The organism is Streptomyces sp. NPDC079167, assembly GCF_040686735.1.
Lineage (GTDB): Bacteria > Actinomycetota > Actinomycetes > Streptomycetales > Streptomycetaceae > Streptomyces.
In genome coordinates, this window is record NZ_JBFBLO010000006.1 from 57,414 (window position 1) to 113,003 (window position 55,590).

General features: G+C 71.8%; 52 protein-coding genes and 2 pseudogenes (1 of these 54 cut by a window edge). 23 read left to right on the top strand and 31 right to left on the bottom strand.

From position 1 onward, the window contains the following. The 4 genes in view from AB0P41_RS14475 to AB0P41_RS14490 are tightly spaced (at most 18 nt apart) and all read right to left on the bottom strand, a layout consistent with a single transcriptional unit that may run on beyond the window. Positions 1–665 carry the beginning of an NADH-quinone oxidoreductase subunit D gene (locus tag AB0P41_RS14475; RefSeq protein WP_365932191.1) on the bottom strand. Its footprint begins 670 nt before the window's first position, so 665 of the gene's 1,335 nt are visible here — the first part of the coding sequence; it begins with the start codon at positions 663–665; its stop codon lies beyond the left edge, outside the window. Next, the gene (locus AB0P41_RS14480; protein ID WP_356707777.1) at positions 665–1,381 is read right to left on the bottom strand and encodes an NADH-quinone oxidoreductase subunit C; all 717 of its coding nucleotides are present in this window, start codon (positions 1,379–1,381) and stop codon (positions 665–667) included. Before AB0P41_RS14480 ends, AB0P41_RS14475 begins: the two co-directional genes overlap by 1 nt. After that, positions 1,378–1,932 carry an NADH-quinone oxidoreductase subunit B family protein gene (locus AB0P41_RS14485; RefSeq protein ID WP_014154689.1) on the bottom strand — a complete coding sequence of 185 codons (555 nt, stop codon included), beginning with the start codon at positions 1,930–1,932 and terminating at the stop codon, positions 1,378–1,380. Before AB0P41_RS14485 ends, AB0P41_RS14480 begins: the two co-directional genes overlap by 4 nt. Positions 1,933–1,950: 18 nt before the next feature. Continuing rightward, the gene (locus tag AB0P41_RS14490) at positions 1,951–2,310 is read right to left on the bottom strand and encodes an NADH-quinone oxidoreductase subunit A (RefSeq protein WP_003992243.1); all 360 of its coding nucleotides are present in this window, start codon (positions 2,308–2,310) and stop codon (positions 1,951–1,953) included. A 902-nt stretch (positions 2,311–3,212) separates the two neighbouring features. Here AB0P41_RS14490 and AB0P41_RS14495 point away from each other — a divergent pair. Further along, the gene (locus tag AB0P41_RS14495; RefSeq protein WP_356707778.1) at positions 3,213–4,040 is read left to right on the top strand and encodes a C40 family peptidase; all 828 of its coding nucleotides are present in this window, start codon (positions 3,213–3,215) and stop codon (positions 4,038–4,040) included. A gap of 66 nt (positions 4,041–4,106) precedes the next feature. Here the strand turns inward: AB0P41_RS14495 and mptB are convergent, their stop codons facing one another. Both mptB and AB0P41_RS14505 read right to left on the bottom strand, forming a co-directional pair. Then, positions 4,107–5,594 carry a polyprenol phosphomannose-dependent alpha 1,6 mannosyltransferase MptB gene (gene mptB / locus AB0P41_RS14500; RefSeq protein WP_365932192.1) on the bottom strand — a complete coding sequence of 496 codons (1,488 nt, stop codon included), beginning with the start codon at positions 5,592–5,594 and terminating at the stop codon, positions 4,107–4,109. A 49-nt stretch (positions 5,595–5,643) separates the two neighbouring features. After that, the gene (locus tag AB0P41_RS14505) at positions 5,644–6,927 is read right to left on the bottom strand and encodes a geranylgeranyl reductase family protein (RefSeq protein ID WP_365932193.1); all 1,284 of its coding nucleotides are present in this window, start codon (positions 6,925–6,927) and stop codon (positions 5,644–5,646) included. A gap of 97 nt (positions 6,928–7,024) precedes the next feature. Between AB0P41_RS14505 and AB0P41_RS14510 the strand changes: the two genes are divergently transcribed. Beyond that, complete coding sequence (locus AB0P41_RS14510; RefSeq protein ID WP_356707781.1) at positions 7,025–7,540, top strand: GNAT family N-acetyltransferase; 516 nt, start codon at positions 7,025–7,027, stop codon at positions 7,538–7,540. 12 nt (positions 7,541–7,552) lie between these two features. Here AB0P41_RS14510 and AB0P41_RS14515 read toward each other — a convergent pair whose 3' ends face one another. Then, entirely contained in the window at positions 7,553–8,245 is a 693-nt protein-coding gene (locus AB0P41_RS14515; RefSeq protein WP_356707782.1) for a demethylmenaquinone methyltransferase, read from the bottom strand. 297 nt (positions 8,246–8,542) lie between these two features. Between AB0P41_RS14515 and AB0P41_RS14520 the strand changes: the two genes are divergently transcribed. Next, positions 8,543–9,484: a DUF3152 domain-containing protein gene (locus AB0P41_RS14520; protein WP_365932196.1), complete on the top strand. Its 942-nt coding sequence runs from the start codon at positions 8,543–8,545 to the stop codon at positions 9,482–9,484. A 13-nt stretch (positions 9,485–9,497) separates the two neighbouring features. Here the strand turns inward: AB0P41_RS14520 and AB0P41_RS14525 are convergent, their stop codons facing one another. The 4 genes from AB0P41_RS14525 to AB0P41_RS14540 all read right to left on the bottom strand — a co-directional run bounded on the left by AB0P41_RS14525 (position 9,498) and on the right by AB0P41_RS14540 (position 14,469). Beyond that, the gene (locus AB0P41_RS14525) at positions 9,498–10,145 is read right to left on the bottom strand and encodes a hypothetical protein (protein WP_365932198.1); all 648 of its coding nucleotides are present in this window, start codon (positions 10,143–10,145) and stop codon (positions 9,498–9,500) included. Between the two features lie 7 nt (positions 10,146–10,152). Beyond that, positions 10,153–11,352: a cyclic dehypoxanthinyl futalosine synthase gene (mqnC, locus tag AB0P41_RS14530; protein WP_356707785.1), complete on the bottom strand. Its 1,200-nt coding sequence runs from the start codon at positions 11,350–11,352 to the stop codon at positions 10,153–10,155. A gap of 72 nt (positions 11,353–11,424) precedes the next feature. Next, the gene (locus tag AB0P41_RS14535) at positions 11,425–13,098 is read right to left on the bottom strand and encodes a serine/threonine-protein kinase (protein WP_356707786.1); all 1,674 of its coding nucleotides are present in this window, start codon (positions 13,096–13,098) and stop codon (positions 11,425–11,427) included. Positions 13,099–13,590: 492 nt separating this feature from the next. Continuing rightward, positions 13,591–14,469, bottom strand: a complete 879-nt coding sequence (locus AB0P41_RS14540; protein WP_356707787.1) for a menaquinone biosynthesis protein — start codon at positions 14,467–14,469, stop codon at positions 13,591–13,593. A gap of 285 nt (positions 14,470–14,754) precedes the next feature. Here AB0P41_RS14540 and AB0P41_RS14545 point away from each other — a divergent pair, with 285 nt between their 5' ends. Continuing rightward, positions 14,755–14,958: a cold-shock protein gene (locus AB0P41_RS14545; RefSeq protein ID WP_003967102.1), complete on the top strand. Its 204-nt coding sequence runs from the start codon at positions 14,755–14,757 to the stop codon at positions 14,956–14,958. Positions 14,959–15,070: 112 nt separating this feature from the next. On the opposite strand, the pseudogene AB0P41_RS14550 reads toward AB0P41_RS14545, so the two are convergent. Further along, positions 15,071–15,483: pseudogene (locus AB0P41_RS14550) on the bottom strand (ABC transporter ATP-binding protein); the annotation flags it as partial. Between AB0P41_RS14550 and AB0P41_RS14555 the strand changes: the two are divergent. The 3 genes and pseudogenes from AB0P41_RS14555 to AB0P41_RS14565 form a co-directional block, all read left to right on the top strand. Then, positions 15,480–15,817, top strand: a pseudogene (locus tag AB0P41_RS14555) (transcriptional regulator); the annotation flags it as partial. The pseudogenes AB0P41_RS14550 and AB0P41_RS14555 sit on opposite strands and share 4 nt — an antisense overlap. Before the next feature lie 177 nt (positions 15,818–15,994). Next, a complete protein-coding gene (locus tag AB0P41_RS14560; protein ID WP_356707788.1) occupies positions 15,995–18,967 on the top strand; it encodes a BTAD domain-containing putative transcriptional regulator in 2,973 nt (990 codons plus the stop codon). 193 nt (positions 18,968–19,160) lie between these two features. After that, positions 19,161–19,334 (top strand): hypothetical protein, encoded by a 174-nt coding sequence (locus AB0P41_RS14565; protein WP_356707789.1) that lies wholly within the window; start codon positions 19,161–19,163, stop codon positions 19,332–19,334. 123 nt (positions 19,335–19,457) lie between these two features. On the opposite strand, the gene AB0P41_RS14570 is transcribed toward AB0P41_RS14565, so the two are convergent. The 3 genes from AB0P41_RS14570 to AB0P41_RS14580 are packed head-to-tail and all read right to left on the bottom strand — an operon-like array spanning position 19,458 to position 20,673. Beyond that, positions 19,458–19,856, bottom strand: coding sequence for a PIN domain-containing protein (locus tag AB0P41_RS14570; RefSeq protein WP_365932200.1), 399 nt, complete (start codon positions 19,854–19,856; stop codon positions 19,458–19,460). Next, positions 19,853–20,128, bottom strand: coding sequence for a hypothetical protein (locus tag AB0P41_RS14575; RefSeq protein ID WP_356707791.1), 276 nt, complete (start codon positions 20,126–20,128; stop codon positions 19,853–19,855). The genes AB0P41_RS14570 and AB0P41_RS14575 overlap by 4 nt, the downstream gene beginning before the upstream one ends. 23 nt (positions 20,129–20,151) lie before the next feature. Continuing rightward, positions 20,152–20,673, bottom strand: coding sequence for a hypothetical protein (locus AB0P41_RS14580; RefSeq protein WP_365932201.1), 522 nt, complete (start codon positions 20,671–20,673; stop codon positions 20,152–20,154). A gap of 222 nt (positions 20,674–20,895) precedes the next feature. Here AB0P41_RS14580 and AB0P41_RS14585 point away from each other — a divergent pair, with 222 nt between their 5' ends. Then, positions 20,896–21,567, top strand: coding sequence for a hypothetical protein (locus tag AB0P41_RS14585; RefSeq protein WP_365932203.1), 672 nt, complete (start codon positions 20,896–20,898; stop codon positions 21,565–21,567). Between the two features lie 5 nt (positions 21,568–21,572). On the opposite strand, the gene AB0P41_RS14590 is transcribed toward AB0P41_RS14585, so the two are convergent. Together AB0P41_RS14590 and AB0P41_RS14595 are read right to left on the bottom strand one after the other, a co-directional pair. Then, positions 21,573–23,948 carry a serine/threonine-protein kinase gene (locus AB0P41_RS14590; RefSeq protein WP_365932205.1) on the bottom strand — a complete coding sequence of 792 codons (2,376 nt, stop codon included), beginning with the start codon at positions 23,946–23,948 and terminating at the stop codon, positions 21,573–21,575. Positions 23,949–24,142: 194 nt separating this feature from the next. Next, positions 24,143–24,937, bottom strand: coding sequence for a VOC family protein (locus tag AB0P41_RS14595; RefSeq protein WP_365932206.1), 795 nt, complete (start codon positions 24,935–24,937; stop codon positions 24,143–24,145). Between the two features lie 355 nt (positions 24,938–25,292). Here AB0P41_RS14595 and AB0P41_RS14600 point away from each other — a divergent pair, with 355 nt between their 5' ends. From AB0P41_RS14600 to AB0P41_RS14620, 5 genes are all read left to right on the top strand, one after another. Beyond that, a complete protein-coding gene (locus AB0P41_RS14600; protein ID WP_365932207.1) occupies positions 25,293–25,940 on the top strand; it encodes a TetR family transcriptional regulator in 648 nt (215 codons plus the stop codon). A gap of 143 nt (positions 25,941–26,083) precedes the next feature. Next, positions 26,084–26,749, top strand: coding sequence for a pyridoxal 5'-phosphate synthase (locus AB0P41_RS14605; RefSeq protein ID WP_356707797.1), 666 nt, complete (start codon positions 26,084–26,086; stop codon positions 26,747–26,749). Positions 26,750–26,816: 67 nt separating this feature from the next. Continuing rightward, on the top strand, positions 26,817–27,725 hold the full coding sequence (gene htpX / locus AB0P41_RS14610) for a zinc metalloprotease HtpX (protein WP_356707798.1): 909 nt from the start codon (positions 26,817–26,819) through the stop codon (positions 27,723–27,725). A gap of 9 nt (positions 27,726–27,734) precedes the next feature. Continuing rightward, positions 27,735–28,325, top strand: coding sequence for a hypothetical protein (locus tag AB0P41_RS14615; RefSeq protein ID WP_356707799.1), 591 nt, complete (start codon positions 27,735–27,737; stop codon positions 28,323–28,325). Positions 28,326–28,414: 89 nt separating this feature from the next. After that, complete coding sequence (locus AB0P41_RS14620; protein WP_356707800.1) at positions 28,415–29,602, top strand: NAD(P)/FAD-dependent oxidoreductase; 1,188 nt, start codon at positions 28,415–28,417, stop codon at positions 29,600–29,602. A 9-nt stretch (positions 29,603–29,611) separates the two neighbouring features. Here AB0P41_RS14620 and AB0P41_RS14625 read toward each other — a convergent pair whose 3' ends face one another. Further along, positions 29,612–30,931 carry an MFS transporter gene (locus tag AB0P41_RS14625; protein WP_365932536.1) on the bottom strand — a complete coding sequence of 440 codons (1,320 nt, stop codon included), beginning with the start codon at positions 30,929–30,931 and terminating at the stop codon, positions 29,612–29,614. A gap of 67 nt (positions 30,932–30,998) precedes the next feature. Then, on the bottom strand, positions 30,999–31,412 hold the full coding sequence (locus tag AB0P41_RS14630) for a DUF2809 domain-containing protein (protein ID WP_356707801.1): 414 nt from the start codon (positions 31,410–31,412) through the stop codon (positions 30,999–31,001). Positions 31,413–31,488: 76 nt separating this feature from the next. Between AB0P41_RS14630 and AB0P41_RS14635 the strand changes: the two genes are divergently transcribed. Then, positions 31,489–32,466: a helix-turn-helix domain-containing protein gene (locus AB0P41_RS14635; protein WP_356707802.1), complete on the top strand. Its 978-nt coding sequence runs from the start codon at positions 31,489–31,491 to the stop codon at positions 32,464–32,466. A 10-nt stretch (positions 32,467–32,476) separates the two neighbouring features. On the opposite strand, the gene AB0P41_RS14640 is transcribed toward AB0P41_RS14635, so the two are convergent. The 3 genes from AB0P41_RS14640 to AB0P41_RS14650 all read right to left on the bottom strand — a co-directional run bounded on the left by AB0P41_RS14640 (position 32,477) and on the right by AB0P41_RS14650 (position 34,525). Next, on the bottom strand, positions 32,477–32,938 hold the full coding sequence (locus AB0P41_RS14640) for an ATP-binding protein (protein WP_356707803.1): 462 nt from the start codon (positions 32,936–32,938) through the stop codon (positions 32,477–32,479). Positions 32,939–33,531: 593 nt separating this feature from the next. Beyond that, on the bottom strand, positions 33,532–34,068 hold the full coding sequence (locus AB0P41_RS14645) for an EF-hand domain-containing protein (RefSeq protein ID WP_356707804.1): 537 nt from the start codon (positions 34,066–34,068) through the stop codon (positions 33,532–33,534). Positions 34,069–34,150: 82 nt separating this feature from the next. After that, positions 34,151–34,525, bottom strand: coding sequence for an STAS domain-containing protein (locus AB0P41_RS14650; protein WP_356707805.1), 375 nt, complete (start codon positions 34,523–34,525; stop codon positions 34,151–34,153). Positions 34,526–34,815: 290 nt separating this feature from the next. Between AB0P41_RS14650 and AB0P41_RS14655 the strand changes: the two genes are divergently transcribed. Both AB0P41_RS14655 and AB0P41_RS14660 read left to right on the top strand, forming a co-directional pair. Next, a complete protein-coding gene (locus tag AB0P41_RS14655) occupies positions 34,816–35,397 on the top strand; it encodes a sigma-70 family RNA polymerase sigma factor (RefSeq protein WP_356707806.1) in 582 nt (193 codons plus the stop codon). Then, on the top strand, positions 35,394–36,677 hold the full coding sequence (locus tag AB0P41_RS14660) for a maleylpyruvate isomerase N-terminal domain-containing protein (RefSeq protein WP_356707807.1): 1,284 nt from the start codon (positions 35,394–35,396) through the stop codon (positions 36,675–36,677). Before AB0P41_RS14655 ends, AB0P41_RS14660 begins: the two co-directional genes overlap by 4 nt. A gap of 22 nt (positions 36,678–36,699) precedes the next feature. Here AB0P41_RS14660 and purU read toward each other — a convergent pair whose 3' ends face one another. Further along, entirely contained in the window at positions 36,700–37,599 is a 900-nt protein-coding gene (gene purU / locus AB0P41_RS14665) for a formyltetrahydrofolate deformylase (protein WP_356707808.1), read from the bottom strand. A gap of 28 nt (positions 37,600–37,627) precedes the next feature. Beyond that, positions 37,628–38,074, bottom strand: coding sequence for a hypothetical protein (locus tag AB0P41_RS14670; RefSeq protein WP_104788089.1), 447 nt, complete (start codon positions 38,072–38,074; stop codon positions 37,628–37,630). Between the two features lie 174 nt (positions 38,075–38,248). Between AB0P41_RS14670 and AB0P41_RS14675 the strand changes: the two genes are divergently transcribed. Next, complete coding sequence (locus AB0P41_RS14675; protein WP_365932213.1) at positions 38,249–39,517, top strand: ABC transporter substrate-binding protein; 1,269 nt, start codon at positions 38,249–38,251, stop codon at positions 39,515–39,517. A 46-nt stretch (positions 39,518–39,563) separates the two neighbouring features. Here AB0P41_RS14675 and AB0P41_RS14680 read toward each other — a convergent pair whose 3' ends face one another. After that, the gene (locus AB0P41_RS14680) at positions 39,564–41,024 is read right to left on the bottom strand and encodes a hypothetical protein (protein ID WP_356707810.1); all 1,461 of its coding nucleotides are present in this window, start codon (positions 41,022–41,024) and stop codon (positions 39,564–39,566) included. A gap of 167 nt (positions 41,025–41,191) precedes the next feature. Continuing rightward, positions 41,192–42,574 carry a transcriptional regulator gene (locus AB0P41_RS14685; RefSeq protein WP_356707811.1) on the bottom strand — a complete coding sequence of 461 codons (1,383 nt, stop codon included), beginning with the start codon at positions 42,572–42,574 and terminating at the stop codon, positions 41,192–41,194. 255 nt (positions 42,575–42,829) lie between these two features. Here AB0P41_RS14685 and AB0P41_RS14690 point away from each other — a divergent pair, with 255 nt between their 5' ends. The 3 genes from AB0P41_RS14690 to AB0P41_RS14700 are packed head-to-tail and all read left to right on the top strand — an operon-like array spanning position 42,830 to position 46,010. Continuing rightward, the gene (locus tag AB0P41_RS14690) at positions 42,830–43,507 is read left to right on the top strand and encodes a bifunctional DNA primase/polymerase (RefSeq protein ID WP_365932216.1); all 678 of its coding nucleotides are present in this window, start codon (positions 42,830–42,832) and stop codon (positions 43,505–43,507) included. 38 nt (positions 43,508–43,545) lie between these two features. Continuing rightward, positions 43,546–44,370, top strand: a complete 825-nt coding sequence (locus tag AB0P41_RS14695; protein ID WP_356707813.1) for an ABC transporter ATP-binding protein — start codon at positions 43,546–43,548, stop codon at positions 44,368–44,370. Continuing rightward, the gene (locus AB0P41_RS14700; protein WP_365932218.1) at positions 44,367–46,010 is read left to right on the top strand and encodes a transporter; all 1,644 of its coding nucleotides are present in this window, start codon (positions 44,367–44,369) and stop codon (positions 46,008–46,010) included. The genes AB0P41_RS14695 and AB0P41_RS14700 overlap by 4 nt, the downstream gene beginning before the upstream one ends. Before the next feature lie 106 nt (positions 46,011–46,116). Here the strand turns inward: AB0P41_RS14700 and AB0P41_RS14705 are convergent, their stop codons facing one another. Continuing rightward, a complete protein-coding gene (locus AB0P41_RS14705) occupies positions 46,117–47,010 on the bottom strand; it encodes an alpha/beta hydrolase (RefSeq protein ID WP_356708102.1) in 894 nt (297 codons plus the stop codon). A gap of 740 nt (positions 47,011–47,750) precedes the next feature. After that, entirely contained in the window at positions 47,751–48,443 is a 693-nt protein-coding gene (locus AB0P41_RS14710) for a metal-dependent transcriptional regulator (RefSeq protein ID WP_356707815.1), read from the bottom strand. A gap of 208 nt (positions 48,444–48,651) precedes the next feature. Here AB0P41_RS14710 and AB0P41_RS14715 point away from each other — a divergent pair, with 208 nt between their 5' ends. Then, positions 48,652–49,407 carry an SIS domain-containing protein gene (locus AB0P41_RS14715; protein WP_104788078.1) on the top strand — a complete coding sequence of 252 codons (756 nt, stop codon included), beginning with the start codon at positions 48,652–48,654 and terminating at the stop codon, positions 49,405–49,407. Positions 49,408–49,475: 68 nt separating this feature from the next. Here AB0P41_RS14715 and AB0P41_RS14720 read toward each other — a convergent pair whose 3' ends face one another. Then, entirely contained in the window at positions 49,476–50,864 is a 1,389-nt protein-coding gene (locus AB0P41_RS14720; RefSeq protein ID WP_365932220.1) for a PAS domain-containing protein, read from the bottom strand. A gap of 329 nt (positions 50,865–51,193) precedes the next feature. On the opposite strand from AB0P41_RS14720, the gene iscB reads away from it, so the two are divergent. Continuing rightward, positions 51,194–52,810 (top strand): RNA-guided endonuclease IscB, encoded by a 1,617-nt coding sequence (gene iscB / locus AB0P41_RS14725; protein WP_365932222.1) that lies wholly within the window; start codon positions 51,194–51,196, stop codon positions 52,808–52,810. Between the two features lie 258 nt (positions 52,811–53,068). Here the strand turns inward: iscB and pdxH are convergent, their stop codons facing one another. Then, positions 53,069–53,701, bottom strand: coding sequence for a pyridoxamine 5'-phosphate oxidase (gene pdxH / locus AB0P41_RS14730; protein ID WP_365932225.1), 633 nt, complete (start codon positions 53,699–53,701; stop codon positions 53,069–53,071). A 258-nt stretch (positions 53,702–53,959) separates the two neighbouring features. On the opposite strand from pdxH, the gene AB0P41_RS14735 reads away from it, so the two are divergent. Then, a complete protein-coding gene (locus AB0P41_RS14735) occupies positions 53,960–55,069 on the top strand; it encodes a citrate synthase 2 (RefSeq protein WP_356707819.1) in 1,110 nt (369 codons plus the stop codon). Positions 55,070–55,106: 37 nt separating this feature from the next. Here the strand turns inward: AB0P41_RS14735 and AB0P41_RS14740 are convergent, their stop codons facing one another. After that, a complete protein-coding gene (locus AB0P41_RS14740; RefSeq protein ID WP_365932227.1) occupies positions 55,107–55,334 on the bottom strand; it encodes a hypothetical protein in 228 nt (75 codons plus the stop codon). Positions 55,335–55,590 lie beyond the last annotated feature (256 nt).

The window sequence follows — 55,590 nt, forward strand, 5'->3', positions numbered from 1 at the left end:
TCCGGCAGGTTCTTCTTCATGGTCTTGATGAACTCGCGGAGCCGGTCGAGCGCGCCCATGGGCAGGTCCTGGGCGAGGCCGCCGGGGCGGATGAACGCGTGGTTCATCCGCAGGCCGGTGATCAGCTCGAAGAGGTCGAGAACGAGTTCACGATCGCGGAAGCCGTAGATCATGATCGTCGTGGCGCCGAGCTCCATGCCGCCGGTGGCGATGCACACCAGGTGCGAGGAGATCCGGTTGAGCTCCATCAGGAGCACGCGCAGGACGGTGGCCCGGTCCGGGATCTGGTCCTCGATGCCGAGGAGCTTCTCGACCCCGAGGCAGTACGCCGCCTCGTTGAAGAACGGGGTCAGGTAGTCCATGCGGGTGACGAAGGTGGTGCCCTGCGTCCAGTTCCGGAATTCGAGGTTCTTCTCGATGCCGGTGTGGAGGTAGCCGATGCCGCAGCGGGCCTCGGTGACGGTCTCGCCGTCGATCTCCAGGATGAGACGCAGCACGCCGTGGGTGGACGGGTGCTGGGGGCCCATGTTGACGATGATGCGTTCGTCGTCCGACTTGGCGGCGGACTCGACGACCTCGTCCCAGTCGCCGCCGGTGACTGTATATACAGTCCCCTCGGTCGTGGCGCGGGGCGTCGCACGGGGAGTTGCGTGGGGAGTGGTCATCAGCTGTACGACCTCCGCTGGTCCGGAGCCGGGATCTGGGCGCCCTTGTACTCGACGGCGATGCCGCCGAGGGGGTAGTCCTTGCGCTGCGGGAAGCCCTGCCAGTCGTCCGGCATCATGATCCGGGTCAGGGCCGGGTGCCCGTCGAAGATCAGCCCGAAGAAGTCGTACGCCTCGCGCTCGTGCCAGTCGTTGGCCGGGTAGACCTCGACGAGGGACGGGATGTGCGGGTCGCTGTCCGGCGCCGACACCTCAAGGCGGATCAGCCGCCCGTGGGTGAGCGAGCGCAGGTGGTAGACCGCGTGCAGCTCGCGTCCCTTGTCCCCCAGGTAGTGGACACCGCTGACGCCCGTACAGAGCTCGAAGCGCAGGGCCGGGTCGTCGCGCAGGGTGCGGGCGACCTGGACCAGGTGCTCGCGGGCGATGAAGAAGGTGACTTCGCCCCGGTCGACGACCGTCTTCTCGATGGCGTTGTCCGGCAGCAGGTCCTGTTCCTCCAGGGCCCCTTCGAGCTCGTCCGCCACCTCGTCGAACCAGCCGCCGTACGGGCGGGAGGTTGCCCCCGGCAGGGTCACCGTGCGGACGAGTCCGCCGTAGCCGGAGGTGTCACCACCGTTGTTGGCGCCGAACATGCCCTTGCGTACGCCGATGACCTCACCGGTGTCGTCGCGCGGGACGGGCACCTGGCCGCTGTTGCTGTTCGGTTCGTCGCTCATCGCAGCAGCCCCTTCATCTCGATCAGGGGAAGTGCCTTGAGCGCCGCCTCCTCCGCCTCGCGGGCGGCCTCCTCCGCGTTGACCCCGAGCTTGGAGCCCTGGATCTTCTGGTGGAGCTTGAGGATGGCGTCGATCAGCATCTCGGGACGCGGCGGGCATCCCGGCAGATAGATGTCGACCGGGACAATATGATCAACACCCTGAACAATGGCGTAATTGTTGAACATTCCGCCTGATGACGCGCAAACCCCCATGGAGATGACCCACTTGGGGCTGGGCATCTGGTCGTAGACCTGCCGCAGGACGGGGGCCATCTTCTGGCTCACCCGCCCGGCGACGATCATCAGGTCCGCCTGGCGCGGCGAACCGCGGAAGACCTCCATCCCGAAACGGGCCAGGTCGTACCGCCCGGCGCCGGTCGTCATCATCTCGATGGCGCAGCAGGCGAGGCCGAAGGTGGCGGGGAAGACGGACGACTTCCGCACCCAGCCGGCGGCCTGCTCGACAGTGGTCAGAACAAAGCCGCTCGGCAGCTTCTCTTCGAGTCCCATGGTGTGCCCCTCAGCCCCTCAGTCCCATTCCAGGCCGCCCCGGCGCCACACATACGCGTAGGCGACGAAGACGGTGAGCACGAAGAGCAGCATCTCCACGAGCCCGAAGATCCCCAGGGCGTCGAAGGTGACCGCCCAGGGATAGAGGAAGACGATCTCGATGTCGAAGACGATGAACAGCATCGCCGTCAGGTAGTACTTGATGGGGAAACGGCCGCCTCCGGCTGGAGTGGGGGTGGGTTCGATACCGCACTCGTACGCTTCGAGCTTTGCTCGGTTGTACCGCTTCGGGCCGATTAGCGTGGCCATGACCACGGAGAAGATCGCAAACCCTGCCCCGAGGGCGCCGAGCACGAGGATGGGCGCGTAGGCATTCACGCTCCTCGCTCCTTCCAGTCGTCCTTGACCGTTGGACCGCATCGGGCGACCGGCTCGCCACCTCATCAAGATCGTGCACATGTGAGGCAGTTCACAAGCCCGACTGCCCCGCATCCTATGCCTGCCGTCCTGTGATCTGCGACACGGGGTGCACCAACGTCTTTGTGATCTCCACCACCTGACGAACGATCATGAAGTCGGATGAGCGGTGATCTTCGTACGCGAAGCGGCCGTGCGGTTACGAGACGTGACATCTCGCGCCGTTACCGCTGGTCAAAGACGCATGGCTCTATCAATCGACGGACCCTACAAGCAAATTGGCGATGGACGCCGTGGTGGTGATATAGGGATCGGCCCCAGGCTTCAGACACTCGGACGGGGGGCTTCCGGTACCGATGTGGACAATGCGCACGCATTCACGAAGTTCCGGGCGGCCGGAGAACGCCGGACCGGAGCACGGCATCCGGACACGCGAAGCCGCGGAGCTCTTCCTCGGCCGGCTGCCGGCGTACGGAGCGTGCGACCACCGACGGGCGGCCAGGGAAACGGACATGACCCGCCAATGGGGCACACCACCGCGGGATGACAGCCGGCCCCGGCCCTCACGCGGCGCGCGACCGCGTGGTTGCCTCTCACAGGAGAGTCATACCGTGACCTGCGTCACTCCATGGGCGCCGCAAGAAAAGCGGGCTTGGCCAACCGTGTGAACGGATGGTAAGCGACGGGCAATTCGGGCGTATTGAAAGAACACCGTGATCACAGCCGTGCACGAACGTGCCCGTTTTGCCCGTTAGGGCGTCAATAAGGGCCCGCAATAAGCGGATTCATAGATTCCGAACGTAACTGTGTCGCAACACACGTTTCTTGATGGGACCCCTACGACCCTGATAGCGCTAGTACTCATGTCCCACACCGCTCACATACCCAGCCACCGGAAGCCCCGCCAGAGTGCCTCGAAGACGGCGCTGCGGGCAGGAGTTGCCGGTGGCGTCCTCAGCACCATCGCGGTCGCAGGTGCCGCCGGTCCGGCTCAGGCCGAGCCGGTGACCCAGACCATCGAGATGCCCACCATCACGGCCGGGCTCTCCACTTCCGTCGCCGCGTCCGCGCAGGCAACCCAGGCGGTCGCCCTGGACCTGGAGATCCAGGCCCAGGAGGACGCCGCCGCCGAGACCGCCGCCAAGGCCGCCAAGAAGGCCAAGGCCGAGGCGGTCCGCAAGGCCGAGGCCAAGAAGAAGGCCGAAGCAGCCGCCAAGGCCAAGGCGGAAGCGGAAGCGGAGGCAGCCGCCGAGCGTGCCTCCCGCTCCGCCGAGCGCACCACGCTCAGCGCGTCCTCCGGGTCGTCGTCCTCCTCCTCGTACTCCTCGAACGCCACCGGCTCCGCCGCGTCCGTCATCGCGTTCGCGCAGTCCCAGGTCGGTGACGCGTACGTCTCCGGCGGCACCGGCCCGAACTCGTGGGACTGCTCGGGCCTGGTCCAGGCCGCCTTCGGCTCGGTGGGCATCGACCTGCCGCGCGTCTCGCAGAGCCAGTCGACCGCCGGGACCCAGGTCTCGCTCGACAACCTCCAGCCCGGCGACATCCTGTACTGGGGCGGCGCCGGCAGCGCGTACCACGTCGGGATCTACGTGGGCGGCGGCGAGTTCGTCGGCGCGCAGAACTCCAGCACCGGCGTCGTGCAGAAGTCCCTGGACTACGACCCGCCGTCGGGCGCCGTCCGCGTTCTCTGATTCACAAGCTCCGCACACCCGGGCACGACCGCGGGCCGTCACTCCTCCGCCAGGGGTGACGGCCCGTCATCGTGCCCGGGTGACGTCCACGTCCGCCTCCACGCCGGCTCCCGCCGGCAGGCGCTGGCCCGGCACGCGGCCGCGCGCCGCATCGGTCCTCTCCCTGCGCAGGAGCACCAGGCCCACCACGCACACGACGGCGGCCAGCACGAAGCCGTACGGCGGGGTCGAGCCCTTGGGCTGCGTCTCGTAGACGAGCGCGGCCGACAGCACCGTCACCGCGGCGACCGCCCGGCCGCCGCTCACGGTGGCGGCGAGCACCGCCGTCGCCCAGAGCAGGTACCACGGCTGCACCATCGGCGAGAGCGCGACCAGGGCCAGCAGCGCCAGCCCCAGGGCGGGGACGGGCTCCGTACGACCGGTCGTCGCCTGCCACGCGAGGCGGGCGATCAGCACCAGGGCGGCCAGCAGACCGAGGTTCTGCACGGCGGACTTGACCGGATCCGGATCGGTCCCGGCCAGCAGCCGCAGGAGTTCACCCAGTCCCAGGCCGAGGTCGCTGCTGACGGACAGCGCGGTGTGGATGCGCCCCGCGACGCTCTGGGTCCCGATCCAGCCGAAGCCCGTGCCGCCGAGGAACGTCACGCCGACCACGACCACCGCGGCGACCAGCCCCGGCGCCAGCAGGCCCTTGGCCACCCGCCGTACGACCGGCCCCCTCGCGGCCCGGCCCACCATGACGCCGACGAAGAGCAGCGCCACGGCCGCGGGCGACTTGACCATCATGGCGAGTCCGACGAGCGCCGATCCGGCGATCCACCGTCCGCGCAGGGCGAGCAGCACGCCGGCCAGCATGAGGCCGGTCATCAGCCCGTCGTTGTGGACGCCCCCGGCCACATGGATGAGCAGCAGTGGGTTCAGTGCCCCGAGCCACAGTGCGGCGCCCTCGTCGCGGCCGTGCTCCCGGGCGAGATGCCGCAGGGCCCACACGATCAGCACCAGCGAGCCCAGGGCGATCAGGCGCATCCCCAGCACGGCCGGCACGATCGTGCCGCCCGTCGCCCAGGCCACGCCCCGCGCCAGGAGGAGGAAGAACGGGCCGTACGGTGCCGGGGTGTCGGTCCAGTGGCCGCCGACGCTCGCGGCGGCGTCCCCGCCCGGCCCGTCGGGGTCCAGGACGGAGGGCCCCACCTCGTAGACGTCATGGCCTTCGAGGACCATCGCGCCCTGGGCGATGTAGCTGTAGACGTCGGCGCTGTAGAGCGGCGGTGCCACCACGAACGGCGCGGTCCACCACCCCAGGGTGACCAGGCTGTCGCGTACGCCGGCGCCCGTCCTGCCGTACAGCCACCAGGCGACGACGAGCACCGTCAGTCCGCCGTACGCCAGGGCGTGGCCGACCGCCGTGACGGTGGTGCCGTGCGGCACCCAGAGCCCCCACGGGTCGTGCGCGGGCAGCGTCCCGACGGCCCAGCCGCCCGCGACGGCCGCCGTCGCCCCCGCCGACCCCAGCAGGCGGAGTCTCCCGCCGTTCCCTGTCCCCGATGCCCGCATGGTCCGCAAACCTATCGCAGGGGCCCGGACGGCCTCCCGGTCCGGGCGCTCAGGCCTTCGGCGCGACCTTCGAGAGGCCGTTGATGATGCGGTCCATGGCGTCGCCGCCGGTCGGGTCGGTGAGGTTGGCGAGCATCTTCAGCGTGAACTTCATCAGGACCGGGTGGGTCAGACCGCGCTGTGTCGCGATCTTCATGACCTTCGGGTTCCCGATCATCTTCACGAAGGCGCGGCCCAGCGTGTAGTAACCGCCGTAGGTGTCCTTGAGGATCTTCGGGTAGTTCTGCAGGGCCAGTTCCCGCTGGGCGGGCGTGGCGCGGGCGTGCGCCTGGACGATGACGTCCGCGGCGGTCTGGCCCGACTCCATGGCGTACGCGATGCCTTCGCCGTTGAAGGGGTTGACGAGACCACCCGCGTCACCGACGAGCAGCAGGCCCTTGGTGTAGTGCGGCTGGCGGTTGAAGGCCATCGGGAGTGCGGCGCCGCGGATCGGCGTCGTCATGTTGTCGGGGGTGTAGCCCCAGTCCTCCGGCATGGAGGCGCACCACGCCTTCAGCACCTCGCGCCAGTCGAGCTCCTTGAAGGCGGACGAGGAGTTGAGGATGCCGAGGCCGACGTTGGACGTGCCGTCGCCCATGCCGAAGATCCATCCGTACCCCGGCAGCAGACGGTCCTCGGCGCCGCGGCGGTCCCACAGCTCCAGCCAGGACTCCAGGTAGTCGTCGTCGTGGCGGGGCGAGGTGAAGTACGTACGGACCGCGACACCCATCGGGCGGTCCTCACGGCGGTGCAGGCCCATGTGGAGGGAGAGGCGCGTGGAGTTGCCGTCGGCGGCGACGACCAGCGGGGCGTGGAAGGTGACCGGGGTCTTCTCCTCGCCGAGCTTGGCGTGGACGCCGGTGATGCGCCCGGTGCGCTCGTCCTTGACCGGCTCGCCGACGTTGCACCGCTCGTACAGCCGGGCTCCCGCCTTCTGTGCCTGGCGGGCGAGCTGCTCGTCGAAGTCGTCGCGCTTGCGGACCAGACCGTAGTCCGGGTACGAGGCGAGGTCCGGCCAGTCCAGCTGGAGGCGGACGCCACCGCCGATGATGCGCAGACCCTTGTTGCGGAGCCAGCCGGCCTCTTCGGAGATGTCGATGCCCATGGAGACGAGCTGCTTGGTGGCGCGCGGGGTGAGCCCGTCGCCGCAGACCTTCTCCCGGGGGAAGGCCGTCTTCTCCAGGAGGAGGACGTCGAGTCCGGACTTGGCGAGGTGGTACGCGGTCGTGGAGCCGGCTGGGCCCGCTCCGACGACGATCACGTCCGCGCTGTGCTCGGAGAGGGGCTCGGTCACGGTCGGATCTCCCGAAGACTCGAATTCGCGTGCCGCGCGGCACATGTCCCGTGCAGTCTATGGGTGCCTGCTGATCAACCTCCCGAAGGGCTCCCCGATGCCGCACGTGCCTGAAACACCGTCCGTCCGTCTGCGTGTCCCCACCGATGAGGACGCCATGGCCTGGCACCGGGTGTTCGACGACCCGGAGGTGATGGAGTTCCACGGCGGCCGGCCTGCGGAGTACTCCGTGTACGAGGAGTTGACCGCGCGCCAGCGCCGCCATGACGCGGAGCTCGGCCACTGCCTGTGGACGGTTCTGGACGACGACGGGAAGGTGCTCGGCTTCACGGGCGCCCAGCCGTGGCCGCACGAGTCGTTCGGGCCGGTGGGCGAGATCGAGATCGGCTGGCGACTGGCCCGGGCCGCCTGGGGACACGGTTACGCGACCGCCGCCGCGCGCGCCACGCTGGAGCGGATACGGGCGCTGGGGGTGCGGGAGGTCGTCGCGATGATCAACACGCGGAACGCCCGCTCGGTGGCGGTGGCCGTACGTCTCGGCATGCGGCAGGCCGAGACGTACACGTCCCCGGTGACGAAGCAGGAGGCGTACTGCTTCCGGCTGGAGCTCTGAGCCCGGCCGGTCTCAGTCGCGCACGCCCCGGTGGAGTGCCACCACTCCACCGGTGAGATCGCGCCAGGCCACCTCGGACCAGCCGGCCTTCTGGAGCAGCGTCGCGAGGCCGGCCTGGTCGGGCCAGGCGCGGATCGACTCGGCGAGGTAGACGTACGCGTCCGGGTTGGACGACACCGCCCGTGCCACCGGCGGCAGCGCGCGCATCAGGTACTCGGTGTAGACCGTCCGGAAGGGCGCCCAGGTCGGCTGGGAGAACTCACAGATCACGACCCGTCCGCCGCGCTTGGTGACCCGGTACAGCTCGCTGAGCGCGGCGCCGGTGTCCTGGATGTTGCGCAGTCCGAAGGAGATCGTCACGGCGTCGAAGGTCTCGTCCTTGAACGGGAGCTTCGTGCCGTCGCCCGCGGTGAACGGCATCCACGGGTGGCGTGCCTTGCCGACGCGGAGCATCCCGATGGAGAAGTCGCAGGGCACCACATAGGCGCCGGCCCGGGCGAACGGCTGCGAGGAGGTGGCCGTGCCGGCCGCCAGGTCGAGGATCTTCTGAGCCGGCCGGGCGCCGACGGCCCGGGCGACCTCCTTGCGCCAGAGCCGCGCCTGTCCGAGCGACAGCACGTCGTTGGTGAGGTCGTAGTTCGCCGCCACGTCGTCGAACATCGAGGCGACTTCGTGCGGCTGCTTGTCCAGGGATGCTCGGGTCACCCTCCCATTCAAGCAGTCCCGCCCCCGGTATCCGGCGGCGGCGTGGAGCGACGCGTGGAACGGTCTTTCGAATTCGGGAACAGCAACGCCCGGATCGGCGTCTCTTCCGACGAGAAGAAAGGGGTTTCCGCCCCGGTGACTGCCAGCAACTCCTGGACGGCGTACGGGAGAGCGACCGCTGGACGTCGTGCGGTACGCGGACGGGCACACGCGGTGCTCGATGAGCAGGTCAGCGTGCGGGGCGGGTGATCGGCCGCCCTGGACGGCCACACCGAGACCACGGATACTCACCACAACATGCACAGTGACGACACACATCGAATACGGAACGCCGACGGCCACCGGCGGGGGGCCGGGACACCCGCTCCAGGACCCAGGCCCTCCCGCGCGCAGGCCCGCAAGCGCTCCGCGGCCCGCCGAAAACGGGCCCGGAGACGGCGCGCGGTCTTCGCCGGCGCGCTGGTCGCGGTGGCCGCGGCCGCGGCGTTCCTCTACGTCGACCCGCCGTGGCAGGACGACGGCGCCTCCGTCGCGGCAGGCGAGGAGGCGGACAGGACCACCCCGTCGGCCACGCCCGCACCGAAGACCTCCACCTCGCCGAAGGCCCTGGTGAGCCCCAAGGCGTCGAAGTCCGCCGAGAGCTCACCGAGCGCCGAGGAATCCGTCGATCCGGATTCCCTGCCTGAGTCGGGTCCTGGCACGTTCACCGTGGCCCGCGCGGGCGTCTCGTCCGGCGGCGCCGGCAGTCGCTACCGCGTGGAGGTGGAGGACGGCCTCGATGTCGACCCGGACGAGGCCGCCGAGGACATAGCGGAGATTCTCGCCGACCCACGCGGCTGGTCCCAGAACGGGAAAGCCGCCTTCCACCAGGTCGCCGACAACTCGGCGGGCCTGGTGATACAGATCGCCACCCCGGGGACCACGGACAACATCTGTGGTCAGTACGGCCTGGACACCGGCGGCGAGGTGAACTGCCGCGTCGGCAAGAAGGTGATGGTCAATCTGAAGCGCTGGGAGCTGGGTTCACCGATGTTCGACGGTCCGGCGACCGAGTACCGCGCGCTGATCATCAACCACGAGGTGGGCCACTGGCTCGGGCACGGTCACGAGACCTGCCCCGGCGCCGGCAAACCGGCCCCCGCGATGATGCAGCAGATCAAGGGGCTGAAGGGCTGCAAGTCCAACGCCTGGCCGTACGACGCGAACGGCCGCTATCTGAGCGGGCCCTCGGTTCCGTAACCCGCTCGGGCCCTCACCGCCTCCGGTGGACCAGCCGTCCGCCGAGCACCGTGGCGACGCAGGTCCCGGCGCCCGCCGCGACCAGCGCCGCCTCGTCGGGCACGTCGAAGACCGCGAGGTCGGCGCGGCCCCCGACCGTGAGCGGGGCGTGGACGGAGCCCGGGAGGCCGCCTCCGCGGGCGAGCGGATCGAGGTCCGGTGAGCCGGGGAGGCCGCCGGGGGCCCCGGCAACCGCCGTGAGTCCGGAGCGGGCCACGGCGGTGCGTACGGCGTGGTCGTCGAACGGGCCCGCGACATGGGTGGTGCCGTGGCTCAGCATGCGCTGGAGTCCGCGGCGTACGCTGCCGGCCCGGCGGGCCTCGTCCATCCGCCCGGCCAGCCGCGCGAACTCCGCCCCGGTCAGCGGCTGTTCGCCGAGCTCGTCCGCCTCCCGCGGGTCGGGGTGGTAGAGGCGGGTCAGCAGGGCGACGCAGTCCCACTGGCGCAGCCCGGGGGTGAGGACGCCCGGCCACTGCCGGACCCGGGCCGTCGGGTGCGCGTCCCTGACCCGCTCGTACGGCCCGATGGCCGCGATCCGGCCGCCGTCCACCGCCACCGCGCCCCCGGCGACGGGTGCCGCGCCGACCGGAAGGACCAGCGGCGCGGCGTGAACGGTCAGCACGGTCGGCTCAGTTGGCGCTCAGGAGCTTCAGCTCCGGATGCGCCGTGCCGCCCGAGATCGCCGTGGACGAGATGTGCGAGACGACGCGCTCGTCGACCGGGTCGTTCGCCGGGTCGTCGTGGACGACGAGGTGCTCGTAGGTCGTGGCGCGCTGGGCGGGGACGCGGCCCGCCTTGCGGATCAGGTCGATGATCTCGAGCCGGTTGGAGCGGTGCCTGGCACCGGCCGAGGAGACGACGTTCTCCTCCAGCATGATCGAGCCGAGGTCGTCCGCGCCGTAGTGCAGGGAGAGCTGGCCGACCTCCTTGCCCGTGGTCAGCCAGGAGCCCTGGATGTGGGCGACGTTGTCGAGGAAGAGCCGGGCGATGGCGATCATCCGCAGGTACTCGAAGAGGGTGGCCTGCGTCTGTCCCTTCAGCTTGTTGTTCTCCGGCTGGTAGGTGTACGGGATGAAGGCGCGGAAGCCGCCCGTGCGGTCCTGTACGTCACGGATCATCCGCAGGTGCTCGATACGCTCGGCGTTGGTCTCGCCCGTGCCCATCAGCATGGTGGAGGTGGACTCGACCCCCAGGCCGTGCGCGATCTCCATGATCTCCAGCCAGCGCTCGCCGGACTCCTTGAGCGGGGCGATCGCCGTACGCGGCCGGGCGGGCAGCAGTTCGGCGCCGGCGCCGGCGAAGGAGTCGAGGCCGGCGGCGTGGATCCGCTCGATGGCCTCCTTGGCGGAGACACCCGAGATGCGGGCCATGTGCTCGATCTCGGAGGCGCCGAGCGAGTGGATGACCAGCTGCGGGAACGCCTTCTTGATCGCGGAGAAGTGCTCCTCGTAGTACTCGACGCCGTAGTCCGGGTGGTGTCCGCCCTGGAACATGATCTGGGTGCCGCCGAGCTCGACGGTCTCCGCGCAGCGGCGCAGGATGTCGTCGAGGTCGCGGGACCAGCCCTTGGCGGTGTCCTTGGGCGGCGCGTAGAAGGCGCAGAACTTGCAGGCCGTGACGCAGACGTTGGTGTAGTTGATGTTGCGCTCGATGATGTACGTCGCGATGTGCTCCGTACCGGCGTAGCGGCGGCGGCGCACGGCGTCCGCTGCGGCTCCCAGGGCGTGGAGCGGAGCCGACCGGTACAGGTCGAGGGCCTCTTCCGGAGTGATCCGGCCGCCTTCGGCGGCTCGGTCGAGGATGGGCTGGAGGTCGGCCTTCTCGGTCACCGGGCTGTCACCTTTCGGCGGTTTTTCAACGGATCTACGGACCGATCCAGCGTACGCCAGCCCTTGCCGGGGTCAGCCGCCGGACCGGCTGAGGGTGCCCTTCGGGTTGCCCGCCGCCTCCTCGTGGGACTCGTAGCGCAGGGTGTCCTCGGAGGTGAGGGTGAAGACGAGGTCCGCCTCGCCCCCGGTGCACAGCGCGCCGGTGCGGGCGTCCGGGTCGGCGCGCTCCCGGATCTTCAGCTCGGTGGCCGTGCCGGAGACGAGCGTGCCGATGCCCTTGCAGACGACGGTCGTTCCGAGCGCGTCGAACCTGTACGACAGCCTGACCACCTCCTCGCTCTTCTTCCCCTCGACGAAGACGGCGGTGACCGTGCCGTGCGGCGCGCCGCTGCGTTCGGTGGCGGAACCCTTCCACGTACCGGCGAACGCCTTGGGCAGCGCGCTCACCGGTGTGGAGGGCGCGGGGGTCTTCGACGCGGCGTCCGTCGGCTTCTGCGACCGGCCGGACGCCGGGGGTTCCGCGGCGTCGTTGCCGTGGTCGTTGCTCCCGCCGCCCGGGAACAGGTCCCCCAGCATCGCGGCCCCCACAGTCACCACGGCGAGCGCCCCGGCGACGGCCAGCGCGACGGTGCAGCTGATCCGCCGCCCCCGCCGCGCGCCGGGCTGCCGGCCGGTGTCCACGGTGACGGCGATCCGGGCGTCGGGACCCCGCTCCCCCGGCGTGCCGGCGGTGGCCGGCGGTTCGGCCGGCGGGGGCGGTGGCGATGGTGGCGGGCCGAAGGTGCCGAGCGCCGCGCTCCCCAGCGAGGCGTTGCTGAACGGCACCGGCCCGGACCGCACCGGGGCGTCCTGCGGTTCCAGGTCCAGCAGGGCCACCGCCGAGGCGCTGACCTCACGCACCAGCGGGCCCGGCAGCCAGCCCGGTGCCACCAGCGCGGCGGCCCCGCCGGGTGCCAGCCTGCGGGCGAGTTCGGCGGGGGCGGGCCGTTCGGCGGGGTCCTTGGCGAGGCACCCGGCGACCAGCTCCCGCAGTTCGCCCTCCATCTCCCCGAGTTCGGGTTCCTCGTGCACCACCTTGTAGAGGAGTACGGCCGAGGAGTCGCCGGGGAAGGGCGCGGTGCCGGTGGCCGCGTAGGCGAGGACCGCGCCGAGCGAGAAGACGTCGGCCGCGCCGGAGATGTCCAGGCCGCGGATCTGCTCCGGCGCCATGTAACCGGGCGAGCCGACGGAGACGCCGGTGGAGGTGAGGGAGACCGTGGCGCCGAGGGCCCGGGCGATGCCGAAGTCGATCAGCCGGGGGCCGTCGAGGGCGAGCAGGACGTTGGACGGCTTCACGTCACGGTGGATCAGGTCGTGCGCGTGTACGGCGTCGAGCGCCTCGCCGAGCCCGGCTCCCAGGGTCCGTACCGCGTATTCGGGCAGCGGGCCGTGGCGGGTGACCGCGTCGGAGAGCGGCGGCCCGGCCACATAACCGGTCGCGACCCACGGCACGGCCGCGTCGGGGTCGGCGTCGAGGACCGGGGCGGTCCACCGCGCGCCGAGGCGCCGCGCCGCGTCCACCTCGCGGCGGAAGCGCGCGCGGAACTGCTCGTCGAGCGCGAAGTGGGGGTGCACGACCTTGACCGCGACGGTCCGCCCGCCCGCGCTCCGGCCCAGATAGACCCTGCCCATCCCGCCGGCGCCGAGCCTGCCGAGCAGCCGGTAGGCGCCGATGGTGTGCGGTTCGCCGGCTTCCAGCGGCTGCATGCGGTCTCCCCCTGTGGTCCCCGGGACTCGGACGGCAGCCTAGGCGGCCGGGGTCGCACGGTCACGGAGACCCCTTCCGCCGATATCGCCCCTATGGGCACGAAGCAGGGATTTCGCCACACGGAAAGGCGTGAATACGTCGTTCGTCCGCACCGCCCTGGGGTTCACCGGAGGGAAACCGGAAGGCGTTACGGGAGACGTCCGCTATTCCCCCGCGCGTCCTCGGAGAGGCCTCCGCGACGGAACTCCGGACATTCGCGCCCTTTCGAGGGAACGGAATGGAGCGGTCACGCGTCAGGGTCCGCCGGGAGGAAAGGGCGGCCGGGGAAGGAAGGCCCGCGGACGAAGCCCGGGTAACGCGCGGCAAGGCCCACGGGGAGGGCCCGGGGAACGCGCGGGAAGGCCCACGGGGGAAGCCCGGGGAACGCGCGGCAAGGCCCGGGGAAGGTACGGGATTCACCTTCCTCCCGCACCATTCCCGTGGCCCCCGGGTCAGCCGCCGAGCAGCTCGACCTTGACGTCCGCCGGGAAGCCGGTCGTCGGACCGGTGCGCCGGGCGAACTCGCGCACGCCCGCCAGCTGGTCCGGACCGAAGCGGAAGTCCAGGGTGGTGAAGTAACGCTCCAGCACCTCGGCGTCGAATGCCTCCCAGCGCGCCGCCTGCTCGGCCACCTTGGTGACCTCCTCCAGCGAGACGTCGCGGGAGGCCAGGAACGCCTCGTGCACCTTCTCGACGTAGTCCGGGTGCGTGGCGAGGTAGTCCTTGCGGGCGGCCCAGACGGCGAAGACGAACGGCAGCCCCGTCCACTCCTTCCACATCTCGCCCAGGTCGTGGACCTGCAGCCCGAGCCTGGGGGCGTCGTGCAGGTTCGCGCGCAGCGCGGCGTCGCCGATGAGGACGGCGGCGTCGGCCTCCTGCATCATCAGGCCGAGGTCCGGCGGGCAGGTGTAGTAGTCGGGGGCGACGCCGTACCGCTCGGAGAGCAGCAGCTGGGCCAGCCGTACGGAGGTGCGCGAGGTCGAGCCGAGGGCCACCCGGGCCCCGTCCAGCTGCTCCAGGGGCAGCTGGGACACGATCACGCACGACATGACGGGGCCGTCGCAGCCGACGGCGATGTCGGGGAGGGCGACCAGGTCGTCGGCGTTGCGCAGGAACTCGACCAGGGTGACGGGACCGATGTCGAGGTCCCCCCTGACCAGCTGCTCACTGAGTCTTTCCGGGGTGTCCTTCGAGAGCTCCAGGTCGAGCAGGGTTCCGGTCCGCGCCAGGCCCCAGTAGAGGGGGAGGCAGTTCAGGAACTGGATGTGGCCGACGCGCGGCCTGCTGCGACGGTCGTCGCCTTCTGCGGGAGAGACGGTTGAATTGTCCACATCGCGAGGCTAGACCTGCCCCTCCCGGCCGGCGTCATCGGGGCTCCCCGACGGCTCCGCGGGGGCTTTGTCCGTCAGCTCTCCGACGGCCCAATCAAACATCCGGGTGAAGTGATCTTTCCCTCTACCGCTCCCCGCAGAGTGCGTGCTAGGCTCGCCGCAAGTTGCAGTTTGGTTTCCCTTGCAGTACAGAGCCTGCGGAGCATGTAACCCGCAGGCTTTTGTAGTTTTCAGACTTGTTTGCAGGTTCTGGAGCAGGGCAACCCTTTGGCCCAAGGAGGGCTTATGGCTACCGGAACCGTCAAGTGGTTCAACGCTGAAAAGGGCTTCGGCTTCATCGCCCAGGACGGCGGCGGCCCGGATGTCTTCGTCCACTACTCCGCGATCAACGCGTCCGGGTTCCGCTCCCTCGAGGAGAACCAGGTCGTGAACTTCGACGTCACTCAGGGACCCAAGGGTCCGCAGGCTGAGAACGTCACCCCGGCCTAGTTGCCCGGGTCGGCCGATCGCGGCCGAGTGAGCAGTACCCAAGGAGCCCCGCTCCCCCGCTCCGGCGGAGGAACGGGGCTCCTGCCTTTTTCCGGCCCCGGCCCTTTCGGAATCAGAGCCCGGCGGCGGCCCGGGCCCTGACGGCGTCCGCCGGGTCCCAGCCCTCACGGGGCACCGAGGCCGGCAGCAGTCCGGTGTAGGGGTCCTGCGGCGCGGCCGGCACCCCGGCCGTCGGCCCCTGCTCCACCACGGTGCCGCGGCGCATCACCAGCACCTCGTCCGTGATGTGCTGGACGACCGCCAGGTCATGGCTGACGAAGACCGGCGCGACCCCGGTGTCCCGCCGGATCCCGGCGAGCAGCGCGAGGATCTGCGCCTGGATCGAGACGTCCAGCGCGGCGACGGCCTCGTCGAGGACCAGCACTTCGGGGCCGACCGCCCGAGACCCACCTGGTCGAGCGGACCGTCGGCGAGCGCCTCGTCCCGGCCGTGCAGCCGCAGGGCCGTGGTCAGACACCGGCCAGCTGCTCGCCCTGGGCAGGGCGACGCCGTGGTCATCTTCCAGCCGGGCCGGCGGCTGGTGGAGCTGACCGTGATGACGGAGCGCGCACGCGCGGTCGGCGCCAAGGTCGTGCTGGTGACGGACGAGCTGGGCGGGGCCTACGCGGACCGGGTCGCGGCCGTCCTGACCGCGCCCCACACCCCCACCGGCATCACGGCCGAGTCGCTGACGGGCCTGCTCGTCGCCGAAGCGCTGCTCCTGGCACTGGCCACCCTGGACGAGACCCGGGCCGTGGAATCCTCGCGCCAGCTCACCGCGCTGCGCGACCAGTTGCCCGACCCGAAGCGCCGCCCGTAGGCGCGCGCGCCTCCCGCGCGGGCTCCCGCCCCCCGATTCATGTCGAGGGCCTGTGCAGAGCACCACCCGATACTGACGAGCCCGCCCATAACAAGGCAGACTGTTGACCGCGATACCAGCGGTACGAAGCAGAGCGGGATCAGCAGGACCGGCGGGGCAAGCAGGACAGGGGGCATCATGGACCGCGACAACGGACCCGGTGTGCGCGTTCCGGAGCAGCGCGCTCCACGGGAACGGCCGGCCGGCACCGATCTGCGCTTCACCGTACTCGGCCCGGTACGCGCCTGGCGCGGCAGCGAGCTCCTGCCCTCCGGGTCCCCGCAGCAGCGCGCCCTGCTGGCGGCCCTCCTCCTGCGCGACGGCCGCACCGCCACCGCCGGCGAACTCATCGACGCCCTCTGGGGCGACGACCCTCCGTCCCAGGCGCTGGCCACCGTACGGACGTACGCCTCCCGGCTCCGCAAGATCCTTGGCCAGGACACCCTGGTCAGCGAGTCCGGGGGCTACGCGGTCCGGATCCCGCGCGAGGCACTCGACCTGACGCTGGCTCAGGATCTGGCGGCGGAGGCGGAGAAGGCACGCGGCGGCGGGGACCGGGGCCAGGCCCGCGCCCTGATCAACAAGCTGCTCGGCCTCTGGGACGGCGAGGCGCTCGCCTCCCTGCCCGGCCCGTACGCGGAGAACCAGCGGACCAGGCTGGAGGAGTGGCGCCTCCAGCTCACCGAGACCCGGCTGGACCTGGACCTGGAGGCCGGCTGCCACGCGGAGGCGGTCTCCGAACTCACCGCCCTCACAGCGGCCCATCCGCTGCGCGAACGGCTGCGCGAGCTGCTGATGGTCGCGCTCTACCGCAGCGGCCGGCAGGCCGAGGCCCTCGCGGTGTACGCCGACACCCGCCGCCTCCTCGCGGAGGAGCTGGGCGTGGACCCGCGCCCCGAACTCGCCCAGCTCCAGCAGCGGATCCTCCAGGCCGACGAGGAGCTGGCCCGCCCCGCGGACGAGCCGGCGCCCGTCGCCGTACCGGTCCGCCCGGCCCAGCTCCCGGCCACGGTTCCCGACTTCACGGGCCGCGCCGCGTTCGTACGCGAGCTGGGCGCCCGGCTGGCGGCCGCCGAGGGCACCGTGATGGCGGTCTCCGCGCTCGCCGGGATCGGCGGCGTCGGCAAGACGACCCTCGCCGTGCACCTCGCCCACCAGGCCCGCCCGCACTTCCCGGACGGCCAGCTGTACGTCGACCTCCAGGGCGCGGGCGCGCGGGCCGCCGAACCCGAGACCGTCCTCGGCGCGTTCCTGCGCGCCCTGGGCACACCCGACTCCGCGATCCCCGACTCCCTGGACGAGCGCGCCGCCCTCTACCGCTCCACGCTGGACGGCCGTCGCATCCTGGTGCTGCTCGACAACGCCCACGACGCGGCCCAGATCCGGCCCCTGCTCCCCGGCACGGAGGGCTGCGCGGCCCTGGTCACCAGTCGCGTACGCATGGTCGACCTGGCCGGTGCGTACCTCGTGGACCTGGACGTGATGTCCCCCGAGGAGGCCCTGCAGCTCTTCACCCGCATCGTCGGCGACGAACGCGTCCGGTCGGAGCGCGACGCGGCCCTGGACGTGGTGGCCGCGTGCGGCTTCCTGCCGCTGGCCATCCGCATCGCCGCCTCCCGGCTGGCCGCCCGCCGCACCTGGACGGTGTCGGTCCTGGCCGCGAAGCTCGCCGACGAACGCCGCCGCCTCGACGAACTCCAGGCGGGCGACCTCGCGGTGAAGGCCACCTTCGAGCTCGGCTACGGCCAGCTGGAACCGGCCCAGGCCCGCGCCTTCCGTCTCCTGGGCCTGGCGGACGGCCCGGACATCTCCCTCGCCGCGGCGGCCGCCCTCCTGGACCTCGACCTCCACACCGCGGAGGACCTCCTGGAGACCCTGGTCGACACCAGCCTCCTGGAGTCCGCCGCCCCCGGCCGCTACCGCTACCACGACCTGGTGCGGCTCTACGCGCGTGCATGCGCGGAACGCGACGAACAGCCCCCGGCGGGGCGGGAGCTGGCGCTGTCACGGCTGCTGGACTTCTACCTGGCCACCGCGGCGGGGGTGTACGCGCTGGAGCGGCCGGGGGAGCGGGTGCTCGACCACTTCTCGCGGACCGGGTACCCCGGACTCACCTTCCAGGTGCGTGAGACCGCGCTCGACTGGCTCTTCTCCGAGTCCAGCGGACTGCTGGCCTGCGCGGCCCAGTCCGCCGGCTCGGGCATGCCGCGGCGCGCCGCCGACCTGCTCATGGCGATGGTGGACCTGGGCGAATCCGGTGCCAACTCCCACCAGTTCGCGACTGCCGCCAAAGCCGTGAGCGACGCGGCGCAGACCGCGGGCGACGCGCAGGCCGAGGGCAGGGCCAGGACGATGCTGACCCATGCCCTCAGCGTCTCCGGGCGGTTCGCGGAGGCCGAGACCGAGGCCCGGCGCGCGCTGGAGCTCGGCCGGCTGGCCGGTGACCCGGTCTCCCTCGGCCAGGTACCGAATCAGCGCGGAATCATCGCCCTGTACGAGAACCGGCACTCCGACGCCGAGAACCACCTGAGTGAGGCGCTGGCCGCCTTCCGCGCGGACGGCAACAAGCCCGGCGAGGCCTCGGCCCTGTGCAACCTCTCCCGTGTCCATCTGGCCACGGGGAGGACGGCGAGCGCGGTGAACCTCGCCCAGCAGGGGGTGGGCATCTACGAGGCGGACACCTCGGGACTGGCCCTGCGCCTCGCCAACGGGAAGTACGCCCTCGGACTGGCGCTCACCGGCACCGGGCAGACGGCCTCCGCCCAGGAGGTGCTCACCGAGGCCATGTCGATATTCCGCGACAGCCGGCAGCAGCTCTGGCACGGCATGACCCTGTTCCGGCTGGCCGAGCTGCACCTGGCGATCCGTCAGCCCGCCCACGCGGCGTCGCAGGCCGAGCAGGCACTGGCGATCCTGCGCGGTATCGGCGGTGAATGGCGCCGGGCCAACGTGCTCACCACGCTGGGCCGCGGGCTCGCGGGCATCGGTCAGACGGACCGCGCCCAGGTCTGCTGGAACGAGGCACTCTCGATCTACGACGACCTCGACTCGCCCGAGGCCGCCTCCGTACGTGACCTGCTCGCCCCCAGCACTGTCGCCAGAGCCTCCTGACCGGCGTTCATCAATCGTTTATCGCCCCACGGCACTCTCTACTCATCGATCCGTCGCGTCGGGGGGCAGGCGGATTGGCGAGTGGCCTCACCGTTAGGGTGATCGGCCCTGGGAGGCCCACCCGGCGATCCACGGGGGAACCGCCGGGTGGGCTCTCCGTCCGCAGTCACAACCTCTTCAGGAGTTGAACTTCATGGCCGACAAGAGCGACATCCTCAAGCCCACGGACGCGCACGCCACCGGCGAGGAGATCACCACCCAGGACGCCCACGCCACCGGTTCGCCGCTCAAGCCGACGGACGCGCACGCCACCGGCGGGGACCTCACCACCCAGGACGCGCACGCCACGAGCGAGCCGGCCAGCTAGACCTCACCCGCACGGGGAGCGGCCGCGGCGGCGCGGAGGGGGAGCCGTCGCGGCCGCGGCATGTCCGCGTACATGGAGCGGGGCCCGAGCCGGGTGGCTCGGGCCCCGCTCCATGCGTGCCGGTCACAATGCCCGGACCTGCACCTGCGGACGGCACAGCTTCCGCATGTCGTCCTCGTCCGAGGTGAAGACAGCGACCCGCCCCCGCTGCCGCCCCGCGACGACCGCGAGCGCGGCGTCGATGGCGTACTTGTGACCGTGCAGGCCGGCCTCACGCAGCAGGGCGATCGCCTCGTCCGCCACGTCCTTGGTCACCGGCTCCACGACGATGCGGGACATGGCCCAGTTCCACTCAGCGCTCCGGATCTTGTCGTGGTACGCCTCGATGAGGGTCATGGAGCTGGTCACCACGCGGACCCCCACCTGGTGCGCCTTGGTGAGAATCCCCGTCATGACCCGCTCACGGGACACGGCCCGCGACAGAGCCTCACAGTCCAGCACGAAGCACAGTTCAGGAGTCACGCGGCCGTCGCCCTTCCGTGGGCCCCGGGCGCACGCTCCTCGAACCACCGCTCGATCTCGCGGAGCTCCGCCGCCGCCGCCGCCTGCTCCTCCTCGGTGAGCGGCCCGTCCTTCTCCTGCATCCACGCCACCAGCTCGCCCAGCCGGTCCTGCTCACGCTGACGCTCTATGGCCTGCGTGACATACGCGCTGAACGCGCCGGGCCCCACCTCGCTGCGGATCTCCTCCGCGAGTTCCTCGGGCAGCGTGACCGTGTACTTCTTGGTTGCCATACCGGGCATCATACCCGGCAGGATCAGTAGCGCAGCTCCGCAGTCACCTGGCAGCGCTTCACACGGGAGACCGAGCGCGGGCTGTCCATGGGGACCGAGATGATCTGCTTCTCGCCGGCGGCGAGAGTGATGTCGGCCTCGCCGGTGTCGACGGTCAGACCCTTGGCGTCGACGAACGTCACGTCCACGTCGTACGTGTGCTCCTCCGTCGCCGTCGAGCGGACCTCGACCGACGAGGCGGTGTACGCCCTGCGCTTGCCCTTCTTCTGCTGGGCGCAGCGGATGACCCGCAGGGAGACCGTCTCCGAGACGGGAGTGGCCGACTCGTACGTGGAACCGCCGGACGAGCTCGACGAGCTGTCGTAGTCGTCGTCGTAGTCGTGGTAGCTGCCGTTGCTCTTCTTAGAGCTGGAGCAGCCGCCGCCCGAACCGCCGCTGCTGCGGCTCTTCCCGCTCTTGCCTCCGCTGCTGGACGTGGAGAACCCGGTGAGCGCGAGCACCACCACGACCAGTACCGCCGCGAACCTCATCTGTCGCCGCATCATCGACGCAGCCCCCCTTGCTGTAGTCGGCTTCCCGGCCGTCGCACGGCCGCGCGACACCGTAACGCACAGCATCCCGGGCGCTTGCCCATGGTCCCGTCATGGCCCTGTCACGGTCTGGTCATCGTCTCCCTCGTCTCCGATGGCAGGGCCGATCGGCCGGGCGTAGCGTCGAGCGCGGGGAGCGGTGCGCACAGCCGTGCGCCTTGGCCCGGGAGGCTGTCGATGATCCGCAATGTCCTCGGCTCCGTCGTCGCGCTGGTGGGAGCCGCGGCGGCCGTGCAGAGCCCCTTCCACAGCTGGTTCGACGGCCGTCTCGGACGTGACTACCGCATCCAGGACCTGTTCGACGGCATCAGCGGCGCCTCGTCGTCCGTGATGGGCTCGATCCTGCTGCCGTTCCTCTTCGCCGCCCTGGTGACCCTCGTCGGGGTCGTGTTCCGCTTGCGCTGGGTCGTGGCCCTCGCCGGCCTGATCACGCTCGGCTTCACCGTGCTGTGGATGGTCCGGCAGGGCCAGGAGGCGGGCGGCCTCACGGTCGACGGTGACGGCAACGGGCTGGGGTGGGGCGTGGCGCAGGCGCTGGCGGGCGGCCTCCTGCTGCTGCTGGGCGCACTGCTGATGTCGGGGCGGCATCGGTCGGCGGCACGGACCGGGCGTACCTCCGAGCCGTATCCCGTGCCGCCGGACGACCGCCCGGACACCTGGCCGCCGACGCAGGAGCCGGGCCCGGCCGCGTACACGTCCCCCGGACCGGAGCCCGAGGCGGATCCGTACACCGGGCCGGGCCGGCACCGGGCGTCCCCTGCCGACGAGGACACCGCCCAGTACCCCGTCCAGCGCCCCGACGAGGGGGACGAGCAGGGCCGGGACCGGTACCACCCGCCCCACCCCTGAGTGCGTCAGGCGCGGGCCCTGTTCCCCGTCCCCGTGCCCTTGACCGCGTCCAGGGCGTACACGCAGCGGTCCTTGCTGCACGCGTACACGACGCCCGCCTGTGCCACCGGGGAGCCCGTGATCTCGCCGCCCGTGGCCAGCTTCCAGCGGAGCTGGCCGCCTGCCGCGTCCAGGGTGTAGAGGACGTGGTCCGCCGAGCCGAAGTGCACCCGGCCGTCCGCGACCACCGGTGTGCCGACGACGTCGCCGCCCGCCGCGAAACGCCACTTCGGGGTGCCGGTGACCGCGTCCAGGGTGTAGAGCGCGCTGCCGCTGCCGACGTGCACGTTGCCCGCCGTCACCAGCACGGGCTCGATGGACTGCCGGGCCTCCGTCGCGATCCGCCACCGGTCCTTGCCGGTGGACGCGTCCAGGGCGTACACCGTGCCGAGGTAGTCGGCGAGGTACACCCCGCCGCCGGTGACCGCCGGCCCCGGTGCGAAGGCGGGCGGGGAGAGGAAGGCGGCCGGTGACTCGAAGTGCCAGCGCACCCGGCCCGAGACCGTGTCCACCGCCAGCACCCGGGTCCCCGCCGCGACGTACACGAAGCCGTCGGGCGCGGGCGTGACCCGCACCGGGACCCCGCCGCAGGAGGCGGCGTCGCCGACGGGGTACGACCACCGCTCCGTGCCGGTGCGCGCGTCTACGGCGCGCAGCCGGGCGTCCTGCCACAGGAACACCGTGCCGTCGTGGAGGACGGGGCCCGCCTCCGGCGTCTCGAAGTCCGTCTGGACCCCGGAGGTCTCCCACAGCTTCTCGCCGCTGGACGCCTCCCACGCCTGTACGCCACCGCCTCGCGTCCCGGTCAGGACGGTGCCCCGGTCGGCCTTCAGGGCGTACACCCAGGCGTCGGTCCGCAGCCGCCACCGCTCGGCACCGGTCGCCGCGTCCAGGGCGTACAGGGACGGGCCGTCCGATGCGTGGATCCGGCCGCCGTCGACGGCCATCGACCAGGCGACGTCGCGGGTCTTGAACTGGCGGCGGCCGTTGCCCACGTCCAGGGCGTGGACCTCGAAGGACGTCACGTAGAGCAGGTCGCCCACCACGACGGGCGTGCCCCACACGTCGTTCGACATACGGAAACGCCACGGCCGCCAGCGGTCCGGCGCGGCGGGTGCCGCGTCCGGGGCCTGGGCCGGGGCGGGCACCGGAGCGGTCGGCACGGCCGACGTCTGCCCGGGCGCCCGGACCCACCCGGTCGCCGGGTCGGCGTGCGCGGCCGCGGGACCCCGTACGTCCACGGGGCGGGGCCCGGGGCCGATCGGCACCTTGGCGTTGGGCAGCCGCACGGGGCCGCCGTCGGGGGCGGACGCCGACACCGGCGCGGGGGCCGGCGCGGTCCGCAGGTCGCCGCCGCCGCGCCACGCCTCGTACCGGTCGGCGCCGGGCGGCGGCTGCGACGGGGGCGGCGGCACGACCACGGGCGCGGGTGCGACTGCCACGGCACGGCCACCGCCGCGGCGCTGCTCGATCATCGCGGTCGCCGCGGCCGGGAGCCAGGCCGACGCCGTGCCGCTGTCGTCTCCGCCGGAGGCGAACAGGTGCGGGGCCAGCTGCGACTGCAGGTCGGCGGGGCTGGGCCGTCGGGCCGCGTCCATCTGCATGCAGGACTCGATGAGCGGGCGCAGGTCGTCGGGCAGCCCCTCGGTGTCGGGGCCCTCCCGCAGCAGCATGAACACGGTCTCGACCGGATTCGCCCCGTGGAAGGGCGCGTGACCCGTCGCCGCGAAGACGAGGGTCGAGCCGAGCGAGAACACATCGCTGGCACCCGTCACACTGCGCGAGTCGCGGGCCTGCTCCGGAGACATGTACGCGGGTGTTCCCACCGCGACGTTCGTCATGGTCAGCCGGGTGTTGGAGACGCCGGACGCGATACCGAAGTCGATCACCCGCGGCCCGTCCTCGACGACCAGGACGTTGGACGGCTTCAGGTCACGGTGGACGAGCCCCGCCCCGTGGATCGACTGGAGTGCCTCGGCGATCCCGGCGGCGAGCCAGCGCACGGCCTGCGTCGGCATCGGCCCGCACTCATTCACTATCTCCTCGAGGGAGGGGGCGGGGACGTAGGCGGTGGCCAGCCAGGGCACGGCCGCCCTCGGGTCGGCGTCGACCACCGCGGCGGTGTAGAAACCGCTGACCGCGCGAGCGGCCTCCACCTCACGCGTGAAGCGGACCCGGAACAGCTGGTCCTCGGCCAGTTCCGTGCGGACCGTCTTGATCGCCACCCGCCGGCCCGACGCCGACCGCGCCAGATAGACCAGCCCCATGCCGCCGGCCCCGAGCCGTCCCAGCACCTCGAACGGGCCGATCCGCCTCGGGTCATGCTGCGTCAGCTGCTCCACTTGCCTGCCACCTCCCCGTACGGACCTCAGGAACAGAAGCCCGCGAAATCCCGCCCTGTGCAGCGTCTCACCACTGGGCACCACTCGGCGGTGCGCACCCTGATTCTTCCTGGCTCGGGGCCCGGTTGCGAACCCGGGGGCGGAACGGAGTGTTGTGTGGCACTCCATCCCTTTCAGGACACGTCCCGAAAGGGCTACGGCAGCAGCTCGGTCGGCTGGAGCACGGCGAAAGCCGCACCCTGGTCGTCCTGGAGGACCGCCATCCGCCCGTACGGGATGTTCAGGGGAGGGGCCGTGATCCGGCCACCGAGGCGCACGGCGGCATCGGCGGTGCCGTCGCAGTCGACGACGGCGAAGTAGCTGAGGAAGTAGCTGGGCAGCATCGCGGGGAACGCGTCCGTGAGGACCGCGCGTCCACCGACGGCGGTGTCCTCGCCGGGCTCGGTCCCGGCCGGGGACCAGACGCGGAACGGCTCGGCCGCCCCCGCCTCGCCCGGCAGTTCGATGTCCGTCCCCTGGAAACCGAAGACCTCCTCGTAGAAGGCGTCCACCCGCTCCGGCTGCCGGGTGTAGACCTCGGTCCAGCAGAAGGCCGCCGGCCTGTTCTGCTTCTCGAAACCCGCGCGCTCCCCCGCCTGCCAGAGGCCGAAGACCGCGCCGCCGGGGTCGGCCGCCTGGGCGAGGATCCCGGCCGCGCCGGCCCGCACCGGATCGGTGATCACCTGGCCGCCCGCCTTCCTCACCAGGGCCACGGTGGCGCGGATGTCGTCGGTCGAGAAGTAGACACCCCAGGTCGTGGGCATGCGGCCGTCCCGCTTGGCCGCGAGCGCGGCGACGAGCTCGCCTTCGCTGTACGCATCCGCGAAGGGCATGCCGTCACCCGCCCGGAAGGTCCAGCCGAAGAGCCCCCCGTAGAACCGCTTGCCGGCCTCCAGGTCGGAGAGCTGCACATCCACCCAGCACGGCGCGGAGTGCGCGAATACGGCCATGGCCCGGGTCCTTCCTTCACATGGATCGCCGTGACGCCCGTCACACTCAACGTAGCGTCGGGGGCCTTTCCGCGCGCCCCGAGGGGTGAATAGAACCTTTGCCCGGATCGTGAAGGTCCGGCGACCTGCGTGGACAGGGGTTGTCCACCGAAGTTATCCACAGGCTGTTGATAACAACATCGCACCGGAGCCCCTGGGGCGCGGGACGAGGAGCAATTCCATAAACGGGTGAGTCCGCACGAAAAATGGATCACGACGCTCCCGGAATTGCGCTGTTCACCCCGCCCGCACTGGGGTGTTCCCCATTTGCAGTCGGTCAGATAGCGCCCGGATCACCCCTCGGTAAGCTGACGGCATGACAGGACAAGTACGCACCGTCGACGGCCGCGTGGCTGGTCGGCGAGGTCAGGCGACGCGGCAGAAGCTGCTCGACTGCCTCAGCGAGATGCTCAGCTCCTCGCCGTACCGGGACGTCAAAGTCATCGACGTCGCACGGAAGGCGGGGACTTCACCCGCGACTTTCTACCAGTATTTCCCCGACGTCGAGGGCGCCGTTCTCGAACTCGCCGAGGAAATGGCCAAGGAAGGTGCCGGACTGACCGAACTGGTCGGTGACCGCTCCTGGGTCGGCAAAGCCGGCTGGCAGGCCTCCGAGGAACTCGTCGAGGGATTCCTCGACTTCTGGCGGCGCCACGACGCGATCCTCCGCGTCGTCGAGCTCGGCGCGGCCGAGGGCGACAAACGGTTCTACAAGATCCGCATGAAGGTCCTGAGCTCCGTCACCAACTCCCTGACGGACGCGGTCAAGGAGCTCCAGTCCAAGGGCAAGGTGGACAAGGACGTCAGCCCCGGCGCGGTGGCGGGCTCCCTGGTCGTCATGATGGCGGGGGTCGCCTCGCACGCGAAGAGCTTCTCCACCTGGGGCGTCAAGCAGGCCGAACTCCGGCCGGCCCTCGCCCTGTTGGTGCATCTGGGCATCACCGGCAAGAAGCCGGTCAGGTAGGGGCCGGCCAGGACTCCCCCGCACACGCCGGGCACCGCGCCCCCTTCGCGGCTCCCCACGTCCTGTCTCACCGACGGCGGACCACCCCCTGTGGTCCGCCGTCGGCGTTTCCGCACCGGCGCGGGACGCTGTGGAATGGGCCCATGAGCGATGCACAGAAGGACTTCCGCGACCTGCTCCACGCGCAGCGCGTCTGGGACGTGGCACTCCCCGGCTTCGACCCGTCCACCGCACCCGGCGCGCCCCTCCCCCTCTTCCGCACCTGGTTCGCCGAGGCGGTGGCCGCAGGGCAGACCGAGCCGCACACCATGACCCTGGCGACGGCGGACGCGGAGGGCCTGCCCGACGTACGCACGCTGATGCTGCACGACGCGGACGAGCGCGGCTGGCACTTCGCCACGCACGCCACCAGTGCGAAGGGCCGGCAGCTCGCCGCCCGGCCGTACGCGGCGCTCGGCTTCTACTGGCCCGCGCAGGGCCGCCAGGTGCGCGTCCGGGGCGCGGCCGCCCCCGCGAGCCGGGAGGAGAGCCGTGCCGACCTGCACGCACGGTCCACCGGCGCGCTGGCCGCAGCGCTGACCGGCTCGCAGAGCGAGGTGCTGCCCGCCCACGAGGACCTCGTACGGGCCTCCGAGGCGGCCTGGGAGCGGGCGCGGGCGGAGCCGGAGGCCGAGGCGGAGACCTGGACGCGGTACGTCGTCGAGCCCCGGGAGGTGGAGTTCTTCCAGGGCGACGGCCGCCGTCGGCATGTGCGGCTGCGCTACCGCCGGGACGGGGCGGGCTGGACCCGCGAGCTCCTCTGGCCCTGAGCACTCTTCATACGGTTCCTACCGGAAAGGGGCACTATGGGAGGCAGGCGAGCCGCTGGAGGCACCCATGGCACGCACGCGTTCCCGTTACGCCCCGGACCGGGGCCTGACCACCCGCATGGTGGGCACGATGTTCTTCATCGGCCTGCTGTACGTGGTCCTCGTGGGCGTACTGCTCGCGGCCCTGCGCGGCTCCTGGCCGGTCATCCTGGTGATCACGGGCGGTCTGTTCATCGCCCAGTTCTGGTTCAGCGACCGCATCGCCGCGTACGGCATGGGCGCCCGGGAGGTCACCCCGCAGGAGGCGCCGGAGCTGCACGGTGCGATCGACCGGATCTGCGCACTGGCCGACATGCCGAAGCCCCGGGTGGCCATCGCGCGGAGCGACGTCCCGAACGCCTTCGCGACCGGCCGGAGCGAGAGGACCGCCCTGGTCTGCGCCACGACCGGGCTGCTGCGCAGACTGGAACCCGAGGAGCTCGAAGGCGTCCTGGCCCACGAGATGTCGCACGTCGCGCACCGCGACGTGGCCGTGATGACCATCGCGTCGTTCCTCGGGGTCCTCGCCGGCATCGTCACCCGGGTCGCCCTGTGGGGCGGCTTCGCCCGCAGCCGGGGCAACGACCCCGCGGGCGTCATCCTCATGCTCATCCCGCTGATCAGCGCGGTGGTGTACGCCCTGAGCTTCCTGCTGACCCGGCTGCTCTCCCGCTACCGCGAGCTCTCCGCCGACCGCACGGCCGCCCTGCTCACCGGGCGGCCCTCTGCGCTGGCCTCCGCCCTCACCAAGGTGAGCGGACAGATGGCCAGGATCCCGACGGAGGACCTGCGGAAGGCGGAGCCGTACAACGCCTTCTACTTCGTGCCCGCCTTCGCCGCCAAGGAGAGCCTGGGCCGGCTGCTCTCCTCCCACCCGACCCTCGAACAGCGTCTGGACCAGCTGGCCCGCATCTCCGCCGGCCTGTCCCACCCGTAAGGAGCCTCCGTGGGCCTGCTCGACAGCATCCTGGGCCGCAGCAAACCGGTCCGCCCCGATCTCGACCAGCTCTTCGCCGTGCCGTCGGCCGCGCTCACCCTCCAGGCCGGCACCGGTTTCACGCCGACCGGGCTCGGGTCCGTGTGCTTCGCCGGGGTGGAGGGCGGCACGTTCGCCCGTATCCAGCAGGACGTCCGGGAGCTGCTCGACGCGGACACCGGTCGGGGCGGGGTCCCGGTCGAGTTCAGCCGGGACGCGTACGGCTACACCTGGCTGCTCGCCCGCCAGGAACCCGGTGACGACGGCACGGCCGCGCTGGTCAACGACCTGCACGCGGTCAACACCCTCCTCCAGGACGGCGGCTTCGGCCCTCATCTGCTCTGCTCGATGATCGGATTTCGGAACCCGGAGGGGCGCGCGCTGGCGCTGGTCTACCTCTACAAGAGGGGGACGTTCTACCCCTTCGCCCCGGCACCCGGCGGCGGCGAGAAGCGCGACAACCAGCTGGAACTCCAGGTGCGCGCCACGCTGGGCGACGACCTCCGGGTGGAGGGGGACCTCTCACGCTGGTTCCCGGTGTGGGGCGCTCCGGGGCTGTGAGGGCCGCCGCCGCGGCCCGTGATCATTTCGCAACCGATTCCCGTCCGGACCGGAACCCATCATGTCCATGTCCTATTACGCTCCGGACCATGCCCGAATCGACCCCCGCCCCAGGTGAAGCCCCGACCGCCTCCGTCGACCGCACGGACGGCCGGCCGGTCTATGTGATCGGCGGCGGCCCGGGCGGCCTCGCCGCCGCGGCGGCCCTGCGGGAACAGGGCGTACGAGCGGTGGTGCTGGAGAAGTCCGGCGGCGTCGGGACGTCCTGGCGCAACCACTACGACCGGCTGCACCTCCACACCACCCGGCGCTGGTCGGCGCTCCCGGGGCTGGCGATGCCCCGCCGGTTCGGGCGCTGGGTGTCGCGCGACGACATGGTGCGCTACCTGGAGAAGTACGCCGAGCACCACGAGCTGGAGGTGGTGACGGGCGTCGAGGTGTCCCGGATCGAGCGGACCGCCGACGGCACGGGCTGGCAGCTGAGCGCGACCGGCGGCCGGGTGCTCACCGGACGGGCGGTGGTGGTGGCCACCGGCTTCAACCACACCCCGCGGATCCCGCCGTGGCCGGGGCGCGAGGACTTCACCGGCGAGCTGGCGCACGCCGCGCGGTACCGCGGCCCGGCCCCGTACGCCGGCAAGGACGTCCTCGTCGTCGGCATCGGCAACACGGGCGCCGAGATCGCCGTCGACCTGGTCGAGGGCGGCGCGTCCCGGGTGCGGATCGCGGTCCGCACGGTCCCGCACATCGTGCGCCGCTCCACGGCGGGCTGGCCCGCCCAGGCCACCGCCGTCCTGGTCCGCAGGCTGCCGGTCGGACTCGTCGACCGGGCGGGGAGCGTGCTGTGCCGCGTCTCCGTCCCCGATCTGGCGGCCCAGGGCCTCCCCCGCCCGGACACCGGCCTGTACTCGCGGGTCAAGGAGGGTGCGATCCCCGTCCAGGACGTCGGGCTGATCGACGCGGTGAAGCGCGGCCGGGTCGTGCCGGTGGCAGCGGTCGAGTCGTTCGAAGGGGACGCCGTGGCACTGGCCGACGGCACCCGGATCACCCCGGACGCCGTGATCGCGGCCACCGGGTACGAACGCGCCCTGGAGGGCCTGGTCGGCCACCTCGGCGTACTGGACGCCCGGGGCCGGCCCGTGGTGCACGGCGCCCGCACCCCGGCCGGGGCACCGGGCCTCTACTTCACGGGCTTCACCAACCCGATCAGCGGGATGCTCCGAGAGATGGCGCTGGACGCGCGGAAGATCGCCGCCCGCGTGGCGAGGGCCGGCTGACCGCCGCCCTCAGCGGACGGCCGGCGGCACCGGGGCCGTCGCCCTGCGGCGGATCACCAGGGCCATCAGGGCCGCCGTCGCGCAGAGGGCCCCCGCGGCGTACCAGACGAGGTCGTACGAGCCGGTCACGTCCCGGACCACACCGCCGAGGAACGCCACGAGGGCGGCCCCGACCTGGTGCGAGGCCAGGACCCAGCCGAAGACGATCGCGCTGTCGTCGCCGTACTGCTCCCGGCACAGGGCCAGCGTCGGCGGGACCGTCGCGACCCAGTCCAGTCCGTAGAAGACGATGAAGAAGACCATCGACGGCCGCACCGTCGGCGCCATCAGCATCGGCAGGAACAGCAGCGAGATCCCGCGCAGGGCGTAGTAGACGGCCAGCAGCCTGCGGGCGTCGAAGCGGTCCGTGAGCCAGCCGCTGAAGATCGTTCCGATGATGTCGAAGACACCGATGACGGCCAGCAGGGAGGCCGCCGCGGTGATCGCCATGCCGTGGTCGTGGGCCGAGGGCACGAAGTGGGTACGGATCAGGCCGTTGGTGGAGGCACCACAGATCGCGAACGAGCCCGCCAGCAGCCAGAACGGGCCCGTGCGCGCCGCCTCGAACAGGACGCGTACGGTGCGGGCCGCGGCGCCCGTCGCGGGTGCCGGCTTCTCCACGTACGTGCCGCCGTACGGGGCGAGGCCCACGTCGGCCGGGTGGTCGCGCATCAGGAGCCAGACGAACGGGACGACGACGAGCGCCGCCAGCGCGACCGTCACCGAGGCCGGGCGCCAGCCGTGCTTGTCGACGATCCAGGCGCACAGCGGCAGGAAGACCAGCTGGCCGGAGGCCCCGGCCGCCGTCAGGATGCCGGTCACCAGACCACGCCTGGCCACGAACCAGCGGTTGGTGACGGTCGCCGAGAACGCCATCGCCATCGAGCCGGTGCCCAGCCCGACGAGCAGGCCCCAGTAGAGCATCAGCTGCCAGGACGCCGTCATCCAGACGCTCGCCAGCGCTCCCGTCGCCACCGCGACGAGTGCGACGACCACGACACGGCGGATACCGAACCGGTCCATCAGCGCCGCGGCGAACGGCGCGGACAGGCCGTACAGCGCCATGTCGAGGGAGACGGCGAGACCGATCTCGCCGTACGACCAGTCGAATGCCTCGTTGAGGGGCTCGATGAGGAGGCCGGGCAGGGAGTTGAAGGCCGCGCCGCCGATGATCGTCACGAAGGTGACGGCGGCGACGATCCACGCGCGGTGGATCCGCGGGCGGGAGCGGCGGCGAGGGGCGCGCTCGAACGTCGCGCTGTCGGTTGTCGGGGTCACGCCGCCCAGCATCCGGCCGGCGGCCGTCCCGGGACGAGTGGCCGGGAGGACACTCATCGCAGGAATCGGGCCACCGGGGTCAGGAGCGCCCGGCCCGCAAGCCGCTGTGGACGGCCCAGGCCAGGGCCGCGCCCACCCCGTACCAGAGGAGATCCGGGGCGTTGAACGTCGAACCGAGCACCAGCCGTGCCCACGCGCTCCGTTGGGCCAGCTCGGCCGGTACGCCGGTGAGCTGGGTCAGTTCCACCGCCCAGCTGAAGGCCAGCGCGACGCCCGCGGCCACCGGCGGCCGTACGCGGGGCACGAGGAGGACCACCAGGGCGTGGATCAGCACGGTGTAGAGCGCGTCGCCCGCGTACCCGGACACGTCCCCGCTCGCCGCCGAGCGCACGCCGAGCCCCGCCGCCACGGTCACGAGCGCGGCAGCGGCGGCCCCCGCGCGGACGACGGCGGCCCGGGGAATGGACGCGCGGCCGGCCGGCTTCTCCTTCATGGCCGTTACGTTTATCAGGCCGGAGACGGCCGCACCCAATCCGCGGGATGCTCTCCGCGGGAGAGCAGGAGTCCGCATGCCCCACCGCGTCGTCGTGCTCGCCCTGGACGGGGTGATCCCCTTCGAACTGGGCATCCCGCAGCGCATCTTCGGCCGCACACGCGGCGCGGAGACGCCCGGCGCGGGGGAAAAGCTGTACGACGTCGTGACCTGCTCCGTGCGCCCGCCGGGCCCGGTCCGCACCGACGCCGACTTCAGCATCCTGGCCGAGCACGGCCCCGAGGCGCTCGCCACCGCCGACACCGTCGTCGTCCCGGCCTCGTACGAACTCGGGCCCGTCCACGAGGAGGGCCGGCTCACCGACGAACTGGCCGCGGCCTTCGCGTACATCAGGCCCAGGGCCCGCATGGTCTCCATCTGCACGGGCGGCTACGTCCTCGCCGCCGCCGGGTATCTCGACGGGCGGCCCGCCACAACCCACTGGGCGTCCGCCGACCACTTCCAGCGGCTCTTCCCCAAGGTCCGCGTCGACCCGGACGTCCTCTTCATCGACGACGGGGACGTCCTGACGTCGGCCGGTGTGGCCGCCGGGATCGATCTCTGCCTGCACATCGTGCGCCGCGACCACGGCACCGCCGTCGCCAACGACATCGCCCGCCGCACCGTCGTGCCCCCGCACCGCGACGGCGGTCAGGCGCAGTTCGTCCGGCGCCCGTTGCCCGAGGCGGGGCTCGCCACGACGACCGCCGCACGGACCTGGGCCCTCGGCCGGCTGGACCAGCCGATCCTGCTGCGCGACATGGCGCGGCAGGAGTCGATGAGCGTGCGCACCTTCACCCGCCGCTTCCGCGAGGAGGTCGGCGTGAGCCCCGGGCAGTGGCTCGCGCAGCAACGGGTGGAGCGGGCACGGCACCTGCTGGAGTCCACGGGCCTGTCGATCGAGCAGGTGGCGCGGGACGCCGGCTTCGGTACGGCCACCTCCCTGCGGCAGCATGTGCAGGCCGCGCTGGGGGTGTCGCCCACGGTCTACCGGCGGACGTTCCGCTCGGCCTGAGCAGGTGTCCTCAGGCGCGGGCCCGGTCGCCGGGCTGCTCCTGGATCACCGGGACCATCACCGGGCCGCTCCGGTCGACCTCGCACCAGATCCGCTTGCCCGCACCCTCCGGCTGCCAGCCCCAGCGGTCGGCCAGACCGTCCACCAGCTCCAGGCCGCGGCCGTTGGTGTCCTCGCCCTCCGCGTGGCGCGGCTGGGGCGGACGGCAGCTGGTGTCGGCCACCTCGACCCGCACCGTCCCCGCCGAACCGGCCGGGTTCGCCGAGCCGAAGAGCATCCGCAGCACGGCCGGACAGCCCGTGTGGACCACCGCGTTGGTGACGAGCTCCGAGATCAGCAGGATCAGAGTCTCCGCGAGCGGCTCGTCGTCCTCCATCCCGGACCCGATCAGCCGCGACCGCGCCCATCTGCGGGCCCGTCCCACCTCCGCGGGATCCGGCCCGACCTCCAGCTGAACCTGAAGCACCTGCACCGCTCACACCATCCGAACCGGCGGACACATCGCCTAGCGCCTCCTCAGGGTCACGGAACGTGACTCCACTGCGAGACAGCATGGTTGACGTACAGTCACCGCAACAAGCGCTTCGGGCATATTCCAGCGCGAAGGAGTACGCGTGGTCCATACTGTGCGACGCGTGCTGCGGAGAGTCGAACAGAAGCGCAGCGGCACCCCGGGGACCGAGTCCCCGGCAGGCCCGTCGCAGCTCCGTGGGTCACGAGCAGGGCACCGCGCGCCGGCCGGGGCGGCCACAGGGGCCGTACCCGGATCCTCCGGTTCCAGTACCACTCGCATCCCACGGAGCGTACCCGAGCGCGGGCCCGCGACTCCGCCCGGTGACAGCCCGCCCCGGCGGCGCACCCCCGGTCCGGATGCGGTGCGTCACCCGCTCCGCGCGTTCCGTACGCCTCCGGTCAGCCACGACCACCCCTGACCGTGCACAGCGGCCCGGCCGGGGCACTCCCCGAGCCGGGCCGCGGAAGGCCACGAACTGCTCATGTCGTTGGGCGTGTTGACGCACGGCCACGCGCGGTCACGGTGACCGCGCACCGGCTGTGCCCGCGCGGCTACGCGTCGGGCTCGATCACCGTGAAGTACGCGGAGAAGGCGGCGACCGCCTCCGTCTCGGCGATCCGGCCGTCCTGGTCGGTGTCCAGGCTCCGGGCCGCGACGCTCGCGATGTCGTCCGCGGCACCCAGCACCCGCAGGGCGCGCTCGACCGCGGCGACCGGCGCCGAGGCGGGCCCGGCGCCCTCGGGGTCCGTGCCGGCGGCGACGCCGAGCGCCGCGCGCAGGAAGGGGCGCGCGATCTCCGCGAACCGTTCGGGGTTGTCCCGCAGCCGCTTCACGGCCCCGCCGACGAACTCCTCCCGGGTGACGCGCTGGTCCCCGTCCACGTCGGCGATGCCCGCCATGCCCTGCCAGAAGGCCTCGGCGCCCGTGTAGAGGGACTGGCCACGGTCGCAGCGGGCCGTCGTGCCGAACTCGGCGAGCAGACGGGCCGCCGCGGCGTTGAAATCGGCGCGGTCGATGTAGTCGTTGCCGTCCTGGTCGAAGGCGGCGAAGCGGTGCGCGATCTTGCGCTCGTACTCTGCGCTGTCCATGCGGGGAGCGTACGACGCCGGGCGGCGTCACGTGTCACCGATGGTCGGCAGGGGTGTGACGATTTCGCCCCGGCCCGGCGTCTCAGGCCGTGAGCGGCTGGGACTCGTCGTCGGTGGCCGCGTCCGAGTCCGGGTAGACCTCGAAGAGCCGGCGTACCCCCAGGGCTCCGAGCACCTTGTTGACGTGCGAGCCGTCGACCGCGCCGCGGGCCGGAAGGACGATCCGCAGACGGCCGCCGCAGGACTTCATGAGGCGGCGGGAGGCGATCAGGACGCCGACACCGCTGGAGTCGCAGAAGAGGACCCCGGAGAGGTCGAGGACCACGTCGTGCCGTCCCTCGGCCACCGCCCCGTGGACGGACTGACGCACGACGGGTGAGCTCACGAGGTCGAGTTCGCCGTGGATCCGCAGCACGGTCCACGCGTCCTGCTCGGTCTCGTACACCTTCAGCGTCACGCGACTCGGCCTCTCGTTCCGGGGGCTCCGGAGGATCCGGAAGTTTCCGTTCCTCCTCGCGGCTGCCCGCGTACCCGCCTCGTGAAACGCCCTTCCGCCCACCGGCCTGGCACAGGATTCATCCAGAAATGATCACTTCAGGATCGTTTACGCGGTCAGGAAAAGGCAAGGGGCGAAGCATTCCCTATCATCCGGTGGCACTTGAGGGACGTACTTGCCGCAAAGGTACGTGTCCGGACCAGGCCGCCGACTACATTCGACATGACGAGAGGCACAGGGCTGGGGGCTGGATGGCGAAGGACGCACCACCGCGCTGGGACCGCCGGATGCAGCAGCGGCTGGCGCGTGGCGAGGCGGCCGCCCTCGGTGAGCTCTACGACCGGTTCGCCGCCCTCGTGCACAGCCAGGCCCACCGCATGCTGGACGACGAGGACGCCGCGGACCAGGTGACGCGCGAGGTCTTCGGCTACGTCTGGGAGAACCCCGACGCGTACGACCCCAGGCACGGCTCCATGCGCTCCTGGGTGGCACGGCTCACACACCGCCGGTCCGTGCAGCGCATCCGCAGCACGCACGGCGAGGCCGAGGGGCACGACGCGGACGCGCGGGCGGAGGAGCTGGAGCACCGGGTGCTCAAGGCCACAGCGGCGGCCCGGGCCGACTACATCGTCGCCTCCATGCCCGCGCCGCTGCGCGCCGCCCTGGAGCTCGCGTACGTCCAGCGCCGGGACTACCGGCAGGCCGCCGCGGACCTCGGCGTCACCGGGGACGAGGCCAGGCGCCGGCTGCGGCTCGGCCTCCAGCTGCTCGCCACCGCGAACACCCGGCCCTCGCCCGGTTCGGCGCCGCCCGGATACGGACCGACGCCATGAGCGGCGGCCACTGCGGCGACGGCCGCGACGGGGAGCAGCCGGTCGAGCGGCGCATACCGGGGCCGAGGGCTGCCGCGGACGACCGGGAGAGGCTGCCGCCGGTCCGGCCCGGCGGCTCGGAGCCGCACGAGCCACCCGAACCTCCGGAGCCGCCCGGGCCCCCGGAACCGCCCGCTCCGCAGCTGCCCCACAAGGTCCTCAAGTCCCTCCTCGGCGCCTGGGCCCTGGCCGCCTGCTCCGCCGAGGAGACAGCGGCCGTCGAGGAGCACCTCACCTCGTGCGCGCCCTGCGCCGACGAGGCACTGCGGCTGCGCGACGCGGTGGGTCTGCTGCACAGCGACGGCACCCTCGACCTGGACCCGATGCTCCGTTCCCGGGTCCTGGAGGGCTGCCTGGGCCGCCGCCCCGCGCGCATTCCCGTGCCGACGTGGGCCGCGCCGTACGACGCGGAGACCGCACGGCTCGACGCGCTGCTGCGGGACATCGGCGACTCGGAGTGGCACGCGCCGGTGCGGCTGAAGTGGTTCGAGGACGACCGGCAGGTGAACCGCAAGACCACGGTCGCCGGGGTGATCGGCCATCTCATGGCGGTCGACGGCCTGGTCTCCAGGGCGCTCGGCCTGGACGACCCCCTCGGGAAGGGCGACCAGCCCCTGCCGCCGACCACGCGCACCGAGGCGTACTGGTCGGCCGCCCGCAGGCCGCCGACCCGGACCGTGCGGGAGCCGTGGCGTGACCAGAGCCACTCCCTCGTCCGCACGGTGTCGTTCGCCGGCCGCGGCGTCTCGGAGCTCTCCGTCCCGTACGGCGGCTTCGCCCTCCCGCTGCAGGACTCGCTCCTGGAGCGGGCCTTCGAGTGCTGGGTGCACGGCGGTGACATCGCGGACGCGGTGGACTACCCCTACGAGCCGCCCGCCGCCGCCCATCTCCACCGGATGATCGACCTCGCCGCCCGGCTGCTGCCCGCCACCCTGGCCGCGCGCCGCCGCGCAGGGCTGGCCGCTCCGGCCCGCCACCTGGTCACCGCCGGCTCACCGGGCCGCTCCCTCCACCTGGAGGTCGAGGGCCGCGGTGGCGGCGACTGGTACATCGCACTGGACTCCCCGGCGGCCCTCGGCTCCCCGGACCGCACGGTCGCGCAGGTCGCGCTCGACGGGGTGGAGTTCTGCCGGCTGGTCGCCGGTCATGTGCTGCCGGTGGAAGCCGCGGCGGGCCAGGAGGGCGACCGCGAGGCGATCCGCGACGTGCTGTGCGCCGCGGCGTCCCTCAGCCGGCTCTGAGCCCTCGGAGGACCCACCGGTCCTACGGGAAGACGACCGTACGTCGGCCGTTGAGCAGGATGCGCCGCTCCGCGTGCCACTGGACGGCGCGGGCCAGCGCCTGGCACTCCACGTCGCGCCCGACGGCGACGAGCTGGTCCGGCGTGACTCCGTGCCCGACGCGCTCGACCTCCTGCTCGATGATCGGCCCCTCGTCGAGGTCGGCGGTCACGTAGTGCGCCGTCGCGCCGATCAGCTTCACCCCACGCGCATGGGCCTGGTGGTACGGCTTGGCGCCCTTGAAGCTCGGCAGGAAGGAGTGGTGGATGTTGATGATCCGGCCGCTGAGCTGCTTGCAGAGATCGTCCGAGAGCACCTGCATGTAACGCGCCAGGACGACGAGTTCGACGTTCTCCCCACGGACCAGCTCCAGCAGCTGCGCCTCGGCCTCCGGCTTGTTCTCCCTGGTCACGGGGATGTGCCGGAAGGGGATGCCGTACGAGGCGACGAGCTCGGCGAAGTCCGTGTGGTTGGAGACGACCGCCACGATCTCGACCGGCAGCGCGCCGGTGCGGGAACGGAACAGCAGGTCGTTGAGGCAGTGGCCGAACTTGCTGACCATCAGCACGATCCGCATCCGGTCGCTCGCCCGGTGGATCTGCCACTCCATCCGGAAGGAGTCCCCGATCGCGGCGAAGCTGGCGCGCAGCTTGTCCACGGTGACCGTGGCGTCCGCCGAGAAGTGGACGCGCATGAAGAAGAGACCGGTGTCGTGGTCGCCGAACTGCTGGCTGTCCTCGATGTTGCAGCCGGTCATGAAGAGGTAGCTCGACACGGCGTGCACGATGCCCTGCTTGTCAGGGCAGGAGAGCGTGAGGACGTACTGCTCGGCGGCGGTGTCCGAGGCAGCGGGTACGGATTCGGCGGGCTGCGGCGCGGTCATTCCCGTAGGGTGCCACACCCTTCGCAGGTCACGCCGATCTGGTCATGATGCGGAGCACGTCCAGGGACCGCGGCGGGGTGTCGGGGTCCTCGCCGTCGTTGGTGGCGAGCATCACATGGGCCTCGCGGGCGGCCACCACGGCCTCCTGCCAGCCCGGGTGCTCCAGATAGGCGGAGACGGGCGCGTCGGCGCCTATCTGGTGCATGATGCGCAGCACCCGCAGGGCGGCGACGTCCACTAGGGCGGCCTCGGCGGAGTCGCGGAAGATCGTCCCCACGTACTTCTCGGCGGACCAGTTGTCCAGCCAGGTGTCCTCGACCAGGCGGTACACGGCGTCGGTGACGTCGCCGTACCCCTCCCGGCCGGCGAGCCAGCACTCGTGGTGGAAGACGGGGTCGGAGAGCATGTGCAGCGCCGAGCGCACGTTGCTGCGCCAGCGCCACCACGGCATGTCGTTGAGCGGCATGCCGCCCATGGTGGAGGAGCGACGGCCGCGACGGGAAGTGTTCTCCGAACCTTGCTGCACGGTTGCCGATCGTACGTTCCCTCGCCGGGGCCGTGCGCGGCCCCCCGTAATTCACCTCCACGTCACCCTGCGTTGACCGGAGCACGCTGTGGCGTTACCCGTGAACCGCAAAAGTTCATGCCCATGACCGGATGGCGACGCCTCACCTCCCCCCGCCCCTACAGGCTCCTCACATCGGTGGCGGCCGGGGCACTGCTGGTGTCCGGCTGCGGTGTGCTCCCTGGAGGCCCGGGGGACTCCAGGGAGCCCGTCACCGTCATGACGTGGGCACCCGACACCACCGGAGCCGACACCGTGAACATGGCGGGCATGCCGGCCATGGCCAGGACCTACGCCCGATGGATCAACGAGAAGGGCGGGATCGACGGTCATGAGCTGCGGGTCCTCACCTGCAACGAGCAGGACACCGCGGCCGGCGCGTCGAAGTGCGCCCGTCGGGCGGCCGACGAGGACGTGGCGGCGGTCGTCGGCTCGTACAGCAGGTACGGGCGGGCGTTCCTGGCGCCGCTGGAGGCGGCCGGCATCCCGTACATCGGCGGGTACGGCGCCTCCGCCGACGAGTTCACCAGCTATCTCTCCTACCCGGTCAACGGCGGACAGCCGGCCCTCGTCGCGGGCAACGGGGAGCAGCTCGCGGCCAGTTGTGAGCGGGTGTCGCTGGTGCGGCCCGACACCCTGGTCGGTGACTCCATGCCCGGGCTCCTCGACACGAGCCTCAGCCGCAGCGACCGCCCCGCCTCCTACGACATCAGCGCGGCAGAGGAGGCCACGTCGTACGCGTCCGAGGCGTCCAAGGCGCTCGCCCAGGCCGGCGACGGCTGTGTGACCGCGGTGCTCGGCAAGGGCACGGAGACGTTCTTCGACTCCTTCCGCCGGCTCGAACCCGAGGGCAGCGAGGTGCGGATCTCGTCCGTGCTGGGCAGCGTCGGCCAGGGCCTCATCGACCGGTCGGGCGGCGCGGACAGCCCCTTCGAGGGGGCCCTCGTCACCGGCTGGTACCCGGCGTCCGGCGACGCCCGCTGGAGGGAGATGCGCGACGTGATCACCGAGTACGCCTTCGGGGACGACCGGATCGATCCCGAGGACACGGGCGTGCAGACGACCTGGATCGCGTACACCGCGCTCAAGGCCGTCGTCGAGGCGATGGACCGGTCCGACATCACGGCGGGCGGGATCTCCGTCAGTCTCAACCGCGGCACCGAGGTGGACACCGGCGGCCTCACCCCGGTGCTGCGCTGGCGCTTCCAGGACATGGTCGGCACGGCGGCCTACGGGCGCATCGTCAACGGACGGGTGACGTTCCAGGTGGTCCGCGACGGCCGTCTCACCGCCGCGAAGAAGGGGTTCGTGGATGTGACGGACACCCTCGTGAACGCCCGGTCCGGCGGCTGACGCCCTCCTCCGCCACCGGTGGGCGCCGGGGGCGGAGGAGGAGGCGTCAGAGCTGCGTGGGGGCGTGCTCGGTCAGCCCATACTTCTGCGCGATCTTGTTCCACAGGCTCGACGCAGTGCGCTTCTGGACGGTGGCGTCGCTGCTCGACGCGGCGGCCTTGGCGGTCGCGTCGGTCGATCCGGCCTTGCCCCCCTTGCAGACCTTCTTCTTGTTGTTCTTGGCCTGGCTCGCCCACGTGGCGTAGTGGTCGTCGGCCTCCGCCGACGCCTGCCACGCCTTCGTCAGGGAGGTCTTCAGCTGTTCGTGGGAGGGGAGCTGGTCGACGCTCAGCGCCTCGAGCCGGGTCACGAGCTCCCGGCGCTGCGCGGCGGCGCCCTGCAGATCGGTGACCGCCTGGTCGAGGGCCTTGCACTCCTTGATCTTCTCCACCGCGCCGATCACCGCCGAGCGGCTGTTGTTGCTGTCCGCGAGCAGCTTGTCGAGCTCCACGGCCTGCGGCTGCGCGGGGTCGTCCGCCTTCTTCTCGGAGGGATCGGACGCGGGCGAACTCTGCGAGGCCACCGTCTGCTTGTCGTCCGAGGGGCTCTCGTCGCCCCCGCTCATCAGCGCGCCCGCGCCGAGCCCGATGACGGCGCAGCCGACGACGACGGCGGCGATCAGCGGGATGGCCGCGGACCGCTTGCGCGGCGCGTCCCCGCCCTGGGCCGGCTCCTGCGGACCGTTCCCGCCGTGCCCGCCGTGGAAGCCCTGAGGACCCGGCTGGGCGCCCTGCGGCGGCTGCTGGGCGCCCGGGTGGGGCTGGTACGGCTGCTGGGGGCGCTGCTGTCGGGGCGGCCCGTCGAAGCGGGGCATCTGCTGCGTGGCGCCCGCGGGCTCGTCGCTGCGGAAGAGGCTGTCGAACTCCGCGGGCGGCTGCCGGTCACCCGGGGTTCCCGGCCGGATCCCGTACGGGGCGCCGCCGGGAACCGGGGGTATGTACTGGGTCGCGTCGGCGTCGGACGGCTGCGCGGGGGCGGGTGACTGCCCCAGGTAGCGGGTGGACTCCGCCGGGAGCTCGGGCGGCAGCCCTCCGGGGAGGTGGCCGCCGGGCACGGGCGCGATGTACTGCGTGGCGTCCGCGTCCCCGCCCCGCACCGTGCCCTGCCCGGGCGCGGCGGCCTCGGGCGGCAGGGGCTGGGCGTACGGCTGCTGCTGGTGCTGCTGGTACTGGCCCTGCTGGGGCGCGTACTGCTGCTGGTACTGCCCGTGCTGCGGCTGCTGGTACCCGCCCTGCTGGTGCTGCTCCGGCGGCAGCTGCCCCGGCGTCGGGCCGTCCTGGTGCGCGGCCTGTGGCCCCCAGGGCCGGCCCCACGGCTGCCCGCCCGCGGGGACGGCCTGGTCCGGCTGCCCGCCCGCCGGTCCCCCCGCGTTCCAGGGGGCACCGCCCTCCGGGGGCAGCACGACACCTTCGTGGGCGTGCCGTACAGCGGGAAGCTGCGGCTCGTCACCCTGTCCGCTCTGCGTCACCGGGACTCCTACGTGTGAAACGTGTGAACCTATGGAACGTCGGCTCACGCTACCGGGTGCCCGGAGCCCCGCGCCAAGCGCCCAAGAGCCTCACCACCCCTTCACACAGGGGGTAACACCTGGGGCCGCCACGGCGCTGTTCATGGTCAACTCGCCGAAGACGCCGGTCAGGCGGCCTGGAGCTCCAGCCTGGCGCCGAACTCACGGACCGCCGGCTCGTCCGCGTACGGCTCGAACCGCTGCTGGAGATCATCGAGATATTCGGCACCCCGGCTGGAGCGCACCGTCCCCAGCAGCTCCATCGCCCGCAGCCCCGTGTGGCACGCCTGCTCCACCTCACGCTGCTGGACCTGCGCCGAGGCCAGCAGCACCAGGCCGATGCCCCGGCGCCGGGTCCGGGACTCCGGGAGGGCCGCCAGGGCCTCCTTCGCCCGCCGGGCGGCCGGCTCCGCCTGCCCCAGGTCCCGGTGGCAGTGCGCCAGTTCGTCGGCGAGGTAGCCCGCGTCGAAGTGCGCGATCCAGGCCGGGTCGTCGCCCTTCTCCGGCTCGGCCTGCTCCAGGGCGGCCAGCGCCCGGCCCGCCGCGGCCTGGCAGGTGCGGGCATCGCCCATCAGCGCGTGGCCCCGGGCCTCCGCCGCGTGGAACATCGCCTCCGCCCGCGGGGTCACGCGTCCCCGCGCACCCTCCTGCGCGGCCCGCGCCAACTGGGCGATCTCGCGCGGATTGCCGAGCTGCGCCGCGAGATGACTCATCGACGCGGCCAGCACATAGCCCCCGTAGGCCCGGTCGCCCGCGGCCTGGGCCAGACGCAGCGCCTGGATGTAGTACCGCTGGGCCAGTCCGGGCTGCCCGGTGTCCACGGCCATGTAACCGGCGAGCTCAGTGAGTCTGGCGACCGCGCCGAACAGCTCCCGGCCGACCGATTCGCGGTACGCCCCCGAAAGGAGCCCGGACACCACGCTGTTGAGGTAGTGCACCAGGACGGGGCGCACATGTCCGCTGCCGAAGCGGTGGTCGAGGTCGACGAGCGCGGCCGTCATCGCCCGCACCGCCTCCACGTCCGGCATGCCGACCCGGTTCCCGGAGGTCCGCGCCACCTGCGGGTCGGCGCCTGTGATCAGCCAGTCGCGACTGGGCTCGACCAGGGCGGAGGCGGCCACCGCCGATCCGGACAGCAGGTCGCGGCGGCCCACGTCGCTGCGCCAGAGCTCACAGACCTGCTCGACGGCGCCGAGCACCGTGGGCGCGAACTGCAGGCCGACACCGGAGGCCAGGCTCTTGCCGTTGGCCATGCCGATCTCGTCGATCGTGACCGTGCGGCCGAGCTTGCGCCCGATCGCCTCGGCGATGATCCCCGGCGCCCTGCCGCGTGGCTGCTGTCCGCGCAGCCAGCGGGCCACCGACGTCTTGTCGTAACGGAGATCGAGCCCCCGCTCCGCGCCGACCATGTTCACCCGGCGTGCGAGACCGGCGTTGGAACACGCCGCCTCCTGGATGAGCGTCTGGAGCCGTTCGTTCGGCTGACGGGCGACGAGAGGTCTGGCTGCCATATTTCCCCCTGGGACCGCAGTGGTTCGGTGCTGGAATCACTGCCCGGCACGGCACGAGAAATGCGCATATTCATCTGTATCGGGTACGAGTGGTGGCGAGTTGGCGCAGTCCTGCACCTGGTTACCCGCACACCGGTGTGTTTCCTCCCACGCGCCCCCGGCCGTGCATCCGTGCGCCCCGCATGCAGGATCGATCCCTCCCGAAGGACGCGCACGCGCCCGTAACCCCTGGTGGCGGCGGGAGTTGAGCGGGGCGTGGAAGAGCCCATCGGAGTGACGGAAGCCGCCCGGATCCCCCGACAGCGGAGTGAACAGCTGCTCGAGGCCGCGGCCTGGTACGCCCAGGAGCGGCACTGGGACGTGTTCCCCGGCACCTGGCTCGACGCCGCCGGGGGCACGGAGCGCTGCTCGTGCGGTGACGCCGGCTGCGCCGCCCCCGGAGCCCATCCCACCCGGTCCGACTGGGCGGGCCAGGCGACCGGCAGCGCCGCCGCGGCCCGCAGGATGTGGGCCAGGCAGCCCGGGTCGTCGGTCCTGCTGCCAGCGGGCCGGACCTTCGACGCCCTGGACGTACCGGAGTCCGCCGGCTTCCTGGCCCTCGCCAGGATGGAGCGCATGGGCCTCACGCTCGGCCCGGTGACCCGGACCCCTGACCGCCGGATGGTGTTCTTCGTCCTGCCGGGCGCGGCCGCCAAGGCACCCGGACTCGTACGGCAACTGGGCTGGGACGCCGGGGCGATCGGCCTGACCGGGGCCGGCGAGGGGCATTACGTCGCCGCACCGCCGACCCGGGTGGCCGGACGCGGCGCCGTGCAGTGGGCCCGCAGGCCCTCCCGCGCCGATCTCTGGCTGCCCGACGCGGAGGAGCTGATCAGCCCGCTCGCGTACGCCTGCGCCCGGGAGGCGGCCGACGCCCGGACACGTCTTTCGTAGGGTGTTCCCCACACGTGGGGATATCGAAAGGCAGTGCCATGCCGGACCAGGCGGACAGCGCGGGCAGGACGGACATCGCGGGCGGGGCTGCGACGCCACCGCCCGCCGTACGGGTCGAGGGGCTGTGGAAGCGGTTCGGGGAGCAGGTCGCGGTCGGCGGGATCGATCTGGAGCTGCCGGCCGGCAAGTTCATCGGTCTGGTGGGTCCGAACGGCGCGGGGAAGACGACCACTCTCTCGATGGTGACCGGGCTCCTCAGGCCCGACATGGGGCGGATCGAGGTCGCCGGCCACGACGTGTGGCGCGACCCGGTCGAGGTGAAGGCCCGGATCGGGGTGCTGCCGGAGGGTCTGCGGCTCTTCGAGCGCCTCTCCGGGCGTGAACTCCTCGGCTACACCGGGCGCCTGCGCGGACTTCCGGGCGCCGAGGTCGACAAGCGGGCCACCCAGCTGCTCGATGTGCTGGATCTCGCGGGGGCGCAGCACAAGCTGGTCGTCGACTACTCGACCGGGATGCGGAAGAAGATCGGGCTGGCGTCCGCCCTGCTGCACAACCCCGAAGTGCTGTTCCTCGACGAGCCGTTCGAGGGTGTCGACCCGGTGTCGGCACAGACCATCCGCGGGGTGCTGGAGCGCTACACCCGCTCCGGCGCGACCGTGGTCTTCTCCAGCCATGTGATGGAGCTCGTCGAGTCCCTCTGCGACTGGGTGGCCGTCATGGCGGCGGGGCGGATCCGCGCCCGGGGCACGCTGGACGAGGTGCGCGGCGACGCGGCCTCCCTGCAGGACGCCTTCCTGGAACTGGTCGGCGCGGGCTCCCGTGACACCGGGGACTCCCTGGACTGGCTGGGCGGTGCCCGATGACGGTGCTCGACGCCCCCGCAGGTTCCGCCGTCCCCGCCGTGCCCGGCCAGGGCATCGTCCCCGTCTTCGTACGGCTCAAGCTGACGCTGCTGCGCAACGGACTGCGCCAGTCGTCCGGGCGCCGGGCCGCCTATGTCGCGTCCCTCGTGCTCACCCTGCTGTTCGCGGTGGGCCAGGTGATCGGCCTGGTCGCGCTCCGCGGCCACGCCCAGGCGGGCACCCTGGTGGTGCTGCTGACCGCGGTGGTGGCGGTGGGCTGGGCGGTGATGCCGCTGTTCTTCCCGAGCGGTGACGAGACCCTGGACCCGAGCCGGCTGGTGATGCTGCCGCTGCGGCCCCGCCCCTTGATCGGGGCGCTGCTGGTGGCCTCGCTGATCGGCATCGGCCCGCTCTTCACGCTCGCCCTGGCCTTCGGTTCGGTGATCGCGGTGGCGCACGGCGCCGCGGCGGTGGCGTTCGGGGTGGTCGCCGTGCCGCTGACGCTGCTCGTCTGTGTGGCGCTGGCGCGGTCCGTCGCCACGGCCAACATCCGGCTGCTGACCTCGCGCAAGGGCCGCGACCTCGCGGTGCTCAGCGGGCTGGTGATCGCGGTGGGCATCCAGTTCGTCAACTTCGGCGCGCAGCGTCTCGGCCGGGCGGGCGGGCTGTCCTCGCTGGAACCGGTCGCGGACGTGGTGCGCTGGCTGCCGCCGGCTTCGGCCCTGGGAGCCGTGGGGTCCGCTTCGGAGGGGTCGTACGGGGCGGCGCTCGGTCAGCTGTTGGTCTCGTTGCTCACGCTGGGCGGCCTGATGTGGCTGTGGCAGCGGAGCCTGGTGAAGCTGATGACGTCACCGGACGGCTCCACGCTCGCCGCCGCCGAGCCGTCGGCCCGCCGCTCGGGGGCGGACCGCTCCGGGCTCTTCTCGCTGCTCCCCGACGGGCGTACGGCAACGGTGATGCAGCGGAGCCTGCGCTACGTCGTACGGGATCCGAAGACCAAGGCGTCCTGGGTGACGGCTCTGGCGATCGGCCTGATCGTGCCGGTGCTCAACGCGGTGCAGGGGACCGGGTCGGTCTACTTCGCGTGCTTCGCGGCCGGGATGCTCGGCATGCAGATGTACAACCAGTTCGGGCAGGACACGTCCGCCTTCTGGATGGTGGCCCTCTCCGTCTCCTCGACCCGGGACGCCTATGCCGAACTCCGGGCACGCGCGCTGGCGCTGCTGCTGATCACCCTGCCGTACACGGTCGTGGTGACGGTGGTGACCGCGGCGGTGCTCGGGGACTGGGCGGCGCTGCCGGGGGTCATGGGGCTGTCGTTCGCCCTGCTGGGCGCGATGCTGGCGACGGGCGCCCTGGCCTCGGCCCTCTTCCCGTACTCGATCCCTCAGGACGGGGCGTTCAAGAACGTCGTGCCGGGGCAGGCCGGGCTCGCCTGGATCTCCATCCTCGGCGGCATGGTCGCGGCCGCGGTGCTCAGCGGGCCGGTGATCGGGCTGACGATCTGGATGCACGTGGCGGACCATCAGGACCAGTTGTGGCTGCTGCTGCCGGTGGGGGCGGCCTACGGTGCGCTCATCGGATGGCTGGGCGTGCGGCTGGCGGCGCCGCGCACGGCGGACCGGCTCCCGGAGATCCTGGCGGCGGTCAGCAAGGGCTGAGGGGCCGGCTCCCAGGGCGGGGCGTCCGGGCCGGCCTCCCGGGATCAGGGGCTCACGGACCCTCCCGGCCGTCCCGGTCGTCCCGGTCGTCCCGGTCGTCCCGGGATCAGGGGCTCACGGCCTCCCGGTCGTCCCGGAAGCCGTCGGAGAGGCGCTCCAGGAAGGGCTCCACCGCCCGGCGCCAGCCCTCCGGCCGGTTGTAGTGGACGAGGTGGCCGGCGTCCTCCACCTCGGCGTACTGCCCGCGCGGCAGGACGCGGACCATCTCCTGGGCCTCGGCCCTGCCCAGCTCCCCGTCGATCCCGCGCAGGACCAGGGTGGGGCAGCGCACCTGCGCCAGCTCCTCCCAGTGGGCGTCGTAGACCCAGGTGGCCCGGGACGTCAGCATCTGCTCCTGGGAGAACACGGGCCGCCAGCCGTCGGCGCTCTCGGCCATGACCTCGGCGAAGAACTCACCGCGGGAGGGGTTGGGCCGCTCCACCCAGGGGTCGTCCTCACCGAACCACTTCCGTACGTCGGCGAGCGTCGCGAAGGGGAGCGGCCAGGTGTTGAACCAGTCCGCCCATTCACGCTGGGATGCCGCCCCGAGCGCGGAGGCCCGCATGTCGCAGATGATCAGCGCCTTGACGAGATCGGGACGCTTCGCGGCGAGCTGCCAGGCGGTGAGCGCACCCATCGAGTGCCCGATCAGGGTGACCGGCCCGAGGTCGAGCTGTTCGATCGCGGCCTCGGCGTCCGCGACGTAGGCATCGCGGGTGTACGGCCCGTCGGCCGGCTTCTCGCTGCGCCCGTGGCCGCGCTGGTCGAGGCCGACCGGGCGGTGGCGCTCGGAGAGCCAGCGGGCGGTGGAGGCCCAGTGTGTGGCCCGGCCCATCAGCCCGTGGAGCATTAAGATCCCGGGGGCCTGTCCGGCCTCCGCGCGCACTTTGGGCGGATCGGCGAACTCCCAGGCCGCGAGGCGTACGCCGTCCGATCCGGTCACATCGATGCGCCGCACCATAGGTTCTGGCACCCCCTTCTGGTCCTCGATCACCATGTGTTCGCGCGTGCCAGACTATCGAACCTTTATTCGAAAACCCGCTTCTGGCTCGCAACATCCCACGTTTGAGTGACAGTGGTTCAGGATTGACGAAGGCTCCCCAGGGGAGACCTTCTCCGGGAAGCGGACCGCTCGGGGACAGGGGTCCGCGGGGACTGACCTGAAGAGCTCGGGGCTCCAGGTCAGCGCAGGGGAGGACCGGCCCCGGCGCCTTCGGGCGCCGGGGCCGTCCCCTCTTCCGTCACGGACGGATCCGCACTCCCGGCGGACCGCCGGAGCCGTCCCGCCGGCCGCCCGAGCGGTGCGGAGGCCCACCGGCGCGATTCGAACACCCGGCCCGGCCGTGGCCGCACCGCGGGGCACGACACCGGAATGCGGCGTGAAGCCATGGGGACGCGTGCGGGTGAACACCCCGGGACGCGTACGGGCGCCCGGCGTACGGGCGCCGGAAAGCCCGGCAGTCACCCCACGGTGCACATGCCAGTGCGACGGGCGCATTCCCTGCTCCCTCCCCGACCGCCCGGCAGACTCTGCCGGCACCCTCAGGTCATAGGCCTGGCCACAGCCTGGCACGCGTTTCGCCCGGGCGCTGCGATTCCGGGCGGAAAACAGAAACCGGGCTTACCGGTTCACATCTGCACGTGCATCCGCACCGGCGCCTGCACTCGCGGGCAGGGCACCGGTGCATGGAAACGCCCTGCTCAGCGCTTGGCGACGAAGACGTGCGAGGCGACCTCGGAGTCCAGCTCGGCCGCCTCACCGCTGGATCCGACCAGCACCCCGCCGGCCGACTCGGTCACGCTGACGACCGAACCGGGCTGCACCCCCGCCCGCCGCAGCGAATACATCAGCTGTGCGTCGGTCTGGATCGGCTCACCGATCCGGCGCACCACGACGGTCTTGCCCTCCGAACCCGGGTCGAGCTCGGCCAGGCTGACCATGCCCTCGTCCAGGAACGGATCGGCCTCGGCCTTCTCGCCCAGCTCCTCCAGACCCGGGATCGGGTTCCCGTACGGGGATTCCGTCGGGTGCCGCAGCAGCTCCAGGACCCGGCGCTCCACGGCCTCGCTCATCACGTGCTCCCAGCGGCACGCCTCGGCGTGGACCTGCTCCCACTCCAGGCCGATGACGTCGACGAGCAGACACTCGGCGAGCCGGTGCTTGCGCATCACCCGTGTCGCCAGGCGGCGCCCCTCCTCGGTCAGCTCCAGATGGCGGTCCCCCGCGACCTGGACCAGGCCGTCCCGCTCCATGCGCGCCACCGTCTGGCTGACCGTCGGACCGCTCTGGTCCAGCCGTTCGGCGATGCGGGCGCGCATGGGGACCACGCCTTCCTCTTCGAGCTCGAGGATGGTGCGGAGATACATCTCCGTGGTATCGATCAGTCCGGACATACGTGCCCCTCGATGCTGTGACATGAAGTCGTCGTGCGATGGCCCTCCACCAATTCTGACGCATGGCACCGACAACCGTGCCCCGCCGTCGTGACTCCGTGCCGGCGGGCGGCCCGGAGCGCTATTGACAGTCCACTGGTCCAGACCGCAACGTGATCCGCGACACGGGCACCGCACGGCCCCCCACCCCGCAGGAAAGGCCTCCTCGATGAGCGACAGCAAGCTCGCCGGTCAGTTCTTCGACGCCGCGATCGGCCTGCTGGAGCGGGTGCGCGACGAGGAGTCCGGAGCGATCGCCGCCGCGGGTGCCGCGATCGCCGACACCGTCGCCGCGGGCGGGCGGCTCTTCGCCTTCGGCGCCGGGCACTCCTCGCTCGCGGCGCAGGACGTCGTCTACCGTGCGGGCGGCCTTGCCCTGATGAACCTGCTCGCCGTGCCCGGCACCGTCGGTGTCGACGTCATGCCGGCCACGCTCGGCTCCGCGCTGGAGCGGGTGGACGGCCTCGCGAGCGCCGTGCTCGACTCCAGCCCGGCCCGCGCCGGCGACCTCCTCGTGATCATCTCCCTGTCGGGGAGGAACGCCCTGCCCGTGGAGATGGCGCAGAACGCGCGGGCGCTCGGCCTGACGGTCGTCGGGGTCACCTCGGTCGCGTACACGACGGGCACCAGGTCCCGGCACGTGTCGGGCGGATTCCTCCGGGACCACTGCGACATCGTGCTCGACAGCAAGATCGCGATCGGCGACGCGGAGCTGAGCGCTGAGGGCGTCGAGGCGCCGTTCGCCCCCGCGTCGACCGTCGTCACCAGCGCCCTGATGCAGGCCATGATGGCCACCGCCGCGGAGGAGCTCGTCGCCCGCGGGATCGAGCCGCCGCTGCTGCGCTCGGGCAACGTCGACGGCGGCCACGAGTGGAACGGGCGCGTGATGCGGGAGTACGGCGACCGCATCTTCTACCGGCACTGAGCACTCCGCCACCGGCACCGAGCGCTCCGCCACGGTGCCGGGAGACGGCAGGGGGCAGGCGCTCCGGCTCAGACCGGCTCGGGCCCGGCCGTCAGCCGGGCCAGGTCCACCGCCGAGGCGACCCGGACCGCCACACTCTCCGCGTACATCACGTCGGGCCGCTCGAACGCGCCCCGGTTCGCCGAGCGCAGGAACGTCACCACACCCAGCGTCCGCCCCCGGCTCCGCAGCACCGCGCACAGGGCGTGCGCCGAGTCCCCCGGCCACTGGTGCTCCACCGCCCACGCCTCGCCCGCGCCCGGCGGCGCCACGGCCCGCACGGAACCCGTACGCTCCACGGCCTGGCACGCGGGGTGCCCAGGCCCGTACCGCACGGGGAGCGAGCCGCCGGAGACCGGCAGACACGGGCCCGGCGCGTCGTGAGGCGTGGACGCGGCCCGTACGAGCTTCTCCCCCGCCGTCAGACCCAGCAGGTCGACCACCACATGGTCGGCGAACCCGGCCAGCGCGAAGTCCAGCGACGTCGTCGCCGCCTCCATGGGGTCCTCGCACTCCGCCGCCTGGCGCGCCGCCCGGTGCAGCTGGTTGGCCCGGAAACGCACCCGGTCCGCTTCCTGCTCCGCGAGCTTCGCCGCCGTGACGTCCCGGAACAGCCATCCGACCCCCAGCGGGACCGGCTCCTCCGCCAGCGGCGAGGCCAGCCGCAGGAACCCGCTGCGCCAGCAGCGCCGCCGCTCACCCTCGGCGGTCCGCAGGGTCACCCACAGCTCGGCCGGTGCGGACGGCGCGCCCTCGGCGAGGACATGCTGCAGCGCCCCCTCCAGGTCCTCGACGCCCTGCACGATCAGCTCACCCAGCGGACGCCCCAGCAGCGTCGTACGCCCGCCGCCCAGCGCCCGGGCGGCGTAGGCGTTGACCACGGTCGGACGCAGGTCGACGTCCACGGCGACGACACCCCAGGACGCGTCTTCGAACAGGGCCTCGCCGATCGCGATGGACCGCTCCAGATCGATCTGCGCGTGCACCTCGCTGAACGCGCAGTACACCCCGGCGGGCTTCCCGTCCTCGCCCCGCACCCCCGACGACTGGGTCCGTACGAGGACACGCCCGCCGTCCTTGCGCAGCAGCGCGAACTCGTGGACCTGCCGCCCCGGCGCTTCCATGACCGCCAGCAGCCGCCCGTGCACGTCCTCCGCGTCCGCGCTCCGCACGGCCCACCCCGCGAAGCCGCGCCGTCCGACAGCCTCGTCGGCGCTCCAGCCGAGGATCCGCTCGGCCTCGCGGTTCCAGTGGGTGATGGTGCCGTGGGCGTCGAACGCGCAGAGCGCGGCGTCCATGCCGTCGAGCAGCGCGGCGAGGAGCCGGGACCCCGGTATCGCCACCGCCGGGGGCTCCCGCCCGGGGTCCTCGTCCGGACCGATCTCGTCGGTGGTCCCGGTGCTCCTGGAAGCACTCACTCCGTACCCCCTGCATGGCATATTCCGCCGCGGATTCCGCATTGCCGCACGTCAGACCATTGAACTCGAACGTGAGCCACCACACAGCCACTTCCAGGAAATCTGCCGGATCAACGCAGTTATCACCAGGCAAGCCCTGTGTTCGGCATTCACCCGAAGATCATGCCCCCGTGTGGTGTTCGGCCGGCCACTCCGGACTCACCGCCCCGGGCAGATACCTTCAGGCCAACACGTTGAAAGGAGATCACTCGCTCCCGTTGCCTCCCGCGAGGCAGAACGAGTGAACAGCCCCAGTCATCACGATCGTCGATCAAAGGCAGGTGCCCTTGATGACTACGTTTCCCGCAGGCGAGCAGACCCACCGAGCTGTGCTTCCTCAGCAGCTCGCTCTGGAATCCGTGGGAGCAGACACCCCTGGGAGCAGGGACGAAACGGCTCATGGACACCCCGTCACCGCACGGGACACCGGCAGGGAACATGGGCGAGGGGAGACCGATGGGCTCTGCACCGGGCTCCGTCGGCGTCACGCCGAACAGGCAGAGACCGGGGCCGGTAACGTCCCCACGCGGAAAGATCACCGCACAGCCGGGAAGGTGGCAGGCAGAGTTTTCGTCCTCGCGAAGGGCGGCGAACCACTCATGCCCCGTCATCCCGCCCGCGCGCGCGAGTTGCTGGCCCGAGGACGTGCTGTCGTCGTACGGCACACGCCCTTCACCATCCGCATCAAGGACCGCACACGCGCTGAGTCCAACGTCTCCGGCGTGCACCTGCGCATCGATCCCGGTTCCCGAGGGACCGGGATCGCGCTCACCGACAGCAAGCAGGAATCCGCACCGGACGGAACACGGGTCTCCATGAGGCGCGGCCTCGTCTCCGTCGAATTGCGTCACCGGGGCACCCAGATCCATCGGGCTATGAGGCAACGAGCCGGGTACCGGCACAGGAGACGCTCGGCGAACTGCCGCTACCGCGCGCCCAGGTCACACAACCGCACACGCCGAAAGGACTGGCTGCCACCGTCGGTACAACACCGGGTCGACACCACGGTAAGCATGAGCCGCCGCCTGTCCGGACTCGCTCCCGTCACCGAGATCCACATCGAGGAGGTCGTCTTCGATACCCATGCCATGGGCGTCGGCCACGATCTGACAGCCACCGAGTACCGCACCGGAACCCTCGCGGGCACCGAGATCCGCGAATTCCTGCTCGCCAAATGGGGCCACACCTGCGCCTACTGCGGAGTCTCGGGCGTTCCCCTGAACATCGACCACATCCAGCCTCGCAGCCGTGGTGGTTCCGATCGCATCTCCAATCTGACTCTCGCCTGCATCCCCTGTAACCAGGCCAAGGGCTCCACCCCCGTCGAAGCCTTCCTGGCGCATCGGCCGGGCCGACTCGCGACCATCCGCGCGCAGCTCAAGGCACCGCTTCGTGACGCCGCTGTCATGAACGCCACCCGGCGTCTCGTCGCGGAGGGCCTCTCAGCTCTCGGACTGCCGGTGCACACATGGTCGGGCGGGCGTACGAAGTGGAACCGCACCGCGATGGGCCTGCCGAAGACCCATACGCTCGATGCCCTCTGCGTCGGAGAGCTCGACCACCAGGCCGGAGCCATCACCGTCCGTGTGCCCAATCAGGTGCAGATCGTTACAGCAACAGGGCGCGGCACCTATGCGCGCACCACCCCCGACCGGTACGGATTTCCCCGGCTCACCCGCACTCGCCGGAAGCGCCACCACGGGTTCGCCACCGGTGACCTCGTACGCGCGTTCCAACCCAAGGGCAGATGGGCAGGCACATGGACCGGACGCATCTCCGTCCGAGCCTCGGGGCAGCACAGCCTCACGACGCCACAGGGTCGCTTCAACGTCTCCTGCACGAACCTGCGGCTGCTGCAACGGGCCGACGGATACATGTACAGCACCAGACGCGAACCCACCGAATAAATGGGTTGAGACAGCCTCCGGGCATTTGTAGGCTCCTATCAGCGAAGAAAGGAGGTGTTCCGGAAGTGATTTCTTCTCGGACTCGTGAGGTGACTGCGGGCTGACGCCCGTCGTCGCGCTCTTTGCAGTGCAGGCCGGTTGTCGGCCAATCCCAAGCAGTCACCGACCCGCAGGCTCGCCGGTAAGTCCGGCCGGCTCCTCCGCAAGGAGGGACCAGAGCCTGCGGGTTTCTGCGTGTCCGGGCCCGTTCCGGCCGGCTCACGGGCAGAGGCGCTCCACACGCCAGTCGGCGGCCGGGCTGTCCCGGACGTAGCGCAGCCGGTCGTGCAGCCGGTTCTCGCGGCCCTGCCAGAATTCGATCGCGTCCGGTACGACACGGAATCCGCCCCACTGCGGCGGCGCGGGGACCTTCTCGCCCTCCGGGTAGCGGGCGGCGAGCTCCTCGTAGCGGTCGGTCAGCTCCTGGCGGGAGCCGACCACCGTCGACTGCTCGCTGGCCCAGGCGCCCAGCTGGGAGCCGTGCGGGCGGGTGCGGAAGTACGCGACCGTCTCCTCGCGCCCGACGCGGGACGCGGTGCCCGTGACGACGACCTGGCGGGCGAGCGGGTGCCAGGGGAAGAGCAGCGAGACGTACGGGTTCGCCGTCAGCTCGCGGCCCTTGCGGGATCCGTAGTTGGTGAAGAAGACGAAGCCGCGGTCGTCGTAGTGCTTCAGCAGCACGGTCCGGGAGGACGGCCGGCCCCGGGAGTCGGCCGTGGAGACCACCATCGCGTTCGGCTCGTGGAGCGCGCCGCCCCCGGCGACCTGGCGGAACCAGCGGGCGAACTGGTCCATGGGGTCGGCGGCGAGATCCTGCTCGACGAAGTCCTCCGAGCGGTACTGCTCGCGCATCGCGGCCGGATCGGTGGTGCAATCGGATGACGGAACGCGAGAGGAGGCGGAAGCGGAGGACGAAGTGGCATCTGCTGCGGTCACGGGCCCATCCTGCCGCAGCGGGCCGGAATTCCCGCGGGGAGGGGCGGGATCGCCGGTCCGCGAGCCGGGAGGCTGTGCCGGACGTCACTCTTCCCCGCGTCGTGGTAACCCGCCAGTATGCCTGGACCGGCCTTTGTGGCCGTCATACAGCCGCCGAGTCGAGGGAGCCGCCCGATGTCCGACTTCGTACCCGGACTTGAAGGAGTCGTCGCGTTCGAGACGGAGATCGCCGAGCCCGACAAGGAAGGCGGCTCGCTCCGCTATCGCGGCGTCGACATCGAGGACCTCGTCGGCCATGTGTCGTTCGGCAACGTCTGGGGTCTGCTGGTGGACGGGGCGTTCAACCCCGGTCTGCCGCCCGCCGAGCCCTTCCCGATCCCCGTCCACTCCGGCGACATCCGCGTCGACGTGCAGTCCGCGCTCGCCATGCTGGCGCCGGTGTGGGGCCTGAAGCCGCTGCTCGACATCGACGAGGAGACCGCCCGCGACGACCTGGCACGGGCCGCCGTGATGGCCCTGTCGTACGTCGCCCAGTCGGCCCGTGGCCAGGGGCTGCCGATGGTCCCGCAGAGCGAGATCGACAAGGCGGAGTCCGTGGTGGAGCGGTTCATGATCCGCTGGCGCGGTGAGCCGGACCCGAAGCACGTCAAGGCCGTCGACGCCTACTGGACGTCGGCCGCCGAGCACGGGATGAACGCCTCCACCTTCACCGCCCGCGTCATCGCGTCGACCGGCGCGGACGTCTCGGCGGCGCTGTCCGGGGCGGTGGGCGCCATGTCGGGCCCCCTGCACGGCGGTGCGCCTTCACGGGTCCTCGGAATGATCGAGGAGATCGAGCGGACGGGTGACGCCAGGGCCTATGTGAAGCAGGCGCTGGACAAGGGTGAGCGCCTGATGGGCTTCGGCCACCGCGTCTACCGCGCCGAGGACCCCCGCGCCCGCGTCCTGCGCCGCACGGCCCGTGAGCTGGCCGCCCCGCGCTTCGAGGTGGCGGAGGCCCTGGAGAAGGCCGCCCTGGAGGAGTTGCACGCCCGCCGCCCCGACCGGGTCCTGGCGACGAACGTGGAGTTCTGGGCGGCGATCGTGCTGGACTTCGCGGAGGTCCCGGCCCACATGTTCACGTCGATGTTCAGCTGCGCCCGTACGGCGGGCTGGTCGGCGCACATCCTGGAGCAGAAGCGGACCGGCCGCCTGGTGCGCCCCTCGGCGACGTACGTCGGCCCGGGCACGCGCGACCCCCGCTCGATCCCGGGCTACGACCAGCTGGCGGACCTGGGGAACTGACAGGGGCACCCCCGACCTCCCGGCGGGCCGCTCACCGTCAACGGTCGAGGCGCATGAGGGCGGAGTATGCCGACTCCGCCTTGCGCCCAGGTGCGGCCTCGGGGCGGGCGTGGTCGAGGAAGCTCTGGGTCCCTCCGTGGTGGCGCACCTTCCCCGACTCCATGAGGGTGACGGTGTCGGCCTCATCGGCCAGGTCGATCACGTCATGGGTGAACATCAGCACCGGGGTGCTCGCCGCGACGTCTCCCAGGACTTCACGGAACACAGAACGCTGATGAGGGTCGAGACCCGCTGTCGGTTCGTCCAACAGGATCACACGGGCGTCGTGGGCCAGGGCACAGGCGATGCCGACACGCCTGAGCGCCAGAGGGAGCCTCGTCCAAGCCCGGTACGGCCGACCCCGGCGGCGCCCGTCCCGCTGGGCGGGAGGACCCGCTTCGACGCGCCCACGGGGACGGTTCGGCAGGCCCCGAACCGTCCCACCTCTAGCGTCAGTACATGACGTCCCCCTCCCCCGGCGG

Excerpts from the sequence above, each read along its gene's own strand:
- AB0P41_RS14480 (WP_356707777.1), bottom strand. The coding sequence starts at position 1,381 with ATGAGCGACGAACCGAACAGCAACAGCGGCCAGGTGCCCGTCCCGCGC.
- AB0P41_RS14485 (WP_014154689.1), bottom strand. The coding sequence starts at position 1,932 with ATGGGACTCGAAGAGAAGCTGCCGAGCGGCTTTGTTCTGACCACTGTC.
- AB0P41_RS14495 (WP_356707778.1), top strand. The coding sequence starts at position 3,213 with ATGTCCCACACCGCTCACATACCCAGCCACCGGAAGCCCCGCCAGAGT.
- mptB (WP_365932192.1), bottom strand. The coding sequence starts at position 5,594 with ATGCGGGCATCGGGGACAGGGAACGGCGGGAGACTCCGCCTGCTGGGG.
- AB0P41_RS14510 (WP_356707781.1), top strand. The coding sequence starts at position 7,025 with ATGCCGCACGTGCCTGAAACACCGTCCGTCCGTCTGCGTGTCCCCACC.
- AB0P41_RS14520 (WP_365932196.1), top strand. The coding sequence starts at position 8,543 with ATGCACAGTGACGACACACATCGAATACGGAACGCCGACGGCCACCGG.
- AB0P41_RS14535 (WP_356707786.1), bottom strand. The coding sequence starts at position 13,098 with ATGCAGCCGCTGGAAGCCGGCGAACCGCACACCATCGGCGCCTACCGG.
- AB0P41_RS14545 (WP_003967102.1), top strand. The coding sequence starts at position 14,755 with ATGGCTACCGGAACCGTCAAGTGGTTCAACGCTGAAAAGGGCTTCGGC.
- AB0P41_RS14560 (WP_356707788.1), top strand. The coding sequence starts at position 15,995 with ATGGACCGCGACAACGGACCCGGTGTGCGCGTTCCGGAGCAGCGCGCT.
- AB0P41_RS14565 (WP_356707789.1), top strand. The coding sequence starts at position 19,161 with ATGGCCGACAAGAGCGACATCCTCAAGCCCACGGACGCGCACGCCACC.
- AB0P41_RS14575 (WP_356707791.1), bottom strand. The coding sequence starts at position 20,128 with ATGGCAACCAAGAAGTACACGGTCACGCTGCCCGAGGAACTCGCGGAG.
- AB0P41_RS14580 (WP_365932201.1), bottom strand. The coding sequence starts at position 20,673 with ATGATGCGGCGACAGATGAGGTTCGCGGCGGTACTGGTCGTGGTGGTG.
- AB0P41_RS14585 (WP_365932203.1), top strand. The coding sequence starts at position 20,896 with ATGATCCGCAATGTCCTCGGCTCCGTCGTCGCGCTGGTGGGAGCCGCG.
- AB0P41_RS14595 (WP_365932206.1), bottom strand. The coding sequence starts at position 24,937 with ATGGCCGTATTCGCGCACTCCGCGCCGTGCTGGGTGGATGTGCAGCTC.
- AB0P41_RS14600 (WP_365932207.1), top strand. The coding sequence starts at position 25,293 with ATGACAGGACAAGTACGCACCGTCGACGGCCGCGTGGCTGGTCGGCGA.
- AB0P41_RS14605 (WP_356707797.1), top strand. The coding sequence starts at position 26,084 with ATGAGCGATGCACAGAAGGACTTCCGCGACCTGCTCCACGCGCAGCGC.
- htpX (WP_356707798.1), top strand. The coding sequence starts at position 26,817 with ATGGCACGCACGCGTTCCCGTTACGCCCCGGACCGGGGCCTGACCACC.
- AB0P41_RS14620 (WP_356707800.1), top strand. The coding sequence starts at position 28,415 with ATGCCCGAATCGACCCCCGCCCCAGGTGAAGCCCCGACCGCCTCCGTC.
- AB0P41_RS14625 (WP_365932536.1), bottom strand. The coding sequence starts at position 30,931 with ATGCTGGGCGGCGTGACCCCGACAACCGACAGCGCGACGTTCGAGCGC.
- AB0P41_RS14630 (WP_356707801.1), bottom strand. The coding sequence starts at position 31,412 with ATGAAGGAGAAGCCGGCCGGCCGCGCGTCCATTCCCCGGGCCGCCGTC.
- AB0P41_RS14635 (WP_356707802.1), top strand. The coding sequence starts at position 31,489 with ATGCCCCACCGCGTCGTCGTGCTCGCCCTGGACGGGGTGATCCCCTTC.
- AB0P41_RS14645 (WP_356707804.1), bottom strand. The coding sequence starts at position 34,068 with ATGGACAGCGCAGAGTACGAGCGCAAGATCGCGCACCGCTTCGCCGCC.
- AB0P41_RS14655 (WP_356707806.1), top strand. The coding sequence starts at position 34,816 with ATGGCGAAGGACGCACCACCGCGCTGGGACCGCCGGATGCAGCAGCGG.
- AB0P41_RS14660 (WP_356707807.1), top strand. The coding sequence starts at position 35,394 with ATGAGCGGCGGCCACTGCGGCGACGGCCGCGACGGGGAGCAGCCGGTC.
- purU (WP_356707808.1), bottom strand. The coding sequence starts at position 37,599 with ATGACCGCGCCGCAGCCCGCCGAATCCGTACCCGCTGCCTCGGACACC.
- AB0P41_RS14670 (WP_104788089.1), bottom strand. The coding sequence starts at position 38,074 with ATGGGCGGCATGCCGCTCAACGACATGCCGTGGTGGCGCTGGCGCAGC.
- AB0P41_RS14675 (WP_365932213.1), top strand. The coding sequence starts at position 38,249 with ATGACCGGATGGCGACGCCTCACCTCCCCCCGCCCCTACAGGCTCCTC.
- AB0P41_RS14685 (WP_356707811.1), bottom strand. The coding sequence starts at position 42,574 with ATGGCAGCCAGACCTCTCGTCGCCCGTCAGCCGAACGAACGGCTCCAG.
- AB0P41_RS14695 (WP_356707813.1), top strand. The coding sequence starts at position 43,546 with ATGCCGGACCAGGCGGACAGCGCGGGCAGGACGGACATCGCGGGCGGG.
- AB0P41_RS14700 (WP_365932218.1), top strand. The coding sequence starts at position 44,367 with ATGACGGTGCTCGACGCCCCCGCAGGTTCCGCCGTCCCCGCCGTGCCC.
- AB0P41_RS14705 (WP_356708102.1), bottom strand. The coding sequence starts at position 47,010 with ATGGTGCGGCGCATCGATGTGACCGGATCGGACGGCGTACGCCTCGCG.
- AB0P41_RS14710 (WP_356707815.1), bottom strand. The coding sequence starts at position 48,443 with ATGTCCGGACTGATCGATACCACGGAGATGTATCTCCGCACCATCCTC.
- AB0P41_RS14715 (WP_104788078.1), top strand. The coding sequence starts at position 48,652 with ATGAGCGACAGCAAGCTCGCCGGTCAGTTCTTCGACGCCGCGATCGGC.
- iscB (WP_365932222.1), top strand. The coding sequence starts at position 51,194 with ATGACTACGTTTCCCGCAGGCGAGCAGACCCACCGAGCTGTGCTTCCT.
- pdxH (WP_365932225.1), bottom strand. The coding sequence starts at position 53,701 with ATGCGCGAGCAGTACCGCTCGGAGGACTTCGTCGAGCAGGATCTCGCC.
- AB0P41_RS14735 (WP_356707819.1), top strand. The coding sequence starts at position 53,960 with ATGTCCGACTTCGTACCCGGACTTGAAGGAGTCGTCGCGTTCGAGACG.